Below are 52,957 nucleotides of genomic sequence, written 5' to 3' on the forward strand. Positions count from 1 at the left end.
GAATGACACGATCGATTATTACCGCTACTTCGAGGCCACCCTACAGGCTGAGTTTTTGTTCGACTGCGTGGCCTACACCCTCGATAGGATCATACCGGAAGAGGTGGCATATCTGCAGCAGTATGACTCCATGAAAACCTGGCTGGACGACCGTTTCCAGATGCCTGATAAAATGGTGGCTTTGCTGATCAAATTTTTAGAGCAGTCGGAAGGCAAGCTGTCTAAAAGGGCAAAGGAAAAAGAGTTTGCCGCCTTGACGGACGAAGAGGTAAAGGAGATAGAGGCTAATTTTGCTCTTTACTTTGATAAGTAGCTATTCTTCGGATATTGTTACTTATCCTCTGTTTTCCGAACGAATGATAAGCGCACGTTTTTCGAAGTAGAGCTTTTCTGCCATCCAACCTTCTTGTCCGCAAGCTTAGGCAGTAGTGACTAGGCTAGTGATCAAGCTAGTGACTAAGCTAATGACCACATAAAGGAGTTGTTGTCACAGTTGAGCGCGGAGCACCTAAAGGTCTTGGCTTATGTCACTAAACCGACGAAACGTAGGGAGAATACTGGAGCAAGGCCTAGGCATAACCAACCACACTAAAAACGTAAGGCGCTACATTGACCCGCTTTTGGATTGGAGCCTGTTAGACTGAACTGTTAAGAACCAGCCTAACAGTTCCTTGCATCAGTACTTCACAACGGAGAAGGGACGGGAACTACTTAAGCATCTTTAACTTAAAATAATCCTATTTAACATAAGGTAAATTATAAGACTCAAAATTTATAGCTATTCTATTTAGCTGTCATGTTACCTAATGACTGTGTTATTCCAGACATTTAAGATAACATACCGCACCGCGGACCGCTCCGTCATTGACTCATTTTAAATAATGTAAGTTATCGGTGAAACAGCCTCCACAGCCTGGAATCGAAGCATAGGTTTTTGGTGCTATGGCAGGAGCAGAAACTTACAGCAAGTCTCTTTATATTTGATCGCCTATATAGTATATTCGACAGTCCTGTTCCAGTTATTTGTAGATTTCGACAGATAAGCGGAATCTACAAATAACTGGAACAGGACTGTTTATATAGAAGTCAGTGAACCATATTTAACCTTACTTACAACTTCGCGTCCTTTTTTATGAAGCACTTTTACTGCCTCTTATTGCTGTGCATACTTTCTACTGGTTGTGTAAGTATAAATAAATACACCAGCTTTGTAAACGAGCAGGCAAAGTCCGATGCTAACTCCCTAGTACACCGAGAATGGCTTACAGTGAACTTGCCTGCTGTCGAAGCTGGTAAAAACAAGGTTACTAAAGTAAAAGGCTATTTTATTCCGGCTATCTTCTACTTCAGCTGGAATAACACAATTGCCTGCGAATTGGACCCGTACGTAGCGGCTACCTACATCCGTAAGGGTATTTACCAGGCCGCCGACAGCCTTGAACAAAATAATCATCTGGACGGCAAAAAGCTGGTGATTAACCTGCAGCAGGTACCGGGCCAGTTCATGTATGAGAACAAAGGCCAGGTTTTTAATTTCATCTTTTTCCGTATTTCCAGTGGGAACCAAACAATCGCGCCACAGCCGATTGCGTTGCAGGCAACATATGAACTTAAGCTAAACGACGGGCTGGTAATCAATGGCTCTGGCAGCATACCAAACACAGAAAGCCTATCATCCAACGGCTGGCTCTCAGCCAAGCGCTTAACGTGGGCTCATCTCGACAACTTCAAAACAGAAGCCGAACGAATGGGATCACTATTGGTAAGGGAAATAATTGCCCAGCAAAACAGAGACTCTATACATCAATAAACTCGCCGCCGCCAACCGCTGCCACACTGGAATTACTGCAGTGTGTAAAAAGAGAGGATTACGGTAGCTTGCATACGCTACCGCCTGTGATAAAGCCACTGAAGCATGATCAAAGTAAAGCACCCCAACGAGAAGACCAGCAGGCGTTCCTGGACGCGTGCCCGCCAGAGGACAGGCGCTTCCACGAGCTGATGTTCACATACGGCAACATCGTCTACCGCTACCACCAACAGTCCCAGGAGTTCGAACCCAGCGAGGAGGATTACCTCGAGTGGCTGGAAGGGCTACCAGAGAATGTTCAGAGACACATGCGTCAGCTGGGCTTCGAGAAGTGCCGCTCCGTCCTATCCTTCACCAGGTATGTGCTGGAGAAGAACGACGTCGGCCAGGAGGAGTACGTCAGGCAGCACATGGACTCTGAGGATTACGCCGCCTACAGGGCCATGGTCGAAAGACAAGAGCCCTAGGCATTCGGAGCCAAGCCGTTAAGCTTGGCCCCCTACTCCTAAAGGAACAGGACGTCTAGTGCGGTAAATTGTAAATCTGTGGTGATTTTATATTGTAGTCGCTGGCCCTATCGTATGCACCTTTCTGCCTAGATAAGCCGCTGTGCCATGTCTGCGGTGTTTTTGCCCGTGAAAAGGCTGTACTTTTATGTCTGTAAAAAATGCGTTTAGAGCATTGTGAGCGCGTTTCTATGAGTTACGCTCTAGGCACATGTTCACACCCTGATTTTGAGTCTTACCTACTTGTCTGCACGAAAGACAAACATCACGCTATTATGGCTTTCCAGGCACAGCCAAGCCTGTACGTGCGCCATCTCGGATCGGAAAGGTGAAACTGCGGTATTTGCGCCGCTGGCGATACCGTTTCTTACGGCGACTATGGTGTAACACTTTGTTACAATTTAAGAAAAGCCCCGCTATCGCAGCTACTTCTGTGGCCTACAAAGCCCTTCCGCTGGGAATATTTTACGGTGGCGCGCACGCTGTCCAGAATACCCACTCCCCTGCGGTATTTTTCCCTATGGGAAACGGTTCTTTCACAGCGAAAAACAGCTGCGTTAAAGCGGTGTTTCCGCAAGGCCCAGACCGTGCCAAGAACCACCTGCCATTCAACCGCCGAAAAACGCGGTGAAAGCGGTACATTCTATGGCGTCGGCACCACAGTTTATATTGCTAACTATGTCGCTAAAAAAGTGCCTCGAAAACAGGGGGAAACCAGTGCGGGCTATGGCCGTGCGCTGTGTCTGTCGCGGCACTAAAAGGCGGCATGCCACGGCGGCTCGCAGTAAAAAAAATAGGCGCAGGCCAAAAGCCCGCGCCTATACTATTCGTTACTTAAATTTTGTCGCAATATACGCCTAATTCCCTTACCGGAGACACCCCCGATGAAAAACCGTCGGAAGGCTATCGCGGCAAGCGCAGGCGGATCCGCCTGCCCCCGTTTAGCGCAGGGTGATTTTCTTGGTGATAAAGCCTTTCGGCGTCTCCACCACCAGCACGTACAGGCCGCGCTGCAGCGAGCCTACCTTCAGCTCCGTTTGCAGGGTGCCTGCCGTGCGCACCTGCTGCGTCAGCACCAGGCGGCCCGCCAGGTCATAGAGCCTGACCTTAGCCGTTCCGCTGCCCGTCTCCCCTGCCTCGATGTGCAGTCTGTCTGTCGCGGGAACAGGGTAAGCCTTCGCGCCCTTCGTCAGCAGCTCGTCGCGTATGCCCGTCGGCGTCAGAACCTGCGCCGCGGAAGGCTCGGAAACGCACTCGCCCACGGTGGCCGTCACCGTGTAGCTGCCTGGCTCCGTGGCCGCATGGCTACTCTCGGTGGCACCCTCGATGGCTGCCCCGTTCAGGTACCACTGGTAAGCCGTGGTGCCCTCCGTGTGGTTTGCCACACGCAGCACCGTTCCGTCTGCCTCTACTGTAGGGGTCACAGGCCTCACGCAGAATGCCCGCTCCACATCGGCGGCGGCGGCGAAAGCCTCGTTCCCTGCCTGCGACGCCCGTACGCGCACCTGGCCCGCGCCCGTCAGTGTCAGCGTGCCATCCTCCAGGGTGGCAGGGCCCGACACAACCGTCAAGGTCACGGGAAGCTCGGAAGACGCCGTGGCGGTCAGCGCAAACGGCGCATCGCCGAAGGTCCTGTCCTCTATCGGCCCGAAGGCGATTTCCTGCTCCGTCTTGCTTTCCTCTTCCTCGAAACCCGTCACCAGGCTGTAAGAGGTGCCTACGCGGATGCCGTCCAGTGTCAGCACAGGCGAAGAGGAACCCTGACGCAGGGCGATGGTGCCGATGTCAGCCGGCGACCTGTCACCCGCCTCCGCCATCACGGCCTGCCCTTCCGAGGGCTCCGCACCGGCGGGGTTCACATACAGGGTAGCCGTGCTGCCCGTCTCGTCGAATGCATATTTGGTCACGATCAGGTACGTGGTGTTCAAGTCATACGAGGCCTCGGTGTAGGCCTGCTCGGAGCCGCTGCCACTGATGCCGAACTGCACCCCGCCCTCGGCGCTAGAGCGCACATACACCCTGTTGCGGAAGGTGGTGCCCAGGCTAGATGGGCCCAGGTGCAGGAAGTAGTCGCCCCCGGCGCTGGCCTGGGAAACGTTCACCAGGAAGGCCGTGTAAACGGGCTCGCCAGGTCCCATGGCGTCAAAGCCGCGGTTCACGTCCTGGCCGCTGGCCCTGATCTCCGCGCTGTTGCCTATGCCGCTCGAAGCATAACCCTCGTAGCTGAGCCCCGCGTCCGCCACTGGAATGGCGTTCGTGGCCCCGCCGCTGTGGGCCGCCCAGCCGTTGTCGGTCAGCAGCGTCTGGGGTGTATAGTCGAAGTTCTCCTCGAAGGCCAGGAAGCCCGCCGTCCCCTCGGTGGTCTTCCTGGCCCTGCCCACTGAAGAGGTCAGGTAGTTCTCTGCCGCCTCGGTATCGTTGTCGTTGTACTCGAACACGGCGAAGTGGTACTCGGTGGAGCCTCGCAGCCCCGTCACGGTCACCTCGTTCCCTGTGCCGCTGTAAATTGCGAAGTTGCCCGCGCCGATCTCCTGGCCCTGCCTGAAGGCGGCGTCGGCCGTGTAGGTCACCGCGTCCTCAGGCACGGCGTCCACCTCGCCCCCGATGCGGGCCAGCACCAGGCGCTTGGCGCCGTCGCCGCCCCCGAAGGAAAGCTTCATGCTCGTGCCCCCCACCTCGCTGACGGTGACGCTGGAAGGCGCCGTCGGCTCGGCGGCCAGCTCTACGGCCGCCGTGGTGAAGGTGCGCTCCTGGCCGTAGGCGGTGCCGACGGCGTTGGTGGCGTAGGCCCTCGCGTAGTAGACCGTGCCGTGCTGCAGGCCCGCGATGCTGCTGGTGAAGGCACCCGTGCCCTCGCCGTCAGTCGTGTGTGGGTCGCCCTCTACCGTCGGGTTCACCTCCGTGGACCACACCGTGCCCCTGGCGGTCACCGGGCTGCCGCCGTCAGAGGCGATCTGCCCGCCCGCCGTGGCCGTGGTGTAGGTTACATCCGTCACCTGGGCCGTGGAAAGCGTGGCTGGGTAGACGGCGGCGATGCCTGTGCCCGTCACGGCCACCTGCTGCTGCGCGTCTGCGCCGCCTATGATGATGTTGTCGCTGTAGGACTGCGCCGCGGCAGGGGCGAAACGCACCTCAACCGTCGTGCTCTCCAGCGTGCCGTCAACAGGGCTCAGGGTGATGGCGCAGCAGGCGAACGGATTGTCGCCGATGCGTATCTCGAAGCCTGGGGCGGGCGTAATCACTACGTCCCCTGTCAGGTTCTGCCCGCTCACGGTGAAGGTCCTGGAGCCCGAAACGGACCCCACCTCTATGCTGCCGAAATCAGGCAGCGAGGACACGGAAACAGAGACCGCGGGCTCTGTCGTCGTCTCTCCGCCGTCTCCCGCCGCGGTGGCCGTCACCTGCAGGTTGTCCAGGCTGATCTTCGGGCGGCTGCCCGAGGCGCGGTCCCCTGTCTCGGTACCCTCCGAGGTCACCAGGAAGAAACGCAGCCTGGCGTCCGCCCTGCCGCTGAGGCTGGCGGGAAGCGCGAGCTGCGTCAGCGCCCCGGCCATGGGCGCTGCGGGGTTGTTGGCAATGGTGACAGCGCTGCCCGGAACCTCTTCGAAGGCACCGTCGCCCCCCGTGTTGGCCTGTATGCTGAAGGTGGCGCGCCTGTTGCCCGTGGAGTTGCTGACAGCCGCCCAGTCCAGGCTCAGCGTGCCCGCCTCCGTGCCCGTGAAGTCCAGGGCAAGGTCGAAGGCCGCCGCGTTCTGCCCGTCGGTCGAGCCGGTGGCCAGCAGCACGATACTGCCGCTGCCTTTCTGCACGCCGCCGCTAGTGCCGGTGGAGAACACCCTGTTCTGCGAGGGGAGCGTCGGGCTCGGCGCGGCGGGGCTGAAGGGCGCGGCGCCCTCGCCCGAGGCGAAGTCGGCGGCCCAGTCGGCGATGCCGGCGAAGCTTTCCGTATAGGTTCCGTCCGACAGCCTGTACGGCGTCTGCGCCGCCGCCAGCAGCGGCAGCAAAAGGAGCAGTGCCAGGGACATCAGAGTCCTGCCCGCACTGCGGTGTGTGTGTATGCTATAGAGATGTCTCATTCTTTTCTTTCCTCAGTGCTTGGTTAGTTCGTCGGTCCGTTGTCCACGCTGGCCTCCACGGTCGCCTGCACGCTTTCCGGCAGGGCAGAGAGCAGGTCCAGGCCGGTGGCCGCCTCGATCTCGTCCACCGAGACGCGGTAGGCGCCCCAGTTGGCGTTGATGCTGTTCGAGTTCGGGGTGTCGATGGCGATGATGCGCGTCTCCGCCGAGATACGGGAAACGTCATTGTCGCCCACAGGCAGGATCACGGCCACCTTCCATACTCTGTTGGGCACCGTCACGCGGCCCCCGTCGATGGTGCTGGTCGTGCCGCCGCCGCTTCCCGTGCCGCCCACGCCGTAGTTGCCCATGATCAGGTACACCTCATAGCCGGAGGCGATAAGGGAGCGGGTGTACTGCTCGAAGTTGTTCCAGGTCTGCTGGTTGTTCTGCGGGGCCTGCGGGATCATGTTGGTCATCAGAAAGGTGGCCGAGTTGTTCTCAACCGTCGAGGTCCTGTCGGCCGATGGGGTGTTGTGGCCGCGGTCGAAGCCGCTCCCGCGGTAGCTGTCCTCGTTGACGCGGTACCAGCCTTCGGGAAGCGTCGGATCTTCGCGGAAGTCGTCCTGGCGCGGGGCGCTGCCCCTGTCGGAGGCGTCCAGGTGCCAGCTGACCCAGTTCGGGGTGCCGCGGTCGCGGCTGTAGGAGAGCGCGTACTGCGGCTTGCGCATCAGGTAGTTGTTGGGGGTGTTCACGTCCGCGACCGCCATGCTCGGGTTGCCCAGGGCCAGGTGGTCGTTGTCGGGGTAGGTCGGCACCGTGGAGTCGTAGTCGCCCACGGAGAAGTCGTCGATGTTGAGGCGGGCGCTCCCGCCCGACACCTTGCGGATCTCAAAGCGTACGGGTGCCGCGGTGTTTACCCGGAAGGCAGCCGTCTGCAGGCTTGTGGAGGAGGATATGACGGTGGCGCCCACCTTCGTCCACTTCTCGCAGTCGCAGGCGTCTGTCATGGACCAGAGCTCCCAGCCGCTGCCGGCGTCGTTGCCGTAGACGGCGTGGCGCACCGTGACGGTGCCCGCGCCCTCGGGCAGGAAGAAGTCCATGGTGAGCCTGCCCGCGTTGCGGATGCGCACCGACTTGGTGCCTTCTTTCTTATCAGCGTCGGTGCTGCCCAGCAGGGCGTCATCCAGCGTCCAGGTGCCGCTGGCCAGCTCGGCGGGCCCTGCGGCGTAGCCGCCCTTGGTGCCGGACTCGAAGGTCTCTGGGAAGTTTTCGGGGGCCAGTGCGGCGCTCGGGCCAGCCAAAGCGGTGGCCGACACACTCCAGGCCAAGAGAAGCAGGAGCACCAGGGTGCTTCTGCCGCGCATGTAGAGTTGTAACATGTAATCGGTTATAAGTTGGAAAATTCGGTTGAGCGGCGAAATTAGGGATAAATCCCCAGCTGCGGGACACGGCTTGCTCAGGTCTCGACAAGGTTCGTCTTGAGCCCCACCAGCCGACCCTGCGGCGTGCTCCCCAGTATGAAGGCCTCCACCCGCACGCTGCCTAGCCGAATGACCTTGACGTTGCTGAGCCTGCTGAGCAGGGTCTGCTCCAGTGCCTGGAAGCGCTCGGCCTCCTGCCGCCTGTTTTCGCTCTGCTCGGGCCGCACCCGCGTCATGTTACGGAGAAAGTAAGGCAGGTCTACGGTTTCCGCCGCAACGTCAAAGGGCCGCCCGAGCATGGCCAGCAGCTGCTCTGGGCTCGGGTCCAGGTGCTCTGCCCTGCCCATGTCCACGGTCTCGAAGGGATGGTCGGACTCGCTCCTGAAATAGAGTCCGTCTGCTGCTTGCTGCAGCTCGTTTAAGATAGGGTCCATTGTGTAAATATAAGGCACCCCCTGGTATTTAGCTAGCACGTTTGAACCCTAAATGCGCCTGTTCCTTTGTAGCGGTCGGTTCGCCTCCAACGGTCTCGGTTCCGGGAAAGCTCGAACTGTGGCTAGTAACAAACAAAAAAGCCCCTGTTGTGCAGGGGCTTTTTAATAACTTGGTCCGTTTGGTTATTCTGGAAAGGATAAAGTGATCGTACCGCCACAGGTAACACTACTCATATAGGTTTTATCCGTTGGATAGACTGCATAGCCACTTACCTGCAGTACCCTCACAGAGTAAGAGCCTACAGGCGCATAGTTGATGGCATACCCTGATTTCCTTCCGCAGTAAACAATTCCAGGCCGTTCACAAACACCTTGTACGGGTTCGATGAGGTATTTCTAAACTGCATTGTTCCAGTGCTTGCGAGCACGGTATTGACAGTTGTAGTTCTGTGTGTTGCCTCTTGCCTCCTATCCGAGACAGATAAAATCTGTAACTTAGCCAGACCACTAACATAATCCCATATATATGAAAAAAACATATTTGCTACTGGCCTCCTCGCTAGTGCTATCCTTTACAGCCTGTAACTCTAATGAGCAAAACCAGGAAGGCGCAGGTCAAGACTCCGCGGCGATGCAGGATTCCGCCGCTGCGGCAAACGATGCCCCCACGCCTGCAGGGGAGGTAATGAGCAAGGACGGCCTGAGAGTGTATGCCTTTGACGACTCCCCGAAGTTCCCCGACGCGAGGTTGAAATTAACCGAGCCTGCGGCGGGCGGCACAGTTAAGACGGGCCCGGTGAACTTTGTGTATGAGATGGAGAACTACCAGCTCACCCAGATGACGGAGTCTTCCCATGCAGAACACATGGCAAACTCGCACCAGGGGCAGCATATCCATAACATCGTGGACAACGAGCCGTACACCGCACACTACGACACTGCCTTCACAAAAGAGCTGGAAGAGGGCGAGCACGTGATTCTCTCTTTCCTGTCCCGCTCTTACCACGAGAGCCTCAAGCACGAAGGCGCCTATGACCTGCGCGTGGTGACAGCAGGGAAATCGGCACAGAAGTCAGATTTCGACGGGAAGGCGCCGCACATGTTCTACAGCCGCCCGAAAGGGGAGTATACTGGTGATGAGACTAAGCGCGTCATGCTGGATTTCTACCTGGTGAACACAGACCTTTCCCCTGAGGGCAACAAGGTAAGGGCCACCGTCAACGGAACAGAGTTCATGCTGGACAGGTGGCTGCCTTATGCCATTGAGGGACTGCCGATGGGCGAGAACACAATCAAGCTCGAATTGATTGGCGAGGATGGCAACGTACTGCCTGGTCCCTACAACAGTGTGGAAAGAACCATCACACTGAAAGCCAGCTAAGAAAAGCTTTATTTCGATGCCGAGGTGCCCGCTTCCTGTACAAGAGGCGGGCACTTCGGCTTTAGACGCTTTTTGTTTGGCACTGCTTATCGTAGAGCCTCAGCTGAGTCATGTTGAAAACGAATGCAGCCCGCTTAGAAATAGTACTTAAGACCGCAACAGCTTACTGCTCTCACCCGTCGCCTATGGGAGTTGTCCTAGCGGATGGCTATATACAAGATAAGGTAAATTATCGGCCCATAAGCGAATTTATGTTAAACAATGTGCAGAGTGTTTCTATTTTAACAATTCCTGAAGTCTATCATTAAGTTCCTGACCTCGCAGGTTTCTAGCTATAATGACGCCGTTTCGGTCTATGAGGAAATTATCAGGAACTCCGCTTATGCCGTATATCAGTGCGGCTGAATTTTTATCTCCATTCAATTCAGTGACATGCACCCACGGTAGACCGTCTTTCTCAATGGCCTTCTTCCAGTTATCTCCGCTTATATCCAATGAAACTCCCACCACCTCAAATCCTTTAGCTTTATACTGGCTGTAGGTCTTAACTAGATTAGGATTTTCTATTCTGCAGGGACCGCACCAAGACGCCCAAAACTCCAAGAGGACGACCTTTCCCTTGTAGTTTGAAAGATGTACTTGATTCCCGTCCAGCGAATTTTGAGTGAAGTCAACAAACTGGTCACCTATCTGTGGGTTTTTATTTAGGAGCAGGTAATTTGATATAGAGGAACCGTACTTTGTGTTTTTGTTCTCATTAGAAAATGCAGTAAACAATTCTTCCGTTTTCTCTTTGCCCCAGGTTGATTTATACACGTCCAATACTTTGGCGCTGACGATGGAACTTGGATTGCTTTTTACGAAATCGATGTACCTCCGCCTTTCTTCTTTGTCAAGCTTACCAACCTCAAGGGCTAGCTTCTGCTTTTCTGTCTCTGACAAACCCTTTCCACCCACTAAGGCACGGAGGCTGTCTTGTGCCTTTACTACAGGCGTGATAAAGTTGTTCAATTCATTGTTCTTTCTCTCGGTTGCAGAGCCAGTTACATTTGCTGCTCTGAACTTGCCTTTTTCTCCGTTAAATGAGATAACTGTATTTTCCAGCCAGAAGAATTTATAGTCACTGTTGTTTTTAGTCCTAAGCACGGAGAGCAAGGTAGATTCTTCTATTTTCCCTTCCAATTCAAACTTCCCCTCTATCACAAGAGAAGAGTCAATCGGTAGTTTAGTGTTAGAATTTTCAGCGCTTTCAATAAATACCCACGTACTGTCTGGAATGCCTTTCAAACTTCCTGTAATCTTAAATCCGTCAGGAGGCGGAACGGACGCACTTATTTGCTTCTCTGCACAGCTTGCTAATATAGCGGCCGCTCCGATAACAGGTAATATCCAGCAATTCTTCATATTAGGATCGGTTATCTTGTTTTAAGTTTAACAGGGCTGGGGCATAAACCCATAGGCCAAACAAACATGGGAATAGTTCAGTATGCCGAAAGCTTCTGCCTGTGATTTTACGCTTCCTTCAAAGTACCAAGACACCCCGATCTTGGCGAGTAGGGGTGGTTTCTACGATAACTGACCATATGTTAAAAAGTGCGCGGAGGGCTTCTACTTTAGAAGTTCGGCAAGCATCTCATTGAGCTTCTCCCCTCGAAGGTTCCTTCCCACTACGGTCCCATTGCTATTGATGAGGAAATTATCAGGAATTGCGCTGACACCATAGACCACTGCTGCAGAGTTTTCTAACCCATTCAACTCGCTAACATGCACCCATGGCAGACCGTCTTTCTCTACGGCCTTTGCCCAGGCGCTCTTATTACTGTCCAATGAGACACCCACTACCTCAAATCCCTTGGCCTTATAGCTGTTGTAGGTCCTAACCAGATTAGGGTTTTCTAATCTGCAGGGACCGCACCATGCGGCCCAGAACTCCACCAGGACGACCTTTCCCTTGTAGTCTGAAAGCCTTACCAGCCTGCCATCCAATGACTGCTGGGAGAAGTCGGCGAATTGATCGCCTATATGCGGGCTCTTGTTCAGGAGCAGGTAATTGGAAATGGCAACACCGTATCTAGAGTTCCTGATCTCTCCAGAGAGGCCGGCAAACAACTCCTCGGTCGTTTTCCGCCCCCATTTAGTGCTACTGATGTTCAGTATACTGGCGCTTAGCATGGAGCTCGGGTTCTGCTTGATAAAGGAGACATTCCATTGCTTTATCTCCTCTTCTAACCCTTTTAATTTGTCTTCCACCAAAGCTCGCTCTGTCTCAGCCAGACTATTTTTCTTCAAAACAGATCTGAGGCTATCCATTCTGCCATGAAGGGGGACTATGGCCGCGTGCATTTCGATGCTTTTCAGCTCTGTCTCCGAACCGGAGATGGTGGCCCGACTGAACCTGCCTTTCTCTGCGTTGAAGAGTATCTGTTTTTTCTCCAGCCAGATGAACCTGAGGTCACTGAAGTCCCGGTTCCTGATCAAGGCCTTCATAGCCGGTTCTTCCATTGCCCCTGCCAACTCGAATCTCCCGTCTATCACCATGGCAGAGTCCAGCGGAGTTATTTCGCCCGATATATTATCAGCCTTGTCTACAAAGATGAAGGTACTGTCTGGCACACCCCTGACGGTGCCAGTCAACCTGAAACCGTCAAATGGTTTACTGGAAGTGCTTATCTGCTTCTCTGAGCAGCCTACTGTCATAAGAAGTGCACATAGGGGCGTGAGCCAGAGGTTCTTCATGTGTGGATCATTTATCTTGTTTCAAGTTTCCCAGTTCTAGGACATAAACGAATATAGGAAACAATTCAGCCACTCGAAAACGTCTGCTATCCTTTTTCCTACCCCTGGCAGAGTACCAAAACCGCTGGCCCCGATTCCAGTCAACTGGGGCAGTTTCGCTGATAACCTCTTTTATGTTAAACTGGGACGCGTTCCCAATAGGATGCAAGTCGCAACCGCTTTCCGCTATGATCCCAGAAATAGAGGGTTAAATGAGACGAATTGAGTGAGGTGGTAACATCTTGGCTAAGGCACGCCTTGGTGTGCTTTAGTTTTTGTTAACTGTTGTTTCTATTCTTTATCAATGTAGGTCCTTCTGTACTGTTCTGTTATAGGGCCTTCATTTTTTTCCCTATCATACATGTTCTTATCATCATGCCCAAACGAGCCGACACCATCAGGAACAAACGCTGAAGCATTAGCACCTTCGACTAATCTGTCATTATAATATACATGCTGTTTGTCTTTTATGTAATATGGGCTAAGAATTATAGCGGAAGCGTAATCTAGAGAGTCAATTCTTAGTTCATGCCAATAGAAGAAACTATCATCCTTGCCCCAATCTTCATCTATGGCTTTGAATTTCTTTGGGTCTGCACCATTTAATTTATCAAACCCATAATAAATATGATGTTTGTCTTTTGCCCAAAGATTGTCATCTATAACTTCAAAGGTTCTTATATCTGCTTGTTTTATCTTACAGTCAGTATCTCCGAACCGTAATAGATACACATGATTATTATCCTTCCAGTAGTATTCCTTGATGTGTTCAAAAGCTGATGGTTCAGCGTCAGCTAAAATAGAAGTTCCTATAAATACGTGATTCTTGTCTTTAGCAAGGTCTAAGTTTGTATTATGGTTGATAACATCAAATGAGCTGTAATCAGCATTTTCTACTTCCAAATATCTTACACCAATCCTTGCCTCGTTTGAACTTCTCAAATAAACCTTACCATCCTTTTTTGTATAGCCCGAACAACCTGTGAGAACTATAAAAAATAACCCAAGAAGATATTGCTTATACTTCATTGTTTTATGCACACTAATTTTCTTTTTCAAATAACAGCTAATTACTGGATATGCGTAAACCTTCGCTTATCTGCACTATGTACGGAACAGCTGATGGCTGATTATCCTGCATTTTAAGTGCATTTGCGCATGTGGAAATGATCAAGTACATATTTCAATATAGCAAATATCTAGGAGCTCATCACCCCTGGCAGCCTCTCAGGCCCACCTGATCTATAAAGCAGCACTGCACCGTTGCTCTGGGATGTCGTCTCTTGCGCTTTTCCCGAAATTCGAGGGTTAAATGAGACGAATTGGGTGAGGGTTTAACGGTTAGTTTTTCTTGTCTCTCAAATAAGTATGCTCCGCATTTAATCACAAGCAATTAGTTGCAATGGAATACAGAAGTAAACTTTCTTGTTCAATTTGAACTTCTTTCTCATGCTGTAGACCTAAACTTTCCAGTAGCCTGATAGAATTTCTATTGTCTGTTTTAGTTGTAGCAAGAACATGTGTATGAGAGGGGTCTTTTTTCATCTCACATAGAATTACCGCCGCTGCTTCATAGGCATAGCCCCGCTTTCTGTATTCAGGCAAAAAAGCAAATCCTAAGTCATGGTGTTCCAGATACTCTCGTTTGATAAGGGTAATGATACCTATTGCTGTCTGTCCTTCCTGCAATTTAACAACCCAGTATTTAAGGTTTGCACTGTCAATCATTCTAACAATATAATCTTTTGCTGCATCAGTAGAGTCAATATGCCTTTGACCGATATACTTAATCCAATCAGGTAGATTTACCAGCTCAACAATAAAATCTGCATCACTTAAATCTATAGGATTCAGTAACAGCCGATTCGTTTTAAAGCTATTCTGCATAGAAGTTCATGGTGAAAATTTATTAATTGGCGTACTAACGGGTTGTACATAAAACGAGCAAGGCATTGCCGGAGCTTGGTTTATGTGCTGGATTAGGCGTAAGTGCTCTTATTTTTTGTTATTGTTCTTAAAAACTCTGTCACTAATTTATGGGGTGTTTCAACGGATGAGTTGTCCTGTGGAACAAAAAGTGTAGCAACAAAAAAAGGATGGTTCTGCAATTCTAAAATTCTTGCTTCCTTATGTATGTCTGTGCCAACAATTTTGAACCCCTTTTCGTCAAGTTGGTTTTGATACTCTGGATTAAGTCCAAAATTGCAGTAATATCTTTCGTTTATTCTCTTCGTCCCGAAAATTTCAAATGTTTTGGAAGTTTTGTCAGTTAGTTCAATTTCAAGAACTTGTCCTGCCAGTGAACAACTTAATGGATTAACAACAAGTTTGGATGAGTAAGGGTCGTATTCTGCATGTTCTGCGTCTGAAATTCCTAATATGTTTCTGGCAAACTCAATTACCATGTGTTGAAATCCTCCACAAGTACCAAGCGTTGGCATACTGTTCTCTCTTGCATACTTGATAATACGTAAGGCTCCAGCCATACTTTTATACGGACTTCCTGGTGCTATCCAAAAGCCATTGTAAGTGGAAATAATTTTGTCAAAATCTGTTTCAATTGTATCCGTTGCAATCCAATCATACTGAAGTTGAATATCAAACTTTTTAATAGAATGTTCGATTCCTTCATTTGTCGCTTTATGTGGTCTAAAAGTATCGTTGTAGTCTCCAAAAATAGCAAGCTTTGCTTTCATATCTCTACATTTACTTATACATATTATTAGTTGCTGGTATTTTGCCTAACGGCTTGGCTAAGGCACGCTTTGGTGTGTTTTAGTTTTTGTTAGGCACAAGTTATTTTTCAGTATTGCCATATATAAAAGCCTTAATCTCTTGTTTTAGAACCTGCTTATTGGTGAATAAGTCAATCAAATGCCCTTCATCGTCGAACACGATCAATTTGACCTGCTTGCCTGATTCTTTGGCTTTTTTGTAGAATGCCAAGGCGTTAAGGTCATAAGGAATTTGAGTGTCTTCTTTGCCCGCTATAATCAGCAGTGGCGCTTTAAGCCGTTCAATGTTCTCGTATGGGGAGAACTGTTCATATTTAGCCTCAAGTTCAGCAGGCATTCCTCCCATCCCAAAAGGCAAGCCAGCCATCGACTTCCGCTCTGCCTGCTTTATCCAATCTGCGGCTCCGTTGATGGCAACTCCTCCTGAAAACAGTGAAGAATAATAATATACCATCGTAGCACCATGACTGTGGCCCAGAGCAATTATTCTGCTCTGGTCTATAGAGTGCGTTTTGCCGAGCTCATGGATGTACTTCTCCGTATCCTCGAGTTGCAGCCTACCATAGTTGTCTGTTTGCCTCTCGTAGCCAATTCCCCTCGTGTTCGGGAAGGCTATGATGTAGCCTTGGTTGAGATAGTCAAAAACTACTTCATTTAGAAAGTAGCCTAAGTCCGGATATGAGTTATCATAGCCACCGTATGGGATTACGAGCAGCGGATACTTCTTACCGCTCGCTGGCATGAACGTTTTAGGAAAGTAGATTTGGCTTGATGTGGAATCTCCATCTGCATTCATGTACCAGTAGGTTAAATGGTAGTACTCCTGCAAGGGGTTCTTGCTGCTGAAGCTGTTAACAGAGGTAACCTTACGAATGCCATGCTTTCCTACTACAGTTCGTGCAAGTGTCTTCGGTTGCTTTGGTGACTCGGTTAAAAAATAAAGCTGTCTCTTTCTCGGGCCAACATCATAGCTTAGGTACTCTGCTCCGTTTCCAACCAAGATCTTCTTCGTGTGGTCAACCAAGTCATAGCGACCTATTCTGCTCTTTCCGCTTTTTGTATCCCCATACAGAACGCTTTTCTTGTTATAGAAGGTGATGGGCCTCTCATCTGAAGAAAGCCTGAGTGATGGGCCTTCTTTTAAACCGCTCCAGCTGTCAAAGGTCAACAACTTACTGTTGTTCCCGCTATCGATTGCAAGGAGTTGCGTGCTTTCGTCAGACCATTTGAGTTCCGAGAAGAAACTGCCGGTGTAAATGCCTGTCTCAGCTATAACTTTTCCGCTGTTTGGGCTTATGATGGTAATCTTGGTTTGTGGAATATTTTCAGTGAACTGGTATGAAGCAAATGTAAGGTATCTTTGGTCCTTCGATAGGGCAACATTGCTGACATGCAACGGTGAATCGGTAAGTTGCCTGATGGCTCCGCTTTTTAGGTTTAGCCTGTAGAGCTGGGAAGGTGTTTCTGCCGTGTTCTTCAACTCAGCAGAAAAGAACAGCTCATCTTGGTTGTTGACTGCGGTTTGTTGGATCAGGTAAAACTGGAATAACGAAAGGGAATCCAGGTACTGGTGACGTACAAGCCTTGTTGTCTGTGCTTTGCAACTATATATTCTAACATTTTCACCTTTCTCATAGACAAGGGTCCCCGAGTCAGGAGTCCAGTGCAGGAACCGTTGGTTGCCGTTATCCCTTAAGCCACTGTCAATAAAGACAGCCTTCTCTGCTGTAGCCACGCTTTTAACGAAAAGTGAGTCACCGTCCTTGACAAAAGCCATTCTCTTTCCATCTTGGCTTAGCACTACGTCGGAGATGCTTTGAGCACACAACGTGCTGCCTATAAACAGCCACAGTAAAATACCCAAGCTTATTTTCTTCATCAAATTGATTTATATTTTGCCTAACTCGCGGATATATAGAATAACCATACGGTTTATTGTCGTTTTTGACAGATAACCGTAACTGGACTAACGAATATACTATATAGTAAACTCACAATAACTGGATACTCCTCTAAAATTTCCTGTCTCATAAAACCCCCGTTTTATGAGACTACACCGACGCTTGGGAGCCACTTCCCAAATCAGCCCTCCAGAGCAGCTTAAGAAATCAGCGTATTCCCGAATTGCCGTCTCATTAATCAAAAGGTAATTTGTATATTTGAGACGAGTTAATGATACAGATCATGAAGATAGGATACGCCAGGGTCTCCACCCAGGACCAGAAGCTGGAGCTGCAGACAGACGCCCTCTCCCACTACGGGTGTGACCAGCTCTACAAAGAGAAGAAGTCGGGCAAGAGCAAGGACCGACCCGAGCTGGAGAAGATGATCTCCCAGCTCAGGGCGGGCGACACGGTGGTCGTGTGGAAGCTAGACCGCCTGGGCCGCTCGCTGCGTGACCTGATCGATCTGGTCTCGGAGTTCCAGGAGCGTGGCGTTGACTTCGTGAGCCTGCAGGACGGCATTAACACGGCCACGGCCACGGCCACGGGCCGCTTCACCTTCAACATCTTCGCCTCCCTGGCAGAGTTCGAGCGCGAGATCATCCGCGAGCGCACCAACGCGGGGCTCGCCGCGGCAAAGGCCAGGGGAAGGCGGGGCGGCAGGCCAAAGGGCCTTTCTCCGGCGGCCACGGAGAAGGCAAGGACGGCCAAGGTGCTCTTCGACGCTGGCAACAGGTCAGTCGGGGAGATTGCCAAGATACTGGGCATCGGAAGGGCAACATGCTACCGCTACATCGACGGCATCACCTCCATGGAGAAACCCGCAGGAGCCTGAACCATGGGTACAGTCCCTGATGCCCTGTATAGGCAGGGTAAGAAGTTTATCCTGCCAAAACGTCAACCGCAACAGGTAAAAAAACGAACCTAACTTGTAACTTATAACGTTACACGTTATAATTGCGGTATGATTGTGAGTTTCAAACACAAAGGCTTAGAGCGGTTCTTCCTTAAGGGGGACGGATCCAAGCTAAACCCTGCGCACTTACCCAAGATCAGGAGAATCCTGGCCCAACTGCACGCTGCACAGAATGTGCAGGACGTAAACGTCCCTGGTTGGGACCTGCACCCTTTGAAAGGGAACCTGAAGGATCATTGGTCGGTGAAGGTCAACGGAAACTACCGCATAGTCTTCATCTTCGTCGGGGAAAGAGTAGAGGTCTTGGATGTGAACTACCTCGACTACCACTAGTAGGAGCCGCCCGAAAACGGGCATGTTGAATTATTTGTCGGAGCTATACTTTAAAACCATGATAATGCACAACCCGCCTCATCCAGGCGAAATCTTAAGAGAGTACACTGACGCAACAGGATTGTCAGTAACGGAGATCGCCGCAAGGCTCCACATTAGCCGCAAAGTGCTATCGAACATACTTAACGGCCATGCCGGCATCAGCGCCGAGATGGCCTGGAAGCTGTCTGCAGCGTTCGCGACGACTCCCGAGGTATGGATTAACCTGCAGAAGCAGTATGACCTGTGGCAGGCCAGGAAACGGGTTGATATTTCTACTATAGAGCACCTGCTCCACCCTGCAGCTTAGCTGTACTCCCCTAGCAAAGACTGTCAGCGAACCATACCTCTATGAAGAATCAACTCAAGTAGTTGATCGCCAAGCTGTAGCGTTCCTCATTGCTAGAAGAAAGGCACCATGCTGCCAAACGGCTGCGGCCCTTCTTCTAGCAATAAGGAGTAAGGCTCTTGCAAATCCATCCAAAGGCAGTGTACATGCATATCCTACATGGGTATGTGCACAACCAGCTGGATAAGATTTTGTCCGCCCCTACCCTACCGCAGTATCCATGATTAGGGTTAAACGCAACCTGATCTCTGGGCACACCGAAGCTATACATATTATGACAAGCTGCTCATCTAGGCTTCGAAAAGTGAAAGCTAACCCAGCAGCTCTATCAGGAGAGGCAGCACTGCTACGATCAGATTGAGAGATAATGGGTATCAACAAGTCAAAACTATCAAACAATGTAAGAAAGCATAAAGAAGATGATTATACTTCTTTATCAATTCAGGTAACTACGATCATTACGTCTATTACAATAATCTTATACATTACAATAATTTTAGTAATTACTATAATGTATAAGATTATTGTAATTAATATATCGTTAGTTCATTTTGATATAACTCGCTACGTTAAACTTTAACATTAATACCTGCTATCACATAGAGTATTTTAGATATTAATTTTTTAATGCTAGAGAAGACTCAGTAACTACAGTGGCTCTATAACGAGATTCGGACGAACACTTAATCAATCAAGTTTATGAACATATCAAGTGTACCGCTTTCTAACCAGAGCCTACAAATACCTTGTTGTTCACATGCATTTATGCGAGCGGCAAAACCTACAAAGCTGCCTCATTAGTCTCAAGCTTTTTGAAATAACAACTGTGACAAGGGTGATAAAATTAATAAGATAACTTAAGAATCACCTTTATCTTTATTTGCATTTTTCAAAATACAGAAATGATAAACGTTTACATAAAATATTGATTGTTAGAATAGTAAAATAAGTAATTACGTTAATTATAGTAATTGCAAACATATTAATAATGAGACTAATTAATGCAATGTTAATAATTATAAATCAGCTTAAAAGGATAGATAAATTTGTCGGTTTACTTAGATAAATTTATCGGAGAAAGAGTCTCCAAAACATTCAAAACCGACAAATTTATCTAAGTAATCTGGTTCTGTTTGTTAGAAAAGGCCTTAAAAAGACTGTTCAGGCAACAAATATGAGTTTCGCCGCGCGTTTGTTTCACATATTTGAGAATCTTATTAATGATGTTTTTTTAATTTGAAACCTAAAAAAAAGTCTCCAAAGCCATTGAAGAAATTCTTATAGATTCTTTTATTCTTAATTCTAAAGGCATAAGTTTCTGATTAACAATCGCTTAAGTGCTTTAAAACCGATAAATTTATCTACATAAACCGACTTTTTTATCTAATAATACCGATGTTTTTATCTTTTAAGGCCGATAAATTTATCTATATAAACCGACAAATTTATCTAAACCGCCGAAAAACCTACAAAAATTTTAGGTTTTTCCGTAGTTTGAATATATTTTAACAGCCTAATATAAAAGACTTTCATGGAAGAAGTATCTACAGCAGCTGTTAAAGAGAAGGAGAAGCAAGATTCAAGATTAGTTGCCCAGCATAATTACTTAATAAGATCTTACCTTTCATTTGGTCTCATTGAGGCGCGTATTTTTACTTTGATGCTTGCTACAATAGGATATAAAGAAAAAGAACTTAAAGAAATAAAAATCAAGCTTGCTGACGTTGTGCCATATAGTCTTAATGGAACAGTGTATAAACAAGTCAAGCAGGCATGTGAAGATCTTTTCAATAAGGAAATAAACTTAGCCAAAGTAGGTAGTAAAAAAAAGGACTTTCATAAAGTTCGTATTGTTCAAGAACTAGAGTTAGATTCAGGCACTGGCTATATTAAAGGCTACTTTGCTGACAGGATCAAACCGTACTTATTACAGCTTAAAGATAATTTCACTCTCAGTGAAATCCAGCTACTAATGACTTTAAAGAGTAGTTATAGTCATCGGTTATATTGGTTGCTTAAATCGTATGAGTCATTAGGTAAATATACAGAAAGTATAGTGGAGCTCAAGAAGCTGCTTCTTGGAGAGGATGCCGAAACAAAATATAAGGATTATTTTGACTTCAAACGTGTCGTTTTAGAGCCTGCTTTTACCGAGGTTAAGACGGTTTTAAATATTTCTTATAAGCCACTTAAAACAGGTAAGAAAGTAACTGATATTTTATTCATTTTTGATAATGAAAGTAGCTTAATAGAAAAGGCTGCTCCTAAAAAGAGCAAAAATCCTATTAGGAAAGTAGCCAAGGCAAGTTTGCCTGATATGTTTGCTGCAGAATCTGCTCTTAGTGACTTATTAGAAAGCATTACTGATCTCCAGGAGCGTAAAGATGTTGAAAATGCATATAGAAGTATGACATCAAAGGGACTTTCATCAGAGTCTGCTATTTTCTTTTTGTCTAGGATCCCTGCGCAAGACATACATTATCAGATCTATCATAAGTATACACTCAAGAAGGATAGTATAAAAGACTCAGCAGCTTATATCAATACAGTACTCTCAAATTTGATTTCTAAGGAATAAGCAAAAACGTGTGCATATGCAATAATTGTTTAATTACTTTAATTGCGATAATTATTAAAATTACTAACATTATGTTTTTATCGGAAACATTATTTATCATTGCACTATGACAAAAACTTTAGCTGTAGTAAATAAAAAGGGGGGAATTGGTAAGACCACTTCTACGCTTTCAGTTGGAGCAGCATTAAGAGAATTAGGATTTAAAGTTCTCTTGATTGATTTCGACTCTCAGGCAAATTTAACTCGTAGCCTTTACAGAAGCCCTGTCAAATACACTGTAGGTGACTTTCTATTAAATAAAGTCGGGTTTGATGAGGCGCGTATCAAAACCTCAGTAGGATTAGATCTACTACCTGCTGCCGATGAGCTAACAGATTCAGAAGATGATATAGCTAAAGATAAAATAGAGTCTGCTATCTACTTAGTGAATGCTATGGAGGATGTTAACCTGGAGCAGTATGATTACATTCTAATTGACTGTCCGCCAGCTATAGGCACGTTAACTATAAATGCACTCATTTATGCTGATTTCTATGTTGTTCCAGTACAAGCAGACTTTTATTCAATTGAAGGTATCAGAAGCCTAATTGATAAAGCATCTAAGATCAAGAAGAGGCTTAATCCTGACCTGGAGTTGATTGGGGTTTTTCTAACTCGTTTCAATACTAGAACTAATAAACATCTTCATAAGCAAGTTTATTCAAAACTCAAGAATGACTTGAAAGATCTTTTATTAGACACAACAATAAGGGAGAATATTGCATTAGCTGAGGCCATACCACATAGTCAAGATATATTTAGTTTTGACAAAGAATGTAATGGAGCAAAGGATTATCTGCAGCTTACTAAAGAGTTACTAAGTCGGATAAACTCAAACTAATTTCTCTTCATTTATGATGATAGTAATTATATATATTATTTTAATTAACGTAATGTATATAATTACAGTAATTAATTCTGCTTAAATAATGTTTGTTGTTGAACTTTAAATTAATATTTCATGGCTAAGAAAAAATCTGATTTACAATCGTTATTGACAGATACAGATGGAATAAAGGGAGTATTAAGGGAGGAAAGTGAGATTCCTAAAAAAGAAGAGGTAGAAGTAAGAGCAAGTCAAGGACTAAAGAATGAGGAAGCTAATTCGATGGTCAATGAAAATGAATACATTCAATCACCTGATTTGTATCTCCCTTTTAGTACTGCTATGCGAGCAGATCTTTATCTAAAGCTAAAGCGGATAGAGTATTGGAATAGAACGACTATCAAAAGAGAGCTTGAGCGTTTAATTGAAGATTTTGTTGATACCCAAACTGCGTCAAAGAAACCTTTGCCAGTAGAAGAAAGAAACAAGTTAAAGCAGCTCAAAACTGCTAAGGACTATATCAAGTTAAGACTCAAGAAGTAAAAGTAAAGCATTTGTAACATTGCTTTACTTTTAGTTTAAGTTGCTGCTGTTATTTTGATACCTAAACATAGGTTTTAAATGTTCATTACAGAATTTCAAAGATTAAGTAGGAGAGAAGTCCTAAAAGAGTACAGGAGGCTAAGATATGTTAAGAATAATAGGTCATACTTCCTTTACTTTATTTTCGAGTCTGGTGAGTGCGTTTATGTAGGGGAGACGAGCAACATCTTTTGGCGCATGGTTAAACACAAAGGAAAGTGCTCTGAACAATCTGTAATCTGCCTGAAGGAGTACCACGATAAGCAGGAAGTGCTGAAGCTGGAAAAACACTACATCCGAACCCTGAAACCAAAGTTCAACAACCGCTACTGCCTGGAAGGACAGCTGGAGCTTTTCGCCGCCTAAACAGGGTAGGAGAGGGGGCATTATCACTCTGAAGTTATCTGATAGATCAAGCTGTAACAAACATCCCCAGTAAAGATATTCTTTGCTGGGGATGTTTTGATTTACACTGGTTAAAGAATAAGGCAGTTTAGCACCGTTAGTTCTCTTCATCAATTCTCTTTTACCCATCTCAAAAGCAGCAAAGCTGTTTTGAATATTAGGACGGCAATTCGGGAATCATTGTATCGCGCTGCTCGGTAGATCAGGGACTTTTTTACTTTGCCCGTTACCGCTCAGATTCTTCCCAGCATTAGGGGGTTTTATGAGATTGGAAATTTTACAGGAGCATCCAGTTATTATGAGTTTAAGATATAGTATATTCGTTAGTGCTGTTACGGTTATCTGTTAAAAACGACAATAAACCGTATGTGTTTATTCCATATATCCGCTAGTTGGCAACAAGCTGCTAAGATTGTATAAATCAGGAATGAGATAATTTATTTTAGGGTTTAAATAAATTTGGCGCAATGAAAACAATTTTTGACCAAAATATTAGGGAAGAATTGATCGAGAGAATTAATCAAATCAATAAAAGCAATGAACCTGATTGGGGCAAGATGAACGTCTCCCAGATGCTTAAGCACAATACTTATTGGAATAGTTGGATTCTCGGAAAAGACAATCATACATATAAACAAGCATTTTTTGGAAAGTTATTTGGGAAAATAGCATTAAGGAAGATGATAAAAGATGAAAAACCTTTTGATAAAAATATTCCAACCTCGGACCAATTCAAAGTAAAGGAAACGACTGCTGATGTGGAATTTGAAAAATCTGTATGGATTTCATTGATTAAAGAATATGAAAATCATGACAACCCCAATTTCGTCCACGATTTCTTTGGTAAAATGACTAAGGAAGAAATTGGAATTTTAGTTTACAAACATACCGATCACCATTTAAGACAATTTGGAATATATTAAAAAAAGCCAGTTGCCACCAATGTATAAAAACAATGCTAAAATCTGTCTCGAATCGAAACTTGTTGCTCGCCCGCTCGCACAGTTTTTATACGAGACGTTAGGTACAGAAGGTATTTACGGAATTGGGACTCGGAATTCAGTTTTCACAAGCTGTTAAAATAAATCAATTTCCTTTTGCTACATCTGACGAGAAAAACCTAAATAAATTACTGGATAAGTACGGCAGGTCGCATAAGCTCTATTATTTATCTAAGAAATTTGTTCTGCAAACAATTGAGGACGTGAAACCAAATCTTATTATTTGTGAAGGTAAATCCTCCTTTGACCGACTTAAAAATATATTACAAGCAGAACCTGTTGAATATAATGAAAATACCTATGTATTATACCACAATAATTATTTAGCGATAGGATACAAAAGACACTTGAGCTTCATTAAAGACAAAGAAGAGCTTAAAGAAAAAATTATGATGTACTATAAAAAAATAGCTGCACCTAAAATGGTATAAAAATCATACTTCGGCCGACGGCCTCGCACATTTTTATACCAACGGTTACCCCCTTTCGCATTTGTATCAAATACCGTATGTGGCATATACTGTAATTGGGCAAAAGATGAGTTACAGAGGAAAAAGGTATAAAAATTAGATTTGCTTCAAAGATGAACAATTTAATACGACATCAAGAGTTATAAAATATATGAGAACATTAATATTAACTGCATCATGCCTTGTCTTATGTGTGGCTGGTGCCTACGCTCAGGCAGTCGAGCAGCAAGCAAAGCTGTTCCCACCAATCGAGAAGAAAGAGCTTGACCTGAAATATTTGGGGAGCGATTCTTCGTCTGTCTTAGACTGCATCTATAAAAATGGCGGGACAAGCAGATACCTGCAAAAGCAAAAGGAAGCAAACGTGCACCCAAAGAAGACGGAGGAACTGAAATCTGACATGCCCATCATGCAACCAGATTCCCAAGTGAAGTTTCCCATTCTTGCTATCGTGCCTGACTCTACCATCCTTTTTCATATTCGGGTAAAGAGGCCGGAATAGTTTGTAACGCCAGAGCTGAGGAGGCACTCCTTTCCTACGTTACCTATTGTGCATCATGGCACCATAACTAAACTAATCAATGCATTCAAAAAGATAAAATTGGCTAAAGCAAGATTATCCAAGGTAGTACGAAACCACATTCACTTGCTCTTGTTGCTGCTAATTTCGTGTCAGACAGCTTTTGGGCAACCTTCTAAAAAAGTTAGGCAGGATATTCAGCAGTATTTTGTTCCGATCGGTGGAGCTGCTCAGGTTCTGCCTTCAGCTGTTATGGAAAAGCTCAAAGGGAAGCGAATTGTGGGACTAGGGGAAGCCACACACGGCACAGCGGAGTTTGAACAGCTTTTCTCCCGCCTGTCCAAGAGCTTGATTCTCGAGCAGGGCTTTAATGTGGTGGTACTTGCCGAGGCTAACTTCTACGACACACGCGCCTTGAATGACTATATTGTGCATGGGAAAGGCGATGCGGAAACGGCTATACGGTACATGCGCCACAGCCCTGCTGCCTTTGTGGAGGAAGAGTTCAGGGAACTGGCCGAATGGATACGCGTCTGCAATGAAAGCAGACCAGCGGAAGAAAGAGTGTGGATGCTTGGTGTTGACGCCATGTCTCCTCGTGGGGCAGCCTACGATGCGCTGCGGCTTTGCCAAGAGCTGAACGTTGAGCTGCCGGAGGAGGTCCGGCAGTATCTTACGGAGCTTACCGCTCTCCCGGAGCCAATGTTTGAATCCTTCGCTAGCAGAATCACTCTGTCTTCAGCACTCGCCAAGGTGGCCGTGCTGCGGCAGGCACTGCAACAGGCAGAATATGGGGGTAAACTAAGCGATGAGCAGCGGTGGCTTCTCCAGAGCACTGTCACGCTGGAGCACGCCATTTGCTTTCTGTCTGACCACTACCTCCACAAGAAGTGGTCAGACAGGCAGTTCCGAGATGAGGCCATGCTGGCCAATATCCAATGGGTTGAGAAAACTAGGCCGGGTGCAAAGATGGTAGTGTACGCCCATAATGCGCACCTGGAGAAGAATGTTGGCTATAAACTCACCCAGTCTTATAAAGCAAGATTAGGGAAGCTATTGCACAACACATATGGTGAAGATTTCTACGCCATATGCACTGAAGTGAAGTCTGGCACCTACTGGGCGGGAAACGACGACGGAGAGGTAAGTGTCCCAGAGAAAACAAGTAAAATAGGGCAAGTAGTGGGTACTGTAGTGGATGCTCCTATCGGGCTGCTGGAGCTAAACGCCACCCCAAGCCTTACCAAATACTTTAACAGTCCTTTGACCATGACCTTTGGTGTTTTGCTGGGTTCAAACAATTCACCAACTGGGACGGTAAACTTGGCCACTGCCTTTGACGCCCTGCTCTACGTGCGGGAGTCAACTCCGAAACTACGCACCAAACCCGAAACGGAGCTGAAGCAGTTCTCGCTTAACCTCAACCTAAGCCCTGAACTTGTAAAAAGCGCTGGCAAACAGGGCAAGCTGATGGTGAACCTGAACAGCACCCTTGCCACAATCGGGACCTCCCTTTCAAATGAGGGCGCTTTCCTGGGCCTGCTGTTTGTGGACGGCCAAAAAAACGTGGTGGGGTATCGCGCCGTGCAGCTGACCGGGAATAGTGGTCTGCTGCAGACCTTCCCGCTGCCTGCCAGAACAGAGAATGTGCTGCTGACGGTCTCGGGCAACAATGTCAAAGACCTGACCATAGAGCATCTAGCTGTAAATGGCATAGATATTACCTTAGAAGAATTTAAATACTTTGGCGAGGGGTATAGTAGTACCACTGAAAAAAGCAGGCTCACTCTAAAGGAAACAGCAAAAGGCAGTAGCTGACCTATTCGGATCTGCTCGACTGGGGACTGGAACAGTCTCTGTCTTCAACGAAGCCACTGTAAGCTCCAGCGGAAAATATGCGCAATTGTAAAACTACATATCCTCAGCTAAACACAAGGTGAAAACAAACAGACTAACCAGGCAGCTCCCGCTTATGCTGCTGCTCTGCCTGTCCCTGCAGGGGTTTGGCCAGTCCGCAGACGAAAGGGTCGCTTATTTGCAGGCCAATGCGGTAGTGATCAGGAACATTGACCAGGACACGAGAATTACTCGGACCTGAGTCCGCTAAAGGCTGCACTGAAAGACAAGGTTGTTGTGGGCCTTGGAGAGCAGACACACTACGACGGGCAGACTTTCAAAGCAAAGACAAGGCTGATCAAGTTCCTGCACCAGGAGCTCGGCTACAGCGTGCTTGCCTTCGAGAGCGGCTTCTATGACTGTTATAAAGCATGGCAGCAGATACAGGAGGGAAGTCCAGCCATAGAGGCGGCCAGAAAATCCATCTACCCTTTCTGGGTGTCTGAGGAGACGGAAGAGCTTTTCCGTTACATCGACAGGCAAAAAGACACAGAGCACCCCTTGATCATAGCCGGGGTCGACTGCAAGTTCTCCAGCATTTATTCCAAGGATAACCTACTCCCAGACTTCGAGGCGTTCCTGCAAAAGTCTGGATCCACAGTACTAGGAGACACTACGGAGTGGGGTAAGTTCAGGATGGCCCTTAAAAACGCCGTCGCCTATTCAGACTACCTGAACAAGCTGGGTGAGGCAGACACGCTTGTCCTGCACAACACGCTAGCCAGCGTACTGGTAGAGCTCGACGATAGGGAAGAGGCCCAGCGAGCGCCGGCGCAAGAGATTCTTTTCTGGCAGCAGTTCTGCCGCAGCACGCTCACAGAGGCAAGAAAGAGGTTCACAAAAGCAGAGGTGCGAGACGCGCAGATGGGGGAGAACCTGGTGTTCCTGCAACGGGAGTTGTACAGGGATAAGAAAATAATAGTCTGGACCGCCTCTTCCCATCTCACTTACAGCGGCAAAAACATAGAGCGCGAGTTCTACCAAAACAACCTGAGGCTGGGGGATTACATCAAGAGAGCCTACGGTGACGCTTACTACAACATCGGCTTCACCGGCTACAAAGGCAATATCGGCAAACTGCTCTTCTTCCACCTGATCAACGTGAAGAAGCACAAGGACAATAGTATAGAGTATGCTCTGGGGAAGACAGGCCAGTCTTACCTGTTTCTGGACCTCAACAAGCCAGGCCTGCCGCAGTGGCTGCAGGAGCCCCTGGTGGCACGTCCCTTCGGCTACAGGGAAGTGCGCATGCGGCTGCCGCAAGTCATGGACGGCTTGTTCTACACCCGGGAAATCTTCGAGCGGAAGCCTGTGCCAGGTCCCAAAAATAATTTGTAACTTAACTTAACTTAAAAAGACCACCGTTCTTATGAAAACAAAACTGACTTTGCTCTGCCTTCTTTCTTTGGCCTCTTATACCAAGGGGCTCTGCCAGAAGGCAAACCCAAACCACCTCGAGGTGATGACAGTTACCAAAGACGTCGTTGCTGTGGACATGTACGACCCAGAATGCATCCACGTGGTGGACGGCCTGATCACTTCCTATACAGACGTTGTCCCCCGACAGGAGCTGGCGCACTTTGAGCAGGCGGCAAGCGAAGAGAAGCTGGCAAAGCTCGGGTTTACGGGGAAGCAGTGCGCGATGGTGAAGTCATCGGCTGACCTGGACATTGAGAACTACGTCTACAGGCAGGTGCACAGTCAGGTGCAGCAAGTTGGCACGCAGTACAAGTTGCCCATAGCTATCAATGGCCAGCTGACCTCCACCTATGCTGAGCGGCGTAGCCAACTTGCTAGTTTAAAGCAGGAGCAAATAAAAAAAATACTGTTTCTGGACAAAGCGAAGGCACAGGCAAAGTACGGAGACAAAGTGATTTTCGGCTTGATTGAGGTTACACTCTAGAAGGAAATCCTTTGCCCAACCACGTGTAAGCTCCATGCTTCGGCTACGCCTTGCACATCGTCTACACGAATACCGTTACCCCCTTTCGCATTTGTATCAGAAAACCCTCTATTTTTGGGAAATAGCAACAAAAGACAACCTGAAACAACGCGCTGTGACGTTTGGCAGATTTGATGAGTCCGAAAGGCTGCCAGGGGTGGTGAAGTTCCTAGATATTTGCTATATTGAAATATGGATTTGATCATTTCCACATGCGCAAAGGCACTTCAAAATGCAGGAAATTCGGCCATGAGCTGTTTCGTACATAGTGCGAAAGCGTAGGTGCTACATAGGCAACAACATGATGCAACGCGGCTTGTACTGTGTCCGGATGGCTATCTGCTGAACATAAAGAACTGTTACAAGAGAAGTACTCCTCAAAGGCTGAAATCGGGGCAGATCTAGTACTTTCACAGGAGCAGAGACTGCCGGAATACTTTACACTGACTGAACATGTGATATGTTCAGCAGTCAGATGCTGCTTATCCAACCCCTGTTTAGGGCGGCTAATCGGAATGATTACTTATATCCAGTGGATGGCAACAAGACAGAAAATGACTCAAGCAATAAAAGGGTATTTCGATTTGTATCTAAAGCAGTTGAATTACTCTACAGCAGAGGAAAAGGAGTTTATCAGAGGAAACCTTTCGTTAGAACCGTTCAATAAGGGGGATTTCTATTTGAAAAGCGGCGAAATTCAAACAAATATAGGGTTTGTCTGTGAGGGTCTTATCAGGAGATATTACATAAATGAAAAGGGAAACGAAATCACTACAGGATTTACAAAAGAAAAAGAATATGTCACTGATTACCCATCTTTCGTCAGGCAAATACCTACAAAGTACTACTTGCAATTCTTAGAGCCAACCACGGTAGTCCAACTTCCCTATACAACAATAATAGAGAGCTATGAAAAATTCAAAAACAGCGAAATGCAAGGTAGGCTGATTGCAGAAAAGGTCTTAACCATTTTGAGCGACAGAGTTGAGAGTTTCTTATTTAACACGGCAGAAGAAAGGTACCTGAAGTTTATGAACGAAAACCCAGACCTTGCTCAGCGTGTAAGTTTAACGCATTTATCTTCATTTCTGGGTATAGAAAGGCAGTCGCTCAGTAGAATTAGAAATAGGATTGCCAAAAAATGATTTTGTCACAAATGTGTCAGGGCTCTATTGGTTTTGAACCACATCTTTGCGGAAGACAAAGTTAAATGACTTAGAAATGAAAAACAGCAGCAAAATCAAAAAAGCAGCATTGACTATACAATTCATCATGCTGTCCTTAACGATTCTTGGACAAACTACTCAAACAGATATATCTCACCTAAAAATACAGCAACAAACCGATCACATATTCGACAGCCTGGTAAACTTGCGAAGAGACTTGCACAGGCATCCTGAATTAACCGAGCAAGAGGAAAGGACATCAAAAAAAATAGCGGAATATCTAAAATCTTTAGGCGTAGAGGTTCATACTGGGATTGGCGGGTATGGCGTGGTTGGAATATTAAGAACCAACAAAAAGGGGAAACGCATTGCCTGGAGGGCTGATATTGATGCCCTCGCATCCAACCATCCTGACGCGGTGAGTTTTCCTTCAGAGAATGAAGGTGTACGTCATATATGCGGGCATGATGTACATACGACTATCGCACTTGGAATAGCAAATGTGCTTTCACGTGTAAAAGAAGATCTTTCCGGGACGGTTTATTTCATATTTCAACCTGCAGAAGAAAACCTGAAAGGTGCAAAAGCGATGATTGGTGACGGATTGTTTGATATAATCAATCCAGAAGAGATCTATGCCTTGCATATTGCACCTATGCCTGAGGGGATTGTAACTACCAAAGCGAATAACCTTTACGCGGATTACAGACAGATTGAGATTGCGTTTAAAAATAAAACAAATAAAGACGCACTTATAGATTACATAAAAGAGCTTCTTTTGAATCTTCAAAATGTGGCACTTGGTGGTGAGTTTTGGGATAACAGAAACCTACTTGACCCTAATGTTGGGCTGGGAAATCCAAACACTATCTTCAAAGATTATATTACGGTCAGCCCTAATATAGAAATCATAGAAAGCGATAAAGAATTTTTCGTAAAAGCCTATCTAAGCTCTGAAAAGCATAATCAATTAGACTCTATTCTATCGGAGATAAAATCAACCATCAAACAATCTGAGTTTGCAGGAGAATTCATCAAAATAGAATTTCACAGAGAGACAGCACTTGTGATGAATGATGAGAATTTAACCTCTTTGACTATGTCAGCACTGGATAGAGTGTACAATAACAAACAAGTGCTGCCTTTGTATGGAGCAATTCCTGACGGTAGGAGTGATGATTTTTCATTTTTTCAAAAGAAAATCCCGGGAGTATACTATTTGCTTGGCGCTTCCGATTTTGAAAAGGGAATTATCTCAATGCCTCATTCACCTAATTTTGAAGTTGATGAGAATAGCATAAGAACAGGAGTGAAATACTTTTCATCACTAATAATAGAAAGGCTAAAATAAGAAAGCCTGGTGCCGGCAGCGCATGAAAACAACAGTTCGATTTGTGCTGCAAGGGAAGTTACGTGTATTCTATGATGTGAATGTTTACCTGAAAAAATTGCGTATCTAAGTCCCCACTGTTCTTTTGAGCGAGACGTCACTTATCATTATAGAGCTTACAAGGCCGGCTCCTGTTCATGGGAGCCGGCCTTGTCAATGTTTACATTTGTTTGTACCTGAATCTCATTTAACCCTCCTTTTTCCGAGACAACAGATAGCAACTACCACAATTGCTGGTTTTTGCTAAATGGGCAACATTATTCAACAACATGAGGCAACGTAAAGCAACTCCGGTTTTCACGCTGCCTTTAACCTGCTAAACATAAAAGCAGTTATGGGGAAACCGCCTTTCCTGCCTCCTGGAGGGGGTGCGGCTTTTGGTACTTTCACGGGAGCAGCAACACTTAGCAGGTTGCTTCCTATTGCTCTGGATAGATCGTATATTCGGCAGTCAAGTTCCGGTTATCGGTCGTTTTCGACTAATAACCGGAACTTGACTGCCGAATATACCATAGTTGGCAATAATATAAACTCAACCTAAATGAAAAGAATATATTTCGATAATATGAGAAATGGAATTTGGATTTCCATCTTAATCCTTGCTCTAATTTTTATACTGATAGGAACCTTCGAGGTTTTCGAATTTGAAAACCCAATAATGAATAAGTGGATCAGTGCTATCGGATGTTTACTTCAAGTAGTTTATTTTACACGGATATTTTGGAATAAGAATTATTTTCAATGGAATAAAAAAGGAGCATATATCCGAATTAATTCCTTTGTAGGAAAAACATTGAGATTTGATGAAATTAAAACGACTGAACTGAATGAAAAAAAGTTGACAATAACGAAAGACAATGGAAATAAAGTTACGTTCGACTTAAATGATATAGCGGAATCTGATACTCAAAAAGTAAATGAAATAATAGTGAAAAATACTATTGCCAACAACTTATAAAAACAATGCTTAAATCAGTCTCAAATCGAGCTTCGTGTTCGTTTGCAGCGCTGATTGTCCTAAGGGCAATTACGCTTCGCCCGCTCGCACTATTTTTATACTAACCGTTGCCTCTCTATTAAACATAAATTCGCTTATCGGGATTTACAATTTAGCTTTTCTGAATTCATATATAATTTAGAAAATCCTGAGTATCTTTTATGGTGCAAGCTTCTATAGTGCCTGCTTCCTTTTTAAAGAACGTACTTTAGTTGATAATATCAGGCTGGTTCAATCTTCTTCAAACACCTCGATTTTCTTTAAATCATTTTCACTTTCGGCTAACTCTGCATCCCATTTGTGATATATTTTACCTGAAAACAAGATAACTAAAATGGAGATAAGCAGGACTACAGAAAAGAAAGTGATAAAATTTGCTGGATCAGTATAAATAGATAGACGAAAGCGTTGTTTTAAGATGATAGGTGTTAAGGTTACAATCCATACCAGGACAATGGCTGCATCGTATTTGCCCATTTTGGCTGTATGCATTCTGAATTGGGAAATGCACTTTTGTAAAGTCAGGGTATCCATACTATTAAAATCAGGTTGTTTCAACGACCGGTGTTGAATAAATGAAAACAGCATGGCCGCTGCTCCTATAAAAGCCGGGATACTGTAGGCCAGTTCATCTATCATGGTATAGGCAAACCAAACGGAAACACCCATATACAGAAGCGCTAAGTTGCGTCCTATAATAGAGATTCCCAGCAAAGCAGTAAACCGGCTTTGCGACTTTTGAATGATTAAATCGTGGATGTGTCTTTCATTAAGTGTCAACCTGCTTTCGATTTGTTTTTTTCCTTTATTCCAGGTGTCTTTCAAGTCATCTAATTCCATATGCTGTCTTGCTTTAAGTGATTAAAGTATTCTTTTAGCTTTTTCTTAAGCCGATTGATTTTGGTACCCACGTTGCTCTCTGTGATACCCACGATTTCAGCAATCTCTTTGTAGCTCAGGTCCTCTAAGTAGAGAATCAGTATTTCTCTATTGAACTCATCCTGCTGATTAATGAAATCATGTAGTAAAACATGGTTTGCGTTAAGGTCTTCTTTTGGGTCCCCAAAATCTGTTTCATTGAAAATGGAAACGCTGAGCGAGGATGTTTTGGCTTTTCGTAGGGCATCTTTTCGATAAAAGGAAACCGAGACATTGAAAGCCACTTTGTAAATCCAGGTTGATAATTTAATGTCTCCGGAAAAGGTTTGCAGGGATTTCCATAGATTGATTATAATTTCCTGCTCTAGGTCCTTGCGGTCTTCTTCATCTTTACAATAGGTATTTATTATCTTAAATAAAATGCCCCTATTCTCTTTTAGAATCTGAACAAACTGTTCTGTAGCAATAGGAGTCCGCATGTTCAAATTTAGATTTTGTAAATTAGTCGCAAGGTCCTCCAAAAAATCACACTCCAAGGAATATTTATTTTTGTGTCTTAAATAAATAAGAGGCAGATGCATGTTTTAGGCCGAGGTATGCTGGTGAATTTGCCTTAAAAAACGGCCGTTTTATGAGATTGGAAAATTCGGGAGAGGATCCAGCAGTTAAAAGTTTAATATATAGTATATTCGTTAATCCAGTTACGATTATTTGTCAAAAACGACAATAAACTGTATGTCATTCTGTATATCCGCAAGTTAGTGGGAACTGTAAATATTAAATAAGCTATGAACAAGGGTGTTAGAAATTGGTCTTCATCTGTTTTGATTACATTGCTTGTTTTAGGGGTAAGCTATGTCGAAGTAAGGATATTAACTTATTCAAGCGTTGGCTTTAGTATCTCATTCAACTTTTTACTAATGGCATGGTACACCATCCTGTTTAATCTGTTTAAACCAAAGATGGACTGGGGGTATTTTGAAGACAAGCCATTTGAAAAAGAAGGTAAATTATACAAGTACTTCGGTGTCCATTTCTATAGAAAGATTCTGGTATGGATAGGATGGGAGAAGATGTATAGGCAAAAGAATCCAATGAAGGCTAATTTGACTACCTTGAGAGCACGTGATTATAATACCAAGGAATCAGAATTTGGCCATTTAATCATAGCCATGATTGTATTCGCTTTCACTGTTTGGTTTACCAAATCCTTAGATGAAGCAAAGTGGCTGATCATCACGAATCTATTTCTGAACATTTATCCAATTATTGTGCAGCGATATAACCGACCTAGGTATAGCAGAGTTATTGGCTACAGATTAAGGCATCATTTAATTTTATAACTAGACAGGATGTTGAGTTGACAGGTGTCCAAGTTTGATAAACGTTACCACTCACAAAAGCTAAAAAGCATTTAATTTTTTTTTGCAAAGCCCGTTAGCCCTTTACATATTTGTCTCATTTAACCCTCCTTTTTCTGGGAAGCTGGCACCATTTGTATTGTACAAATAAGATATTAACTATCTGGGTGAAGATAGTTTGAAACCAAAGCTTTGACATCGAAATTATAAAGTGCTCTAATCTCTAGAATCTTCTATTCAGGAATTGATTTAAGAGAAACGAGAGAATTCTGGTTCATCTTAACAATTTAGTAAAGGTTTTACAGCCAACTTCAATTTCTGTTTCCAATATCTTTGAGGAAAATATAGAAATGGAAGTGTTAAGGGCAGATACTGAATTAATTGAAAGAATAAAGCAGCTGGATGATTCCAATGCCTTCAAAGAAATCTTCGAAAAATATTGGGAATCCCTTTATGCTTCTGCCTTCAAGAGGTTGAAGTCACAGGATGAATGCAGCGATATTGTTCAAGAGATTTTTGCCGACATGTGGAAGAGAAGAAACAGCCTTAGAGTCACAGGAAGCTTGAATTCCTATTTGCATACAGCAGTAAAGTACCATGTATTCAAAGTTATTGAGAACAGACGCTGGGAGAGGGATATAAGCTCACCTGAGAATCTCCACATAAGTGTTTGTGATGCTAGCTTAGAATTTGAAGAGCTTTTCGAAGTACTTGAAATTGCGCTTGACAAACTTCCGGAAAGGCAGCAGTTAATTTTTAGAATGAGTCGCTTCGAAGGACTAAAAAGCCATGAGATTGCCGATGCTCTTAATATTTCACAGCAGACAGTCCATAATAACCTCCACAAGTCCTTGACTGTTTTACGTGCTGAGCTAAAGGATTATGCCCCATCTTTACTGTTCCTCACCTTGCTTAATTAAGCTGTTGTCATCCAGTTTTCACTAATCGTGTCAGCATACGGCTCTTAGTCCTTTAGATTAATGCCTGAGCAACGATATTCCCCCAAAGCCCCTTAGTAGTTACGATCAATTGCAAGTTGTCCAGTGTAGACACTTTATTAATATCAAAAATTAATGATTAAGCTTATGTTAAATATGTAAAGCGGTATTTAACAAACGCTTAATCAAATTCAGAGGTAGTGATGCTCCCTTTTTATCACTTACCTACAATGAATGGAGAAAAGCCGAGTAGCAGCCAAATCGAGCTTCTTATTGCCAAAGCTTTAAGAGGGAGGCTTTCTGAAGAGGAGAAGGTTTTGTTAGATCGTTGGTATGATGATCAGGAAAATCAGGAGGCGGCTGTCTACACGAAATTAAGTAAAGAGCAGTTTCAGGAAGAGCTATTCAAAAGAACTCTTCAGAGAATGCAGTCACCAGTAGGTAAGAAAAAGCCCCTAGTGCGCAGGTGGCTCCGAATCGCCGCCTCTATTGTTTTCGCTCTAGCCTGCATGACCTGGTTCTACCAATATCAAGCACGAAATACTACACCTGTTCAATCGGCTCAAGCCTTATCCGACACTTATAGCAGTGGTCCAGGAGTAAGAAAAAAGCTTGAGCTGCCAGATGGTTCTGTCGCCTATCTTAATAGTAATAGCCAGCTTTTGGTTTATCGGGACTTTTCGCAGGAAAGGAGAGTGGAACTTACCGGAGAAGCCTTTTTTGATATAAAGAAAAACAAGGGCCAAGCCTTTGTTGTCGAGACAGAAGGCCTGATAACTAAGGTGCTGGGTACATCCTTCAGTGTTTCTTCTCATCAGGTTGAGTTAGAGAAGGTCTCTGTGAAAACAGGCAAAGTGCGGGTAGAGGAGAAGAGCCAGGGCACGTCTGTTTTCCTTGCCCCTAACCAGCAAGGTGTATTCCATAAAGGTGAGCTTACGAAGGCTGAGATAAAGCACCCGGAGAGTGTTTTCGGATGGACAGAGGGTAAGCTGATCTTTGACAAAACGCCTTTACAGGAAATAGCACCTAAACTGGAGGCCTGGTATGGAGTGCAGGTCACCGTTTCTGTTGAATCAGATGCCCCTTGCCAGCTTACCGGCACCTATACCAATCTGTCGCTGGAAGAACTGATGGAGTTGATTCGGTTCTCTGTCAATATTGACTACAAGATAGACGGCAAGAAGCTTATCATAAGAGCCAAAGGTTGCTAAAACTGTAGCGACTGTAGTTCGCTTTTCAAAGGGTTATGCTAGCTGACATATATAATTAATTTCTAATGAAACCGAGAAAATGAAAAAACATTTGTGCATCTTATTCCTCAGGCTGACGATGCGGATCTTCATCATAGGGTTTATAGCCTATGTGGGAACCTCTATCAGCTTTGCAAGCGAAGTGAAGGGGCAAGACCTAAGGGAGACCTTTGTCAGGTTTGATAGACAGTCTCCTACTGTTGAAAGCCTTTTTCACGAAGTCGAAAAACAGACCCAGTTTAAATTCTCCTACAAGAGTGACTTGGACCTTCGTCAGACAGTCAGACTGCCTAAGAGAGAAATAGACTTGGAGAGTCTTCTTCAATCCGTCTCAAAACGGACAGGATTCACTTTTAAGCAAATAAACTATACCATCGGGGTGAATATAAGGCCGGTTGAAAGCCCCGGTGCAAAACAGATAAAAGACATAACTGTAAGGGGTAAAATAACAGATGAGAAAGGAGTCGCTCTTCCTGGCGCTACTGTGTCGGTAGAGGGTACTGCCAAAGGCACTGTTACGGATTCCGACGGCAATTACATACTTGATATAAACTCTGATGCGGTTTTAGTTGCCAGTTACTTAGGGTACGTAACACAGCGAATCCAGGTTCAGGGAAGAGAAGTCCTGAATATTGCTTTGATAGAGGATAATGCTGCACTGGACGAAGTGGTGGTGGTAGGTTTTGGTACGCAAAGAAAAGCCAGTTTGGTAGGGGCCCAGTCCTCTGTGGAAGCCGAGGCTCTACAGGTGCCGACAGCAAATCTGACCAATGCATTGGCAGGGCGAATATCGGGAGTTATCGGAGTGCAGCGGACTGGCGAACCCGGTTTTGACGATTCTGACATTTGGATACGAGGTATCTCCACTTTCAGTCAGGGGCTTAGTAAGCCGCTTGTGCTGGTAGATGGCACTCCGAGGGCAATGGCGAACGTAGACCCTGAAGATATAGAAAGCTTTACTGTTCTAAAAGATGCCTCCGCGACTGCTGTGTATGGCGTTAGGGGAGCCAATGGCGTCGTTATCATCAAAACGAAGAGAGGAACGCCAGGCAAACCTAAGTTTTCATTCCGTTACTACGAAGGAGTGACAAAGTTCACTAAACTGCCTGAGTTTGCAGACGGGCCAACCTACATGCGCATGTCTAACGAGGCTATAGTAAATCGAGGAGGTGCGCCCATTTACAGTAATGAGGCTATCTCGATGACAGAGCAGGGTACGGATCCTTACCTGTATCCGAACGTAGACTGGATGGATGCTCTTTTCAACGATTTCGGGCACCAGCGCAGAGCCAACCTAAACATCAGCGGAGGGTCTGAAAGTGCCACTTATTATGTGGGAACGAGCTTCTTCGATGAGGTGGGCCTGTACAAGCAGGGCGATCTTGTGGATTATAATAACCAAATAGGGTATAAAAGGTATAATCTGACAACCAACCTCTCTGTTAAAGCTTCCAGCACCACTAAAGTTGATTTAGGTGTACAGGGGTACTTGGCTAACGCTAATTATCCTGGAGCAGGCCAGGCAACCATCTTCGAGAAGGCATACTACGTTACCCCCATCATTCACCCGGTGCACTACGAGAACGGGGAAATCGCCGACCAGCGCTCGGGGGCGCTGGATAACCCATACGGAAACCTTACCGCCACTGGTTACGCCAACCAATGGAGGAACCAACTCTTCTCGAATCTAAGGGTAACACAGGATCTCCCGATGGTGTTAGACGGTCTTTCGGCAACAGCTATGTTCTCTTTTGATGTGTACAATTACACAAGTATGCGCCGAACCAAAAGACCTGACACTTTTCTGGCAACAGGCCGCGATGAAAACGGTAACATGCTTTATGAGGAAACCTACAGGGGAGAGCGTTACCTGAACTTCAGCCGCAACAGTACGGGAGAACGCACCATCTACTTTGAAGGCGCCCTGAACTATGAAAAGTTCTTTAAGAAGCACGAGGTAAAAGGTATGCTGCTTTACAACCAGAGCGATATGCTTAACTCCCAGGCCGGGGACTTCAACAGCTCCCTTCCTTATCGCTATATGGGTGTTTCTGGTAGAGGCACGTATGGGTATGACAATAAGTATTTTCTGGAGTTGAACTTCGGGTACAACGGGTCTGAAAACTTTGCCCCCTCCAAACGCTTTGGTTTCTTTCCTTCTGTTGGTCTAGGCTGGGTTGTTAGCGAGGAAAAGTTCTTTGAGCCGATCTCTGGAGTTTTTCCAATGGCCAAGCTGCGTTTCTCGCATGGTATAGTGGGTAATAGCCAGATTACAGGCAGACGCTTTGCATATTTGTCAACAGTAGGTTCTACAACAGGATACTCATTCGGTAAAGACCGGGGTAACAACTATGGAGGGTATGATATTGGAGAGTACGGGGTGGATGTAAGCTGGGAGACGGCTACTAAAACAAACGTGGGTATAGACTTATATAGCCTTAACAGCGATCTGAACTTACAGGTTGATTATTTCGAAGAACTAAGAGAAGGTATATTCCTGAACAGAAGTGCTGTTCCAGCTTATGTCGGCTTACAGAAAGCGCCTTATGGGAACCTGGGGATTATCGAGAATAAAGGTATTGATGCAAGCCTGACCTACTCCAAGCGGTTCAATGACTTTTTTCTCCAGGCGATAGGGAACTTTACCTTCAGTAGAAATAAGATCATCGATAACGACCAGCCTTCGCCTACTTATCCATGGCTGGATCAGAGGGGAAGGAAAGTTGGGCAGCGCTTCGGTTTGAAAGCCTTAGGCCTGTTCGAAACAGAGGAGGAAATTGCCAATGGCCCGCTACACACTGGCACAGTCCAGCCGGGAGACATAATGTTCCAGGATGTCAACGGTGACGGCAAGATCGATGACTTTGACCGTGTTCCGATTGGCTATGGTACCATTCCTGAGATTGTGTATGGCTTTGGGCTGACCCTGGGCTACAAGAATATTACGCTTTCTTCCTTATTCCAGGGAGTCGGAAATGTAGATATATACATGAATGGCGAAGGGGTAACACCTTTCTCGGTTTCCATGAGCCGTGGCAACCTCCTAAGCAATATTGAAGATCGGTGGACAGTTGACAACCCCCGTCAGGATGTGTTTTACCCCAGGCTCTCTGACGGTAGTCCAAACAACAACTACGCAACGAGCACCTGGTGGTTAAAGAACGGGCGCTACCTTCGCCTTAAAAACGTGCAGTTAAGCTATGGCTTGCCTAAGGCATTCGCACAAAGGCTTAAACTGGACAATGCCAGTATATTTTTGGCAGGCTTCAATGTGTTCACCTGGAGCCCGTTCAAGTTCTGGGATGTAGAGCTGGGGGATGGGAGAGGCACAGGCTACCCCAACATCGCTTCTTACACACTGGGTGTTGACCTGAAATTTTAAACTTAAATAGAGATGAAAAACATAAAATCAATAAAAAGGCCTGGGGGCTTGTTATCAGTTGTGGTGTTTTTGATACTAATATTCACTTCCACGGCTTGTGAGAACGAATTCCTGGATCAGGTGCCAGATGATATTATGACAATGGAAGAGGTGTTCAGCAGAAAGGACCTATCCGAGTCGTACCTGGCCAATGTATACAACTATGTTAGAGACGAGGCCCACAGGACGAACAATACCCCATGGGATGTGGTTTCGGACGATATTGATGTATCCCAAAGAAACAATCCGTACAGGGTGAACCTCGGTAACTGGAGCGCAGCCTCAAACTACTGGGTTTTCTGGGATCACTATTATAAAGGAATCAGGTCAGCCACCACTTTTCTGAATAATATAGATGGAAATGAGCAGATTTTACAGGACAGAGAGGGAGCAAACCTTATTAAGCAGTATAAAGCGGAAGCCAGGTTTTTAAGGGCCTTCTTTTACTTTGAGCTCCTAAAGCAGTATGGGCCTGTCATCATCTTAGGAGATGAGGCTGTAGCCCCGGATCTGTCTACCGACCACGCAAGTATGCAGATGAGCCGAACGCCTTTTGATGCATGCGTTGATTACATTGTAAAGGAGTTAGATATGGCGGCCCAGGACTTGCCCCTACACTTTACACTACAGCCGGAAAGGGATTATGGCAGGGCTACAAAGATGCTGTGTCTGGCAGTGAAGAGCCGTATGCTGCTGTACGCAGCGAGCCCTTTATTTAATGGCAATTCAGATTACAGCAATTTCGTAAACCCTGATGGAACGCCCCTGATGAATACTTCTTTCTCTGCTGAGAAGTGGAAGAGAGCTGCGGATGCTGCCAAAGAAATCATTGACTTGGCCGAGTCACAAGGGCTTTTGGCGCTTTACAAAAAGAGCGGAGCCGACGGGGCGTTTGATCCTTTCCTCTCTTACAGGGATCTGTTCCTGGATCCGTGGAACTCTGAGTGGATCTTTGCAAGAAACTCGAACTCACTATCCAGCTACGAACGATCCTTAACACCTCGATTGGCCAACGGATTCGCCAGCATGGGTGCAACCCAGCAGCTTGTGGATGCTTACCAGATGGCTAACGGCGAGGCTCCTATATCAGGATACAACACCGATGGATCTCCTGTCATCAATCCTTTATCGGGATATTCAGAGGCAGGCTTTTCGACTGAGGCTGGTAAGTACACCAAGGCTAATACCTTCAACATGTATGTAAACCGGGAGCCAAGATTCTACGCATCGGTGATCTATAGCGGAAGCGACTGGATAAATACAACTTCCAGCTTGGGTGTAAGAGAGGTAGAATTATGGTATAGCGGAGAATCGGGAAAGGGAGGATCTCATGACTACTCTGAAACTGGTTACCTGTTCCGAAAGAATGTGCACCCAGACAGTAACCCTAGAGAAAGCAAGTATGTTGCCAGGCCATTGGTGATGTATCGCTACGCCGAGATACTGCTGAATTATGTAGAAGCGCTGAATGAATACAGTGCTGGGCACGCTGATGTACTGCGCTACCTCAATATGATAAGAGAGCGAGGCGGTATACCAAGCTATACCTCAGATAATGGGAAAAGCGGGATGAGAGAAAGGATCTGGAAAGAGAGAAGAGTAGAGCTGGCTATGGAGCATCTTCGCTACTTTGATACCAGAAGGTGGAAGATTGCAGAACAGACCGATGCAGGACCGTTCTGGGGGATGAATGTAAACGCTGGTAACTATGCCACTGACCCTAATTTTTTCCAAAGAACCGTGTTTGAAAACAGAGTATTCAGAAAAGCGTTCTACTTTTTCCCTATTCCTCAGCGCGAAGTAGAAAGAAATCCTAATTGTGTGCAGAACCCTGGTTGGTAATTTTTAAAATAAATCAAATGAAGCTAAACTATAAATTTAATTGGCTACTCCTCGCTGCCGTCCTTCAATGCCTTTATGCCTGTAGCCCGGAAGAGTTTGAGGTTCCTAATGCTGCGTCTTTCTCGAAAGTCTTTCTGCAGGATGCCATAGAAAACCCTGTACAGTATTCCTATGCCATGAAGGATGAGTGGCATAGCATAAAGCTGGGCGTAGGTTATGGAGGCGTGAACTTTCAGAATCAGGACATAACCGTAAATCTTGAGGCCACTACGGCGCTGGTTGATGAATTTAATGCCTTGAACGGTACTGATTACCCCGCTATGCCAGAAGGAAGTTACCGAATAAGTGCTAATGCAGTAGTACTTGCAGCAGGTAAATCTAGCAGTAACAGCATCAGCATCGAGGTTAACCCGCTAAAGCTTACAGGTCCACGACCTCATTTACTGCCCGTAACGATAAAGGATGTAAGTGGCGATGTGCAGGTGAATGAGGAATTGAAAACAGTTTATTACCTCGTATCGGGTGAGTTCGATGAGAATCCTTACGAGAAGTTCTCTCAGGAGAACTGGACAGTTCACAGTTATTCCTCGGATGAGAATGATGGCTCTAGAACTGGTGGCAGAGCACGACACTCCTTTGACGGAAGCCTGGATACTTTCTGGCATTCGCAGTGGAGAAGGGACGCTAACGGCAACCGCCCGGGGCACCCGCATTTTGTTGCCATAGACATGAATGAGAGCAAAATGATTCATGGCTTGGAAATATTTGGCAGGGTGAACCAGGTCGGTGGAAACGGTAACCCGCGTGATATAGTAGTCGAGATAAGCACTGATGGTGAAAGCTGGGTAGAGACGGATAGCTATGTATTGGAAAACACTGCTTCCAATACCATTTATTTCCCTACTGCAATGGAGGCAAGGTATTTTAGAATCACCATCAACGCAAGCCACCAGGATGTGTACAGAACGCACGTAGCCGAGATAAAGGCATTTTAGCACAGCAAATGGCACTACCCATAAAGTATTTGGGTGCTTTATGGGTAGCTCCCTTTATGTGGCTCTGTTAATTTAAGTAACCTAAGTACTAGTATGCTGATTCGATCATCCAATAGAATACAATGCCTGTTTTATTACCTTTTTCTGTCTTTGCTACTTTTCTCCTGCCAAAGAGACGAAAGCGACGAGGAAAGCACCGAAGTAATACCTGTAAAAGAAACCCTCCCTCTTAAAGTGATGACCTATAACATCTGGGGGGCAAGACCCGGTGGTATCCCGAACCTCCAGGAAATTGCCGATGTCATTAAGCGCGTAAAGCCGGATTTGGTTGCCTTGCAGGAAGTGGATGCCTATACCAGTAGAAACGGGGTAAATGTACATGTAGCCAGGGAGCTAGCCGGGCTGTGTGGCATGGAGTATTTCTTTGCGAAGGCCATTAACAACTATGGCGGGGAGTATGGCGACGCCGTATTATCCAGGTTTCCTATTAAAGATTCAAAAGCCTATAGTTTGAGTGTTGTGCCTGAGCTGGGAGGGGAGCAAAGGTCGGTTGCCCGCATAACAGTAGAAGTAGGAGGGGAGGAGTTCTACTTTATCAGCACCCATTTCGACCACCTTAGCAACGAGGCAAACCGTATACGACAGGCCGAAGAGTTTGCAAGTCTGATCCGAAGCTTTGACAAGCCTGTTATTGTAGGGGCCGATTTCAATGCTTTACCCGAGTCTGAAACTGTACGCATACTGCGTACGCAACTCGTGCTAGGGTGTAGAAACAATAACTGCAGCCAACCTACATTCTCCACCTCTAACCCTAATAGGGTGATCGATTACATCATGTACACGGCCCTGGAAAAGCTGACTGTCTCAAACTATGAGGTTCCGCAGTGGGCGTACCGGGAGTCTGACCATTATCCTGTAGTTGCCGCCTTTGAGTATAAACCCGATTAATGATGTATCTTTCTGATAATATGAGAAATGCAAAGAAGCCAGGAAGAAGAGGCTTTATAGGTGATCTTTCAAAGATAACGCTAGTAGGGGCCGTAGGATCATCCCTCCCCGTCTCACAGGCAGTTGCGCAGGATGCAGGTCCAACGGAGTTCAAGTTTAGATCGGCGCCCTATTTGCAAAGCCTGACCGAGCAAGCTGTAAATATACTGTTCCTTACCAGTCAGAATGCCTATAGTTGGGTAGAGTATGGAGAGAAGCAGCTAAACCAGAAAGCGGTTGCCCTTGCAGATGGTTTTGTTCAGGCTAACAATCAGTTAAACTCCATTCAACTCAAGGGGTTGAAGCCTAGCACCGAATATCAGTACCGCGTGGTCAGTAGGCAGATCGTGAAGTTTGACCCCTATGATCTTCAGTACGGGGAGGAAATTGCCAGTCAGGTTTACCGCTTCAAGACAAGGAATCCAGAGGCTTCATCGGTCTCCTGTCTGATCCTCAACGACATCCATGACCGCCCCCACTCTTTCGAGCAGTTGCTGGCTTTAAATAAAGAGTTTCCGTATGAATTTGTGGCATTAAATGGCGACATGTTTGACTACCAGACCGATGAGCAGCAAATTATTGATCACTTGCTGAAGCCTTGCACACATATATTTGCCAGTGAAATTCCTTTCCTGATGATTAGGGGTAACCATGAAACCAGAGGAAAGTTTGCGAGGGACTTCAAGAATTACTTCACCTACGAAGACAACGAGTACTTCTTTTCCTTTAAGCAAGGGCCTGTGCACTGGATTGTGATAGACACTGGAGAGGACAAAGAAGATGGGCATCCTGAGTACAGCGATATTGTAGACTTTGATAGCTTCAGGGAAAAACAGGCCGAATGGCTAGAAAAGGAACTACAGAAGAAAACCTTTAAATACTACAAATATAAGGTTGTTTTGATGCATATTCCCCCTTTTCATGCTGGGGAATGGCATGGGACCAAACATTGCAGGCAGCTATTTCACCCACTGTTTGAGAAACATAAGATCGACATGGTTATTTCTGGCCATACCCACCGCTATGGTGTACACCCACCAGACAAAGATCATTCTTATCCTATTATTATTGGCGGAGGCCCAAAAGAGGGCAACAGGACACTTATCCAGTTACAGGCAAACCGCCAGCACCTTAAAATTAATATGATGAAGGATAGTGGTGAAACGGTGGGTACATACCGAATTTGATAGCTTCTTGAGTCTTCGCATTAGCTGAAACATGCTTGTGCTTCAAACTAAAGTGTCGAGCAAACTAATTCTACTTATTCATATATCAGTTACCCATTCACAAACAGCATAACTACTTTGTGTTTTTACATGCCAAAACGGAATCTAGTGCTGCCCTCCGCTCCTTGGATTCCTTACCTGTAATCACTGATAACTGCTCTGGCTTGATAGGTGTCTTGGCTTGTCTGCAGCACAAAATGATTCTCAGGCTGACTCACATGCTGTACACGCACTGGCCACCTTCGCTAGTCTTGAGGCGAAGCAATACTATTTGTCTCATCAAGAAATTTATTGATCGTGGGTGGTGATTCCTGTACAATCTGCTTTACCGCAGCCCTTGTTAAGATCGAGCCTCGTTGCTTGATTCAGCACCGCCCAGGCCACAAGCAACCCTGCGAAAGACCCGTGAAAGACTGAATAATGAAGAGCGCAAAACAAAAACAAATTTATTCGTATTCTAATGCAAATATCATAGCCACACACCTTATATATATTAAAAGCGCCTTATGTACTGGTACGAAGAAGAAGTGCTGCGACTAGAGAAAGAAAGGGCGGAGCTGGCCTGTAGCCCGTCCACGCTCTTCTACGGAAGCTCCTCTGTCAGGCTGTGGCAGACGCTGCAGGAGGATTTCAGGGAGTACAGACCGGTGAACCTGGGCTTTGGCGGCTCCACGCTGGCGGCCTGCGTCTGGTTTTTCGAGCGCACGGTTGCCCCTTACTCACCTGACTGCCTGGTGCTGTATGCCGGCGACAACGACCTTGGGGACGGGCGGCACCCGGAGGAGGTGCTCATTTTCTTTCAGCAGTTCGTGGCGCGGGCCAGGCAGCGCTTCGGTGATCGGCTGCCTTGCTACTTCGTCTCCCTGAAGCCCAGCCCCAGCCGCCGGAATCTGCTCGGAGAATTCAGCCGCGCCAACCGCCTCATCCAAACAGAGATTCTCGGGCAACACGGCAACTGGAGGTTCATCAACATATACGACAGGATGCTGGACACTGGCGGGCAGCCTAAGGACGAGTTCTTTGAGGAGGACGGTCTGCATATGAACGCAAAGGGCTACGAGCTGTGGACAAGGGTCATAAGGGCCAGCATCGCTCCAGCTGCGCAGTCGGAGGCGCAGCTGTAATCTCCGCCAGATGAACAGAGAATACCACAAATGGTACAGCCCCTCGCTGCAGCGGGACATGGAACTGCTGGTTTTTGGCCATGCGGGCGCCGCCGTGCTGTTTTTCCCAGCGCGCATGGGCCGCTTCTACGATTATGAGAACTGGCGGGTGATTGAGGCTATCCGTGACAAGATCGAGCAGGGGCACCTGCAGGTTTTCTGCGTGGACAGCGTGGACACGGAGAGCTTCTACTGCGAGGGTTGCCACCCGTCGGCAAGGGTGGCGCGGTACCTGCAGTATGAGCAGTATATCCTGACCGAGGTTCTTCCCCTGATTCGGCAGAAGAACCCTGGCGGAGCCATGGTCTCGGCTGGCTGTAGCCTCGGCGCCTTCCACGCCGTTAACTTTGCCCTTAAGCACCCACGCTTCTTTTGCAAGGTGGTGGGTATGAGCGGCCGCTATGACCTGAGCCAGCAGATGAGCCACTACCGCGATCTGCTGCAGGGCCACTGGAGTGAGGGCGTCTACTTCAACATGCCCAACCAGTATGTCCCCAGCATAGACGGCCTAGAGCTGCTGGACTCCCTGCGGAGGCTGGAGATCACGCTGGCAGTGGGGCAGGATGACCCTTTCCTGGGCAGCACCAGCTACCTGAGCCGCGCGCTGCACGGAAAAGGGGTACATAACACGCTCCATGTCTGGCACGGGGAAGCCCACCGGCCCCGCTACTGGCGAAAGATGGTGGCGCTGTATCTTTAGCGCCTGACTGGGATGTACCGCTGGGAGACTCGGCTCCGCGGACCTTGCCACCCGTAAGGCAAAGGCTACGCATTCTTTGACTGCTTTCGGTTCTTTGCAGGAGGCTACAGCGGATAGTAGAAGAAGTTCTCGATGAAAGCCTGTCTGCGAACCTCTCGTGCTGCATGTGCTTTCCCCGCCGCGCTTGCCAATTCCACCTCTTTCTCCGTGTACCACTTCCTTTTACACGGTGCATGCTCCACCAGCACATTTTGCGTCTTGAAGTTACCTTTCTTATAAGCGATAAACTTCCCGCCCCCCAATGGGGTTATCAGCTCCGTGCCTGATGGCAGTACGTTGAACTCTATTCCCTTCTTCTTAGCCATTATACTTATGATAGCCCGCATCTATGGGGCCTGTGTCAAGGCTCAAAGGTAAGGAAGCACTATAGCCTGTGTGTTAAGGCAGCGTAAAGGTTTCATTAACCGTACGTAATGCCCTGCAGCCTATTGGGCGGACCAATGTCCTTTACAAGCGCCCAAGCCCGCTCTACGAGAGCCACGGGTTTTCCTTGCGCCTGCTTCAACGGCTTTGCAGGTCTGACAGTGAAGCTGCATCCGAGGAAGGTGTTAGCTGCAGGTTACCTATATTATTAAGTCTTTATATCGCTCCGCCTTAGTTTGAAGAGCAGAAAATGCCGCCTACCTTTGCGCATAAAGGTAGGCGGCATTTTCTCTTTTCATGGTTATCCCAAGCACAGGTAGAAGACGGCTTTACCTGTTGAGGCTTCCGCGGCTGTTCATCCTGTCTGCACAGTCTACACCTGGCACGGCAACCCTTCAAGGCAGCGAGCACGCCCTGCCAAAGCAGAACCTATCTGCTTTCAATCAACTGTAGATTCTTGCTCTCGAGCTCTACGAGGAGCTTCATGAGTGCCCTCCTTTCCCTTGCAGCCTCTGTTCCCGCGGCTTTAACTAATTCCCCTATGCGGACGGCCACCGCGTAGGGCTGGTTCTGGGTTGTTGTTTCAGCAGGCTTCATGACATTAAAGGAATGTTAATTAATCATTAGGAAATTGTTAACGACAAAGCTAACAAAATTCATCTACACTTAGCCTGCAGCAGACCAACAAATCTGTGCCTAGCCACGGTTTCCAATCCTCATATTCGCCAGCTGGCCTGTTGCTTGTGTCCCAGAACATGAGTTTTAATAAAATCAAGGGCTTGCTATAACAGCTGCATGCTGCGGGGCACCTTTCTGGGCACTGCCGTCCAAGACGTTGTAAGGGAGGTGCTGGGTCTGTGTGATATACCCCATATTGGCCCTGGCTGTCTGCTCCGCAAAAGCGCTCGGTATCAAACGTGCTTTGGTGGCTGGTAATAAGCCTTAAGTAGTTGCAAACGCTGGTAATTGTTCCATAAGCAGTGGAAAATGAGCGAAAGGTGCACCCTTCAACCCAGACCAGCAAAGACTTGTCCGCACAGCCGTTTTCAAAGCAAAAGCAAAACTTGTCGTCTAACTCCTTAACTTTGGCAAGGGTATCGTAGGCTACAAGGTATCTTGCCGTAGCCCTGGCCTACGATACCCTTAAGTTCAGCTACTACCCATTACTCTGGGCTCGCACCGGGTAAGGGACATCATCGGACACAATTATAAAGCATTTCAGACTCCTTGCCACGGACTTTCTGGAGATAGAGTACAACCTTGTGGATGACATACTGGTCGCCAACTGGGCGGGTCCGCTCACAGGTGAAGCTATCATGGGCGGGTATGAGAGTATCAGCACCTTTCTGCGGCAACAGTATTGCCATAAGCTGCTTGACAACCATTTGGAGGTACAGGGTATATGGGCGGACCTGTCCGCCTGGGTCGCCTATGACTGGAACCCCGGAGCGGTGGGAAGGGGGCTCCAGTACCATGCCTGTGTGTACTCCAAAGATACGTTCAGCCGCCTGTCTACTGAGCAGGCAATCCGCATGATGGAGAAGGGGATAGTGGAAGGCTTTGAGACCGTGACGGCTGCCGAGGGTTGGCTGAGGGCCTTTTAAGACCTGCGTTCGGAACCCTCTGCTTTGAGCCAAGTGCCTTTTTCCAGTGACTTGCAGGCTGTAAGCCTGGCACCGTTGTCTGTTCCCCCTAAACAGAGGGCAGATAGCTGCCGCCAAGGCAGGCCAGATAAAGCTTCGGGCGGCAATCAAATACTTAGGGCTCCAGACTGGTACCGTTCGGGTCGGTCTTATGCGGGGGAGCGTTTCTTTTGGCCCTTCTACCGTACTCGTTCTGCTCGAGTTGCGCAACCAGCTCCATGGTGCGGTCTATTACGGCTTTGTCTGTCTGGTACACCTGCTCGTCCAGTTCTTCCCGGATATGCGGAGCAATCTTGTTGTGCAGCACCTTGAGGTAGGTGATGTAGTTGTCGATCTGGCTGCTGATGTCCCGGTAGAACAAGGGGTTCTCCTTGGCCTGGTCCAGGAAGCCTATCTTCTGGTTTTCGGCGGCCCTGATCTCCTCGTACACCATTCGGGCGGCTTCCTGCCTTGACAGCGCCTTTTCCTCAAGCCTGTCCAAGAATCTGTTGAAGTCAAATTCCATACCAGCAGGTTAACGAAGACGGGCCGCGGCGGGTTCTCTTCCTTCTGTTTTGTCGGTCAGTAGCTTTGCCTCTTGCCTGGGCTCTGCGGAAAGCACTGGAGTCCAGAAGCAGCCTGTGGTAAAGGCGTACGGAATCAACGATAATGCCGAGGCAGTGCTTACCTCCGCCATCTCAAGACGCCTTTGAGGCCGTTTGCTTCATAAAAGGCTATGTTCAGTAGAGGGCATATAGCAGCCAAGCCTCTAGTGTCTCTGGCTGCAGCAGTTGCAGGAAAAAGGAAATTCGTCTGAAAAGAAAAGGGTAGCCACAGACTACCCTATCATACCACAACAAACTAATCTAAAACTATAAAAATTAACTTTGGCTAAAAGTTAAAAGACAGACACAAAGACGGTAGCATTGATTCCAGTTTTAGCGGAAAAATTCAGCTATTTTTTAATATTGATATGCTTTTATGATAATAATACAATATTAAACACCGTAGAGCCTGTCGTTTAGTTGTCATGGGGCTTTCACAGGCAAAGGTGGCAACCTTTAAACCTTCTCCTATATGAAAAAGCATGTAGTTTACGGCAGTAAACAGGCCTGCCATGGTGCCTGAGGTTAAGCTGGTAAACTGGTGTCTACCCAACTTAAGCAGCCTGTCTCTTAAGGCTCCCATAAAACTGGCTTGAGGGTGAGCGCTGTTGCTGAGGGCTATTTTAAACCACAGATATAATATACTATCAATATATATTTATTGCCTTATAATTTACCTTATGTTCAAGATCAGTCTGAATAAAAACGTTCTGTAGCAGGTATTCTGTGCGAGAATGGTCATGCATGAGGCTACAGAAAAATTGTGCTGTTTTTCAGTTTATTCAAAACCTGGATATAAAGGTACACCGTATAAAGAAACGGCTAAAAGTTGAAAAGTTTTACTGATAAACTTATCAACAAGAAAAGGCTCTCCATATCGGGGAGCCTTTTCTTGTTTACAGATCGATAAGCCAAAACATGCTAAGTACTGCCTTGGTTAAGCCAAGGCCAGGGCTGGCATTTGTAAAACCAAGTCTGTTTTCTCCATGCTCATGTTTAATCGAAAATGCCATTACTTGCCGTCAGTACAAGCGGCTGGCCATCGGTTACAACAATCGTATGTTCGTGTTGAGCCATATAGCCCCCTCTATCCCCAACCAGTGTCCACCCGTCGCTTAGCTCTTTGGTATAGGTTGATGTGGTTGAAATAAACGTTTCGATAGCGACCACTGAATTCTTCTTGAACCTTCTCTGGTCAAACCTATTTCTGAAGTTGAGCAGTTCGTCAGGCTGTTCGTGCAGGCTTCTGCCGATCCCGTGACCGCCGAGGCTTTTGATGACCCTGTACCCCCTCTTTTTAGCCTCTGTTTCTATCAAACTGCCGATTTCAGATATTCTTACACCTCCTTTGATGCTGTGAATGGCTTTTCGCAGTATTTCTTTTGATGCGTCAACCAGCTTTTGATGATGGTTAATGTCATTGCCAACGACAAACGAACTTCCGTTGTCGGCCCAATAACCGCCAAGCTCGGCAGAAACATCAATATTTATCAAATCCCCTTCTTTCAGTACCCGCTTTTCTGACGGGATGCCGTGGCAAAACTCGTTGTCAACGCTTATACAGGTCCAACCAGGGAAGCCGTAAGTGAGATGGGGTGCTGATCGTGCCCCAAACTCGGAAAGGATCTTTGCTCCGTAGTCATCCAGTTCCTTTGTGGTCATTCCGGGTTGGGCATGGTTCACCATTTTGTTTAGGGCAAAGGCTACAGCTTCGCTCACCTTTTGCATTCCTTCCAATTCAGATTCTTTTGTTATTGACATATCACCTTGTTTTTCTAATCGATAGTTTCAGGATGGCGCTGACTACGGTATGTACGGAAATCTATGCGGCTTACCCGTCGAGATCGACAGAAACCGTAACAGGCCTGCCGAATATACTATATATCCAGGCCAATATAAAGTAATCGGCCGCCCGTGAAAGCACCCAAAGCGGCAACCCTCCAATTGGCTAGAGAGGGACTAGCCCATAACTTTGCTTATGCTCAACTGGAAACGGTTTCTCTGGAACGCAACAGGAGGTGCGCTCCGACCGTGCTCGCCTATTCGTTGAACGGAAGCTGCATTCACCTGGTGATTTGCCGTAACAGTCTGTTCAGCCTGCTTATTTCTGCGTCCACCCTGAACTCTTCACTTGCCAGGAACCTCTTTTGCGGCGGCGTCAGCTGCCTGAAGTTATTGATCTGGTCTTCAAGCAGCAGGTACCTTACGGCCTTGTTGTAGTACATACAGCCCTTGAGACGCAGTGTGTAATAGGAGGCAAGCGACTCTTCCGACTGAACCACAATCCCAGCCTCGTGCTTTAGCTCGAAATCTGCATGGGGATCTATCTTTCTGATCTCCTCGTCAAACGGGTTGTGGTAGTCCAGGCGCATGCGGCTGCCTTCCCCGACAAGCGCGGGGCCAGGATTCCCTCTCTCATCGACGGGGTTCAGCGGTTTGTGCTCCGCAGTGCCTGCCGCCTGGGCCTCCCGCTTGCGCTTGTTGGCGTAGACGCGGCACTTGGCAGAGCAGTAGACGGCCCTGGGCTTGTTTGCCCAGAAGTCGCGCGCGCAGTAGGGGCAGGTTCTCTCGTAGACGATGGAGTTAGCGGGAAACTCTTCCCTGCTGTACTTGGGCATAGGCTTCGGATATGGTGTAAGATTGCACGAATTACGTAATAATTACGTAATTAATAAAACATAAAGTGAATTTATTCAGCATCGCCTTCTATGTGAGACCATCGCCGAACGGTGCAGACAACCTTTTTCTGCAACAAAACGGCATGCCTTTTTGCTTAAACAATTACTTTATAGATACGCTGTAACGTATTAAATTTAAGACTGATATATATTGAATATTAAATTGTTGTGATACCTTTTTTTGCAACAAGATTATCTAAGTGTTTTGGCCATTGAAAATGTGCGTTTTGAGAAGGCAACGGGAAAACCGTAGTCACCCCGCAGACGCGCCGTTGGCAGCCTTTGTCACGGTAAAGCGGGCAGGGCTGCTACTCCAGGCTCAGCAGCCAGTCCAGCGCCTGTGCCTTTCCCGCGA

The 52,957-nt window shown here is 46.6% G+C and carries 50 protein-coding genes and 1 pseudogene; 32 read left to right on the forward strand and 19 right to left on the reverse strand.

Annotation, left to right across the window (positions count from 1 at the left end):
• From LN893_RS13550 to LN893_RS13565, 4 genes and pseudogenes are all read left to right on the forward strand, one after another.
• Positions 1-313 (forward strand): annotated as a pseudogene (locus tag LN893_RS13550) (Fic family protein); the annotation flags it as partial.
• An 819-nt stretch (positions 314-1,132) separates the two neighbouring features.
• Positions 1,133-1,810, forward strand: a complete 678-nt coding sequence (locus LN893_RS13555; protein ID WP_229970903.1) for a hypothetical protein — start codon at positions 1,133-1,135, stop codon at positions 1,808-1,810.
• A gap of 86 nt (positions 1,811-1,896) precedes the next feature.
• Positions 1,897-2,277 (forward strand): hypothetical protein, encoded by a 381-nt coding sequence (locus tag LN893_RS13560; RefSeq protein WP_229970905.1) that lies wholly within the window; start codon positions 1,897-1,899, stop codon positions 2,275-2,277.
• 430 nt (positions 2,278-2,707) lie between these two features.
• Positions 2,708-2,947, forward strand: coding sequence for a hypothetical protein (locus LN893_RS13565; protein WP_229970907.1), 240 nt, complete (start codon positions 2,708-2,710; stop codon positions 2,945-2,947).
• Between the two features lie 310 nt (positions 2,948-3,257).
• On the opposite strand, the gene LN893_RS13570 is transcribed toward LN893_RS13565, so the two are convergent.
• From LN893_RS13570 to LN893_RS13585, 4 genes are all read right to left on the reverse strand, one after another.
• Complete coding sequence (locus tag LN893_RS13570) at positions 3,258-6,341, reverse strand: T9SS type A sorting domain-containing protein (RefSeq protein WP_229970909.1); 3,084 nt, start codon at positions 6,339-6,341, stop codon at positions 3,258-3,260.
• A 74-nt stretch (positions 6,342-6,415) separates the two neighbouring features.
• Entirely contained in the window at positions 6,416-7,753 is a 1,338-nt protein-coding gene (locus LN893_RS13575; RefSeq protein ID WP_229970911.1) for a DNA/RNA non-specific endonuclease, read from the reverse strand.
• Positions 7,754-7,830: 77 nt separating this feature from the next.
• Complete coding sequence (locus LN893_RS13580) at positions 7,831-8,229, reverse strand: nuclease A inhibitor family protein (RefSeq protein ID WP_229970913.1); 399 nt, start codon at positions 8,227-8,229, stop codon at positions 7,831-7,833.
• Positions 8,230-8,528: 299 nt separating this feature from the next.
• Entirely contained in the window at positions 8,529-8,768 is a 240-nt protein-coding gene (locus LN893_RS13585; protein WP_229970915.1) for a hypothetical protein, read from the reverse strand.
• Positions 8,769-9,025: 257 nt separating this feature from the next.
• Here LN893_RS13585 and LN893_RS13590 point away from each other — a divergent pair, with 257 nt between their 5' ends.
• The gene (locus tag LN893_RS13590; protein ID WP_229970917.1) at positions 9,026-9,610 is read left to right on the forward strand and encodes a phosphopeptide-binding protein; all 585 of its coding nucleotides are present in this window, start codon (positions 9,026-9,028) and stop codon (positions 9,608-9,610) included.
• Between the two features lie 276 nt (positions 9,611-9,886).
• Here LN893_RS13590 and LN893_RS13595 read toward each other — a convergent pair whose 3' ends face one another.
• The 6 genes from LN893_RS13595 to LN893_RS13620 form a co-directional block, all read right to left on the reverse strand.
• Positions 9,887-11,014 carry an AhpC/TSA family protein gene (locus tag LN893_RS13595; protein WP_229970920.1) on the reverse strand — a complete coding sequence of 376 codons (1,128 nt, stop codon included), beginning with the start codon at positions 11,012-11,014 and terminating at the stop codon, positions 9,887-9,889.
• A gap of 204 nt (positions 11,015-11,218) precedes the next feature.
• Positions 11,219-12,346 carry a TlpA disulfide reductase family protein gene (locus tag LN893_RS13600; protein WP_229970922.1) on the reverse strand — a complete coding sequence of 376 codons (1,128 nt, stop codon included), beginning with the start codon at positions 12,344-12,346 and terminating at the stop codon, positions 11,219-11,221.
• A 330-nt stretch (positions 12,347-12,676) separates the two neighbouring features.
• Positions 12,677-13,414 (reverse strand): DKNYY domain-containing protein, encoded by a 738-nt coding sequence (locus LN893_RS13605; protein ID WP_229970924.1) that lies wholly within the window; start codon positions 13,412-13,414, stop codon positions 12,677-12,679.
• 354 nt (positions 13,415-13,768) lie between these two features.
• Entirely contained in the window at positions 13,769-14,272 is a 504-nt protein-coding gene (locus LN893_RS13610; RefSeq protein WP_229970926.1) for a GNAT family N-acetyltransferase, read from the reverse strand.
• A 92-nt stretch (positions 14,273-14,364) separates the two neighbouring features.
• Entirely contained in the window at positions 14,365-15,081 is a 717-nt protein-coding gene (locus LN893_RS13615) for a CTP synthase C-terminal region-related (seleno)protein (protein WP_229970928.1), read from the reverse strand.
• Positions 15,082-15,181: 100 nt separating this feature from the next.
• Positions 15,182-16,999 carry a S9 family peptidase gene (locus tag LN893_RS13620; RefSeq protein ID WP_229970930.1) on the reverse strand — a complete coding sequence of 606 codons (1,818 nt, stop codon included), beginning with the start codon at positions 16,997-16,999 and terminating at the stop codon, positions 15,182-15,184.
• Positions 17,000-17,304: 305 nt separating this feature from the next.
• On the opposite strand from LN893_RS13620, the gene LN893_RS13625 reads away from it, so the two are divergent.
• The 11 genes from LN893_RS13625 (at position 17,305) to LN893_RS13675 (ending at position 26,939) form a co-directional block, all read left to right on the forward strand.
• Positions 17,305-17,898 (forward strand): recombinase family protein, encoded by a 594-nt coding sequence (locus LN893_RS13625; protein WP_229970932.1) that lies wholly within the window; start codon positions 17,305-17,307, stop codon positions 17,896-17,898.
• A 129-nt stretch (positions 17,899-18,027) separates the two neighbouring features.
• Positions 18,028-18,312: a type II toxin-antitoxin system RelE/ParE family toxin gene (locus tag LN893_RS13630; RefSeq protein ID WP_229970934.1), complete on the forward strand. Its 285-nt coding sequence runs from the start codon at positions 18,028-18,030 to the stop codon at positions 18,310-18,312.
• A gap of 22 nt (positions 18,313-18,334) precedes the next feature.
• Positions 18,335-18,661 carry a HigA family addiction module antitoxin gene (locus LN893_RS13635; RefSeq protein ID WP_229970936.1) on the forward strand — a complete coding sequence of 109 codons (327 nt, stop codon included), beginning with the start codon at positions 18,335-18,337 and terminating at the stop codon, positions 18,659-18,661.
• 1,570 nt (positions 18,662-20,231) lie between these two features.
• Positions 20,232-21,278, forward strand: a complete 1,047-nt coding sequence (locus LN893_RS13640; RefSeq protein WP_229970938.1) for a replication initiation protein — start codon at positions 20,232-20,234, stop codon at positions 21,276-21,278.
• A 106-nt stretch (positions 21,279-21,384) separates the two neighbouring features.
• The gene (locus tag LN893_RS13645; RefSeq protein WP_229970940.1) at positions 21,385-22,158 is read left to right on the forward strand and encodes a ParA family protein; all 774 of its coding nucleotides are present in this window, start codon (positions 21,385-21,387) and stop codon (positions 22,156-22,158) included.
• 120 nt (positions 22,159-22,278) lie between these two features.
• Positions 22,279-22,686, forward strand: a complete 408-nt coding sequence (locus LN893_RS13650) for a hypothetical protein (protein ID WP_229970941.1) — start codon at positions 22,279-22,281, stop codon at positions 22,684-22,686.
• Positions 22,687-22,764: 78 nt separating this feature from the next.
• Positions 22,765-23,091, forward strand: a complete 327-nt coding sequence (locus tag LN893_RS20775; protein ID WP_369427681.1) for a GIY-YIG nuclease family protein — start codon at positions 22,765-22,767, stop codon at positions 23,089-23,091.
• A 506-nt stretch (positions 23,092-23,597) separates the two neighbouring features.
• Positions 23,598-24,053, forward strand: a complete 456-nt coding sequence (locus LN893_RS13660) for a DUF1569 domain-containing protein (protein ID WP_229970945.1) — start codon at positions 23,598-23,600, stop codon at positions 24,051-24,053.
• 122 nt (positions 24,054-24,175) lie between these two features.
• Positions 24,176-24,562, forward strand: coding sequence for a hypothetical protein (locus tag LN893_RS13665; protein WP_229970948.1), 387 nt, complete (start codon positions 24,176-24,178; stop codon positions 24,560-24,562).
• A gap of 190 nt (positions 24,563-24,752) precedes the next feature.
• Positions 24,753-25,103 carry a hypothetical protein gene (locus LN893_RS13670; protein ID WP_229970950.1) on the forward strand — a complete coding sequence of 117 codons (351 nt, stop codon included), beginning with the start codon at positions 24,753-24,755 and terminating at the stop codon, positions 25,101-25,103.
• 270 nt (positions 25,104-25,373) lie between these two features.
• The gene (locus LN893_RS13675; RefSeq protein ID WP_229970952.1) at positions 25,374-26,939 is read left to right on the forward strand and encodes an erythromycin esterase family protein; all 1,566 of its coding nucleotides are present in this window, start codon (positions 25,374-25,376) and stop codon (positions 26,937-26,939) included.
• Between the two features lie 133 nt (positions 26,940-27,072).
• On the opposite strand, the gene LN893_RS13680 is transcribed toward LN893_RS13675, so the two are convergent.
• A complete protein-coding gene (locus tag LN893_RS13680) occupies positions 27,073-27,237 on the reverse strand; it encodes a hypothetical protein (RefSeq protein WP_229970954.1) in 165 nt (54 codons plus the stop codon).
• A 17-nt stretch (positions 27,238-27,254) separates the two neighbouring features.
• On the opposite strand from LN893_RS13680, the gene LN893_RS13685 reads away from it, so the two are divergent.
• The 5 genes from LN893_RS13685 (at position 27,255) to LN893_RS13705 (ending at position 32,473) form a co-directional block, all read left to right on the forward strand.
• Complete coding sequence (locus LN893_RS13685) at positions 27,255-28,355, forward strand: erythromycin esterase family protein (protein ID WP_229970956.1); 1,101 nt, start codon at positions 27,255-27,257, stop codon at positions 28,353-28,355.
• A gap of 31 nt (positions 28,356-28,386) precedes the next feature.
• Positions 28,387-28,920, forward strand: a complete 534-nt coding sequence (locus tag LN893_RS13690; protein WP_229970958.1) for a hypothetical protein — start codon at positions 28,387-28,389, stop codon at positions 28,918-28,920.
• Positions 28,921-29,282: 362 nt separating this feature from the next.
• The gene (locus tag LN893_RS13695; RefSeq protein ID WP_229970959.1) at positions 29,283-30,104 is read left to right on the forward strand and encodes a Crp/Fnr family transcriptional regulator; all 822 of its coding nucleotides are present in this window, start codon (positions 29,283-29,285) and stop codon (positions 30,102-30,104) included.
• Between the two features lie 76 nt (positions 30,105-30,180).
• The gene (locus tag LN893_RS13700; RefSeq protein WP_229970961.1) at positions 30,181-31,476 is read left to right on the forward strand and encodes a M20 metallopeptidase family protein; all 1,296 of its coding nucleotides are present in this window, start codon (positions 30,181-30,183) and stop codon (positions 31,474-31,476) included.
• 580 nt (positions 31,477-32,056) lie between these two features.
• Positions 32,057-32,473 carry a hypothetical protein gene (locus tag LN893_RS13705; protein WP_229970963.1) on the forward strand — a complete coding sequence of 139 codons (417 nt, stop codon included), beginning with the start codon at positions 32,057-32,059 and terminating at the stop codon, positions 32,471-32,473.
• Positions 32,474-32,743: 270 nt separating this feature from the next.
• Here the strand turns inward: LN893_RS13705 and LN893_RS13710 are convergent, their stop codons facing one another.
• Together LN893_RS13710 and LN893_RS13715 are read right to left on the reverse strand one after the other, a co-directional pair.
• Complete coding sequence (locus tag LN893_RS13710; protein ID WP_229970965.1) at positions 32,744-33,352, reverse strand: hypothetical protein; 609 nt, start codon at positions 33,350-33,352, stop codon at positions 32,744-32,746.
• Positions 33,343-33,972 (reverse strand): RNA polymerase sigma factor, encoded by a 630-nt coding sequence (locus tag LN893_RS13715; protein WP_229970967.1) that lies wholly within the window; start codon positions 33,970-33,972, stop codon positions 33,343-33,345. The genes LN893_RS13710 and LN893_RS13715 overlap by 10 nt, the downstream gene beginning before the upstream one ends.
• A 339-nt stretch (positions 33,973-34,311) precedes the next feature.
• Here LN893_RS13715 and LN893_RS13720 point away from each other — a divergent pair, with 339 nt between their 5' ends.
• The 10 genes from LN893_RS13720 to LN893_RS13765 all read left to right on the forward strand — a co-directional run bounded on the left by LN893_RS13720 (position 34,312) and on the right by LN893_RS13765 (position 47,274).
• A complete protein-coding gene (locus tag LN893_RS13720) occupies positions 34,312-34,734 on the forward strand; it encodes a glycosyl-4,4'-diaponeurosporenoate acyltransferase CrtO family protein (RefSeq protein ID WP_229970968.1) in 423 nt (140 codons plus the stop codon).
• 368 nt (positions 34,735-35,102) lie between these two features.
• The gene (locus LN893_RS13725; protein WP_229970970.1) at positions 35,103-35,672 is read left to right on the forward strand and encodes an RNA polymerase sigma factor; all 570 of its coding nucleotides are present in this window, start codon (positions 35,103-35,105) and stop codon (positions 35,670-35,672) included.
• A 248-nt stretch (positions 35,673-35,920) separates the two neighbouring features.
• Positions 35,921-36,901: a FecR family protein gene (locus LN893_RS13730; RefSeq protein WP_229970972.1), complete on the forward strand. Its 981-nt coding sequence runs from the start codon at positions 35,921-35,923 to the stop codon at positions 36,899-36,901.
• A gap of 79 nt (positions 36,902-36,980) precedes the next feature.
• Positions 36,981-40,322, forward strand: a complete 3,342-nt coding sequence (locus LN893_RS13735; RefSeq protein ID WP_229970974.1) for a SusC/RagA family TonB-linked outer membrane protein — start codon at positions 36,981-36,983, stop codon at positions 40,320-40,322.
• Positions 40,323-40,334: 12 nt separating this feature from the next.
• The gene (locus tag LN893_RS13740; protein ID WP_229970976.1) at positions 40,335-42,203 is read left to right on the forward strand and encodes a RagB/SusD family nutrient uptake outer membrane protein; all 1,869 of its coding nucleotides are present in this window, start codon (positions 40,335-40,337) and stop codon (positions 42,201-42,203) included.
• Positions 42,204-42,220: 17 nt separating this feature from the next.
• Entirely contained in the window at positions 42,221-43,198 is a 978-nt protein-coding gene (locus LN893_RS13745) for a BT_3987 domain-containing protein (RefSeq protein WP_229970979.1), read from the forward strand.
• A gap of 93 nt (positions 43,199-43,291) precedes the next feature.
• Positions 43,292-44,146, forward strand: a complete 855-nt coding sequence (locus LN893_RS13750; protein ID WP_229970980.1) for an endonuclease/exonuclease/phosphatase family protein — start codon at positions 43,292-43,294, stop codon at positions 44,144-44,146.
• The gene (locus LN893_RS13755; protein ID WP_229970982.1) at positions 44,146-45,372 is read left to right on the forward strand and encodes a purple acid phosphatase family protein; all 1,227 of its coding nucleotides are present in this window, start codon (positions 44,146-44,148) and stop codon (positions 45,370-45,372) included. Before LN893_RS13750 ends, LN893_RS13755 begins: the two co-directional genes overlap by 1 nt.
• 545 nt (positions 45,373-45,917) lie before the next feature.
• Positions 45,918-46,535 carry a GDSL-type esterase/lipase family protein gene (locus LN893_RS13760; protein WP_229970984.1) on the forward strand — a complete coding sequence of 206 codons (618 nt, stop codon included), beginning with the start codon at positions 45,918-45,920 and terminating at the stop codon, positions 46,533-46,535.
• A gap of 10 nt (positions 46,536-46,545) precedes the next feature.
• Positions 46,546-47,274 carry an esterase family protein gene (locus LN893_RS13765; protein WP_229970986.1) on the forward strand — a complete coding sequence of 243 codons (729 nt, stop codon included), beginning with the start codon at positions 46,546-46,548 and terminating at the stop codon, positions 47,272-47,274.
• Positions 47,275-47,378: 104 nt separating this feature from the next.
• Here LN893_RS13765 and LN893_RS13770 read toward each other — a convergent pair whose 3' ends face one another.
• Entirely contained in the window at positions 47,379-47,660 is a 282-nt protein-coding gene (locus LN893_RS13770) for a hypothetical protein (protein WP_229970988.1), read from the reverse strand.
• Between the two features lie 466 nt (positions 47,661-48,126).
• Positions 48,127-48,294: a hypothetical protein gene (locus tag LN893_RS13775; protein WP_229970990.1), complete on the reverse strand. Its 168-nt coding sequence runs from the start codon at positions 48,292-48,294 to the stop codon at positions 48,127-48,129.
• 854 nt (positions 48,295-49,148) lie between these two features.
• On the opposite strand from LN893_RS13775, the gene LN893_RS13780 reads away from it, so the two are divergent.
• The gene (locus LN893_RS13780) at positions 49,149-49,301 is read left to right on the forward strand and encodes a hypothetical protein (RefSeq protein WP_229970992.1); all 153 of its coding nucleotides are present in this window, start codon (positions 49,149-49,151) and stop codon (positions 49,299-49,301) included.
• A gap of 154 nt (positions 49,302-49,455) precedes the next feature.
• On the opposite strand, the gene LN893_RS13785 is transcribed toward LN893_RS13780, so the two are convergent.
• The 4 genes from LN893_RS13785 to LN893_RS13800 all read right to left on the reverse strand — a co-directional run bounded on the left by LN893_RS13785 (position 49,456) and on the right by LN893_RS13800 (position 52,542).
• Positions 49,456-49,845 carry a hypothetical protein gene (locus LN893_RS13785; protein ID WP_229970994.1) on the reverse strand — a complete coding sequence of 130 codons (390 nt, stop codon included), beginning with the start codon at positions 49,843-49,845 and terminating at the stop codon, positions 49,456-49,458.
• A gap of 9 nt (positions 49,846-49,854) precedes the next feature.
• A complete protein-coding gene (locus LN893_RS13790; RefSeq protein WP_229970996.1) occupies positions 49,855-50,016 on the reverse strand; it encodes a hypothetical protein in 162 nt (53 codons plus the stop codon).
• A gap of 904 nt (positions 50,017-50,920) precedes the next feature.
• Positions 50,921-51,685 (reverse strand): type I methionyl aminopeptidase, encoded by a 765-nt coding sequence (gene map / locus LN893_RS13795; protein WP_229970998.1) that lies wholly within the window; start codon positions 51,683-51,685, stop codon positions 50,921-50,923.
• Positions 51,686-51,987: 302 nt separating this feature from the next.
• Positions 51,988-52,542: a DUF2256 domain-containing protein gene (locus tag LN893_RS13800; protein ID WP_229971000.1), complete on the reverse strand. Its 555-nt coding sequence runs from the start codon at positions 52,540-52,542 to the stop codon at positions 51,988-51,990.
• Positions 52,543-52,957: the final 415 nt, after the last annotated feature.

This window comes from Pontibacter harenae (assembly GCF_020907245.1).
Lineage (GTDB): Bacteria > Bacteroidota > Bacteroidia > Cytophagales > Hymenobacteraceae > Pontibacter > Pontibacter harenae.

Coding starts and splice junctions, on each gene's coding strand:
- LN893_RS13700 (WP_229970961.1), top strand. CDS start 30,181: ATGAAAAACAGCAGCAAAATCAAAAAAGCAGCATTGACTATACAATTC.
- LN893_RS13630 (WP_229970934.1), top strand. CDS start 18,028: ATGATTGTGAGTTTCAAACACAAAGGCTTAGAGCGGTTCTTCCTTAAG.
- map (WP_229970998.1), bottom strand. CDS start 51,685: ATGTCAATAACAAAAGAATCTGAATTGGAAGGAATGCAAAAGGTGAGC.
- LN893_RS13690 (WP_229970958.1), top strand. CDS start 28,387: ATGAAAACAAAACTGACTTTGCTCTGCCTTCTTTCTTTGGCCTCTTAT.
- LN893_RS13785 (WP_229970994.1), bottom strand. CDS start 49,845: ATGGAATTTGACTTCAACAGATTCTTGGACAGGCTTGAGGAAAAGGCG.
- LN893_RS13580 (WP_229970913.1), bottom strand. CDS start 8,229: ATGGACCCTATCTTAAACGAGCTGCAGCAAGCAGCAGACGGACTCTAT.
- LN893_RS13595 (WP_229970920.1), bottom strand. CDS start 11,014: ATGAAGAATTGCTGGATATTACCTGTTATCGGAGCGGCCGCTATATTA.
- LN893_RS13575 (WP_229970911.1), bottom strand. CDS start 7,753: ATGTTACAACTCTACATGCGCGGCAGAAGCACCCTGGTGCTCCTGCTT.
- LN893_RS13710 (WP_229970965.1), bottom strand. CDS start 33,352: ATGGAATTAGATGACTTGAAAGACACCTGGAATAAAGGAAAAAAACAA.
- LN893_RS13625 (WP_229970932.1), top strand. CDS start 17,305: ATGAAGATAGGATACGCCAGGGTCTCCACCCAGGACCAGAAGCTGGAG.
- LN893_RS13800 (WP_229971000.1), bottom strand. CDS start 52,542: ATGCCCAAGTACAGCAGGGAAGAGTTTCCCGCTAACTCCATCGTCTAC.
- LN893_RS13790 (WP_229970996.1), bottom strand. CDS start 50,016: ATGGCGGAGGTAAGCACTGCCTCGGCATTATCGTTGATTCCGTACGCC.
- LN893_RS13720 (WP_229970968.1), top strand. CDS start 34,312: ATGGCATGGTACACCATCCTGTTTAATCTGTTTAAACCAAAGATGGAC.
- LN893_RS13730 (WP_229970972.1), top strand. CDS start 35,921: ATGAATGGAGAAAAGCCGAGTAGCAGCCAAATCGAGCTTCTTATTGCC.
- LN893_RS13620 (WP_229970930.1), bottom strand. CDS start 16,999: ATGAAGAAAATAAGCTTGGGTATTTTACTGTGGCTGTTTATAGGCAGC.
- LN893_RS13725 (WP_229970970.1), top strand. CDS start 35,103: ATGGAAGTGTTAAGGGCAGATACTGAATTAATTGAAAGAATAAAGCAG.
- LN893_RS13755 (WP_229970982.1), top strand. CDS start 44,146: ATGATGTATCTTTCTGATAATATGAGAAATGCAAAGAAGCCAGGAAGA.
- LN893_RS13555 (WP_229970903.1), top strand. CDS start 1,133: ATGAAGCACTTTTACTGCCTCTTATTGCTGTGCATACTTTCTACTGGT.
- LN893_RS13760 (WP_229970984.1), top strand. CDS start 45,918: ATGTACTGGTACGAAGAAGAAGTGCTGCGACTAGAGAAAGAAAGGGCG.
- LN893_RS13715 (WP_229970967.1), bottom strand. CDS start 33,972: ATGCATCTGCCTCTTATTTATTTAAGACACAAAAATAAATATTCCTTG.
- LN893_RS13770 (WP_229970988.1), bottom strand. CDS start 47,660: ATGCGGGCTATCATAAGTATAATGGCTAAGAAGAAGGGAATAGAGTTC.
- LN893_RS13775 (WP_229970990.1), bottom strand. CDS start 48,294: ATGAAGCCTGCTGAAACAACAACCCAGAACCAGCCCTACGCGGTGGCC.
- LN893_RS13600 (WP_229970922.1), bottom strand. CDS start 12,346: ATGAAGAACCTCTGGCTCACGCCCCTATGTGCACTTCTTATGACAGTA.
- LN893_RS13615 (WP_229970928.1), bottom strand. CDS start 15,081: ATGAAAGCAAAGCTTGCTATTTTTGGAGACTACAACGATACTTTTAGA.
- LN893_RS13740 (WP_229970976.1), top strand. CDS start 40,335: ATGAAAAACATAAAATCAATAAAAAGGCCTGGGGGCTTGTTATCAGTT.
- LN893_RS13610 (WP_229970926.1), bottom strand. CDS start 14,272: ATGCAGAATAGCTTTAAAACGAATCGGCTGTTACTGAATCCTATAGAT.
- LN893_RS13705 (WP_229970963.1), top strand. CDS start 32,057: ATGAAAAGAATATATTTCGATAATATGAGAAATGGAATTTGGATTTCC.
- LN893_RS13570 (WP_229970909.1), bottom strand. CDS start 6,341: ATGTCCCTGGCACTGCTCCTTTTGCTGCCGCTGCTGGCGGCGGCGCAG.
- LN893_RS13750 (WP_229970980.1), top strand. CDS start 43,292: ATGCTGATTCGATCATCCAATAGAATACAATGCCTGTTTTATTACCTT.
- LN893_RS13765 (WP_229970986.1), top strand. CDS start 46,546: ATGAACAGAGAATACCACAAATGGTACAGCCCCTCGCTGCAGCGGGAC.
- LN893_RS13660 (WP_229970945.1), top strand. CDS start 23,598: ATGAAAACAATTTTTGACCAAAATATTAGGGAAGAATTGATCGAGAGA.
- LN893_RS13670 (WP_229970950.1), top strand. CDS start 24,753: ATGAGAACATTAATATTAACTGCATCATGCCTTGTCTTATGTGTGGCT.
- LN893_RS13585 (WP_229970915.1), bottom strand. CDS start 8,768: ATGTTTTTTTCATATATATGGGATTATGTTAGTGGTCTGGCTAAGTTA.
- LN893_RS13645 (WP_229970940.1), top strand. CDS start 21,385: ATGACAAAAACTTTAGCTGTAGTAAATAAAAAGGGGGGAATTGGTAAG.
- LN893_RS13650 (WP_229970941.1), top strand. CDS start 22,279: ATGGCTAAGAAAAAATCTGATTTACAATCGTTATTGACAGATACAGAT.
- LN893_RS20775 (WP_369427681.1), top strand. CDS start 22,765: ATGTTCATTACAGAATTTCAAAGATTAAGTAGGAGAGAAGTCCTAAAA.
- LN893_RS13635 (WP_229970936.1), top strand. CDS start 18,335: ATGTTGAATTATTTGTCGGAGCTATACTTTAAAACCATGATAATGCAC.
- LN893_RS13640 (WP_229970938.1), top strand. CDS start 20,232: ATGGAAGAAGTATCTACAGCAGCTGTTAAAGAGAAGGAGAAGCAAGAT.
- LN893_RS13745 (WP_229970979.1), top strand. CDS start 42,221: ATGAAGCTAAACTATAAATTTAATTGGCTACTCCTCGCTGCCGTCCTT.
- LN893_RS13735 (WP_229970974.1), top strand. CDS start 36,981: ATGAAAAAACATTTGTGCATCTTATTCCTCAGGCTGACGATGCGGATC.
- LN893_RS13605 (WP_229970924.1), bottom strand. CDS start 13,414: ATGAAGTATAAGCAATATCTTCTTGGGTTATTTTTTATAGTTCTCACA.
- LN893_RS13675 (WP_229970952.1), top strand. CDS start 25,374: ATGGAAAAGCTCAAAGGGAAGCGAATTGTGGGACTAGGGGAAGCCACA.